69 protein-coding genes, 2 tRNA genes, 1 pseudogene and 1 other annotated feature (1 of these 73 cut by a window edge) are annotated in these 56,392 nt (G+C 29.1%); of the genes and pseudogenes, 22 read left to right on the plus strand and 50 right to left on the minus strand.

The genetic code is table 11. The features are described from left to right. A partial coding sequence (locus tag EF514_RS10870) for a hypothetical protein (RefSeq protein ID WP_205666370.1) occupies positions 1-286 on the plus strand: 286 nt, incomplete at its 5' end. 382 nt (positions 287-668) lie between these two features. Here the strand turns inward: EF514_RS10870 and EF514_RS04470 are convergent. The 7 genes from EF514_RS04470 to EF514_RS04500 all read right to left on the minus strand — a co-directional run bounded on the left by EF514_RS04470 (position 669) and on the right by EF514_RS04500 (position 5,880). Beyond that, complete coding sequence (locus EF514_RS04470) at positions 669-923, minus strand: hypothetical protein (protein ID WP_127724237.1); 255 nt, start codon at positions 921-923, stop codon at positions 669-671. A 115-nt stretch (positions 924-1,038) separates the two neighbouring features. After that, positions 1,039-2,196, minus strand: coding sequence for an ImmA/IrrE family metallo-endopeptidase (locus EF514_RS04475; RefSeq protein WP_127724238.1), 1,158 nt, complete (start codon positions 2,194-2,196; stop codon positions 1,039-1,041). Then, a complete protein-coding gene (locus tag EF514_RS04480) occupies positions 2,189-2,866 on the minus strand; it encodes a hypothetical protein (RefSeq protein WP_127724239.1) in 678 nt (225 codons plus the stop codon). Before EF514_RS04480 ends, EF514_RS04475 begins: the two co-directional genes overlap by 8 nt. 129 nt (positions 2,867-2,995) lie before the next feature. Continuing rightward, positions 2,996-3,391 carry a RusA family crossover junction endodeoxyribonuclease gene (locus EF514_RS04485; RefSeq protein WP_127724240.1) on the minus strand — a complete coding sequence of 132 codons (396 nt, stop codon included), beginning with the start codon at positions 3,389-3,391 and terminating at the stop codon, positions 2,996-2,998. A 5-nt stretch (positions 3,392-3,396) separates the two neighbouring features. Beyond that, positions 3,397-4,266 (minus strand): Lin1244/Lin1753 domain-containing protein, encoded by an 870-nt coding sequence (locus EF514_RS04490; RefSeq protein WP_127724241.1) that lies wholly within the window; start codon positions 4,264-4,266, stop codon positions 3,397-3,399. A 12-nt stretch (positions 4,267-4,278) separates the two neighbouring features. After that, a complete protein-coding gene (locus EF514_RS04495; RefSeq protein ID WP_127724242.1) occupies positions 4,279-5,010 on the minus strand; it encodes an MBL fold metallo-hydrolase in 732 nt (243 codons plus the stop codon). Between the two features lie 12 nt (positions 5,011-5,022). Continuing rightward, a complete protein-coding gene (locus EF514_RS04500) occupies positions 5,023-5,880 on the minus strand; it encodes a recombinase RecT (RefSeq protein ID WP_240649004.1) in 858 nt (285 codons plus the stop codon). Positions 5,881-5,953: 73 nt separating this feature from the next. Here EF514_RS04500 and EF514_RS04505 point away from each other — a divergent pair, with 73 nt between their 5' ends. Together EF514_RS04505 and EF514_RS11030 are read left to right on the plus strand one after the other, a co-directional pair. Further along, on the plus strand, positions 5,954-6,145 hold the full coding sequence (locus EF514_RS04505; protein WP_127724243.1) for a hypothetical protein: 192 nt from the start codon (positions 5,954-5,956) through the stop codon (positions 6,143-6,145). 286 nt (positions 6,146-6,431) lie between these two features. Beyond that, positions 6,432-6,782 carry a TIGR02391 family protein gene (locus EF514_RS11030; RefSeq protein ID WP_420836571.1) on the plus strand — a complete coding sequence of 117 codons (351 nt, stop codon included), beginning with the start codon at positions 6,432-6,434 and terminating at the stop codon, positions 6,780-6,782. Here EF514_RS11030 and EF514_RS04515 read toward each other — a convergent pair. The 9 genes and pseudogenes from EF514_RS04515 to EF514_RS10910 form a co-directional block, all read right to left on the minus strand. Then, positions 6,727-6,957, minus strand: a complete 231-nt coding sequence (locus tag EF514_RS04515) for a hypothetical protein (protein ID WP_127724244.1) — start codon at positions 6,955-6,957, stop codon at positions 6,727-6,729. The genes EF514_RS11030 and EF514_RS04515 overlap by 56 nt on opposite strands. A 65-nt stretch (positions 6,958-7,022) precedes the next feature. Next, entirely contained in the window at positions 7,023-7,148 is a 126-nt protein-coding gene (locus tag EF514_RS10980) for a hypothetical protein (protein WP_276317174.1), read from the minus strand. 5 nt (positions 7,149-7,153) lie between these two features. Further along, the gene (locus EF514_RS04520; RefSeq protein WP_127724245.1) at positions 7,154-8,824 is read right to left on the minus strand and encodes an AAA family ATPase; all 1,671 of its coding nucleotides are present in this window, start codon (positions 8,822-8,824) and stop codon (positions 7,154-7,156) included. A 10-nt stretch (positions 8,825-8,834) separates the two neighbouring features. Further along, positions 8,835-9,089, minus strand: a complete 255-nt coding sequence (locus tag EF514_RS04525) for a hypothetical protein (protein ID WP_127724246.1) — start codon at positions 9,087-9,089, stop codon at positions 8,835-8,837. Between the two features lie 100 nt (positions 9,090-9,189). After that, complete coding sequence (locus EF514_RS04530) at positions 9,190-9,384, minus strand: hypothetical protein (RefSeq protein ID WP_127724247.1); 195 nt, start codon at positions 9,382-9,384, stop codon at positions 9,190-9,192. Further along, positions 9,384-9,545 carry a hypothetical protein gene (locus tag EF514_RS10785; protein WP_164845543.1) on the minus strand — a complete coding sequence of 54 codons (162 nt, stop codon included), beginning with the start codon at positions 9,543-9,545 and terminating at the stop codon, positions 9,384-9,386. Before EF514_RS10785 ends, EF514_RS04530 begins: the two co-directional genes overlap by 1 nt. A 45-nt stretch (positions 9,546-9,590) precedes the next feature. Continuing rightward, positions 9,591-10,001, minus strand: a complete 411-nt coding sequence (locus EF514_RS04535) for a helix-turn-helix domain-containing protein (RefSeq protein ID WP_127724248.1) — start codon at positions 9,999-10,001, stop codon at positions 9,591-9,593. Positions 10,002-10,037: 36 nt separating this feature from the next. After that, positions 10,038-10,193: a hypothetical protein gene (locus EF514_RS10790; protein ID WP_164845544.1), complete on the minus strand. Its 156-nt coding sequence runs from the start codon at positions 10,191-10,193 to the stop codon at positions 10,038-10,040. Between the two features lie 100 nt (positions 10,194-10,293). Further along, positions 10,294-10,479 (minus strand): annotated as a pseudogene (locus tag EF514_RS10910) (helix-turn-helix transcriptional regulator); the annotation flags it as partial. A 173-nt stretch (positions 10,480-10,652) separates the two neighbouring features. Between EF514_RS10910 and EF514_RS04545 the strand changes: the two are divergent. From EF514_RS04545 to EF514_RS04585, 10 genes are all read left to right on the plus strand, one after another. Continuing rightward, a complete protein-coding gene (locus EF514_RS04545; RefSeq protein ID WP_127724249.1) occupies positions 10,653-11,063 on the plus strand; it encodes a helix-turn-helix domain-containing protein in 411 nt (136 codons plus the stop codon). Positions 11,064-11,067: 4 nt separating this feature from the next. Beyond that, positions 11,068-11,778, plus strand: a complete 711-nt coding sequence (locus EF514_RS04550) for a type II toxin-antitoxin system PemK/MazF family toxin (RefSeq protein ID WP_127724250.1) — start codon at positions 11,068-11,070, stop codon at positions 11,776-11,778. A gap of 367 nt (positions 11,779-12,145) precedes the next feature. Further along, positions 12,146-12,322: a hypothetical protein gene (locus EF514_RS10795; protein WP_164845545.1), complete on the plus strand. Its 177-nt coding sequence runs from the start codon at positions 12,146-12,148 to the stop codon at positions 12,320-12,322. Continuing rightward, complete coding sequence (locus EF514_RS11035; protein WP_127724251.1) at positions 12,303-12,575, plus strand: ImmA/IrrE family metallo-endopeptidase; 273 nt, start codon at positions 12,303-12,305, stop codon at positions 12,573-12,575. Before EF514_RS10795 ends, EF514_RS11035 begins: the two co-directional genes overlap by 20 nt. A gap of 77 nt (positions 12,576-12,652) precedes the next feature. After that, positions 12,653-14,272 carry an AAA family ATPase gene (locus EF514_RS04560; protein WP_127724252.1) on the plus strand — a complete coding sequence of 540 codons (1,620 nt, stop codon included), beginning with the start codon at positions 12,653-12,655 and terminating at the stop codon, positions 14,270-14,272. A 3-nt stretch (positions 14,273-14,275) separates the two neighbouring features. Beyond that, positions 14,276-14,476 carry a hypothetical protein gene (locus EF514_RS04565; RefSeq protein ID WP_127724253.1) on the plus strand — a complete coding sequence of 67 codons (201 nt, stop codon included), beginning with the start codon at positions 14,276-14,278 and terminating at the stop codon, positions 14,474-14,476. Between the two features lie 57 nt (positions 14,477-14,533). Continuing rightward, entirely contained in the window at positions 14,534-15,376 is an 843-nt protein-coding gene (locus tag EF514_RS04570; protein WP_127724254.1) for a DNA adenine methylase, read from the plus strand. A gap of 113 nt (positions 15,377-15,489) precedes the next feature. Continuing rightward, positions 15,490-15,849 carry a tyrosine-type recombinase/integrase gene (locus EF514_RS04575; protein ID WP_127724255.1) on the plus strand — a complete coding sequence of 120 codons (360 nt, stop codon included), beginning with the start codon at positions 15,490-15,492 and terminating at the stop codon, positions 15,847-15,849. 92 nt (positions 15,850-15,941) lie between these two features. Continuing rightward, positions 15,942-16,562 carry a tyrosine-type recombinase/integrase gene (locus EF514_RS04580; RefSeq protein ID WP_127724256.1) on the plus strand — a complete coding sequence of 207 codons (621 nt, stop codon included), beginning with the start codon at positions 15,942-15,944 and terminating at the stop codon, positions 16,560-16,562. A gap of 597 nt (positions 16,563-17,159) precedes the next feature. Continuing rightward, positions 17,160-17,816, plus strand: a complete 657-nt coding sequence (locus EF514_RS04585; protein WP_127724257.1) for a hypothetical protein — start codon at positions 17,160-17,162, stop codon at positions 17,814-17,816. Positions 17,817-18,464: 648 nt separating this feature from the next. Here EF514_RS04585 and hutG read toward each other — a convergent pair. Then, positions 18,465-19,466 (minus strand): formimidoylglutamase, encoded by a 1,002-nt coding sequence (gene hutG, locus EF514_RS04590; protein ID WP_127724258.1) that lies wholly within the window; start codon positions 19,464-19,466, stop codon positions 18,465-18,467. A gap of 420 nt (positions 19,467-19,886) precedes the next feature. Here hutG and EF514_RS04595 point away from each other — a divergent pair, with 420 nt between their 5' ends. Next, a complete protein-coding gene (locus EF514_RS04595) occupies positions 19,887-20,417 on the plus strand; it encodes a hypothetical protein (protein ID WP_127724259.1) in 531 nt (176 codons plus the stop codon). 17 nt (positions 20,418-20,434) lie between these two features. On the opposite strand, the gene EF514_RS04600 is transcribed toward EF514_RS04595, so the two are convergent. The 4 genes from EF514_RS04600 to EF514_RS04615 are packed head-to-tail and all read right to left on the minus strand — an operon-like array spanning position 20,435 to position 24,205. Further along, the gene (locus tag EF514_RS04600; RefSeq protein ID WP_127724260.1) at positions 20,435-21,307 is read right to left on the minus strand and encodes a TPM domain-containing protein; all 873 of its coding nucleotides are present in this window, start codon (positions 21,305-21,307) and stop codon (positions 20,435-20,437) included. 17 nt (positions 21,308-21,324) lie between these two features. Then, on the minus strand, positions 21,325-21,879 hold the full coding sequence (locus EF514_RS04605; RefSeq protein ID WP_127724261.1) for a LemA family protein: 555 nt from the start codon (positions 21,877-21,879) through the stop codon (positions 21,325-21,327). A gap of 3 nt (positions 21,880-21,882) precedes the next feature. After that, a complete protein-coding gene (thiI, locus tag EF514_RS04610; RefSeq protein ID WP_127724262.1) occupies positions 21,883-23,058 on the minus strand; it encodes a tRNA uracil 4-sulfurtransferase ThiI in 1,176 nt (391 codons plus the stop codon). A gap of 4 nt (positions 23,059-23,062) precedes the next feature. Then, positions 23,063-24,205, minus strand: coding sequence for a cysteine desulfurase family protein (locus EF514_RS04615; RefSeq protein ID WP_127724263.1), 1,143 nt, complete (start codon positions 24,203-24,205; stop codon positions 23,063-23,065). Between the two features lie 73 nt (positions 24,206-24,278). On the opposite strand from EF514_RS04615, the gene EF514_RS04620 reads away from it, so the two are divergent. Beyond that, entirely contained in the window at positions 24,279-25,199 is a 921-nt protein-coding gene (locus EF514_RS04620; RefSeq protein ID WP_127724264.1) for a ribonuclease H-like domain-containing protein, read from the plus strand. On the opposite strand, the gene panF is transcribed toward EF514_RS04620, so the two are convergent. Together panF and EF514_RS04630 are read right to left on the minus strand one after the other, a co-directional pair. Next, on the minus strand, positions 25,182-26,648 hold the full coding sequence (gene panF / locus EF514_RS04625) for a sodium/pantothenate symporter (protein WP_205666371.1): 1,467 nt from the start codon (positions 26,646-26,648) through the stop codon (positions 25,182-25,184). The two genes, EF514_RS04620 and panF, sit on opposite strands and share 18 nt — an antisense overlap. Position 26,649: 1 nt before the next feature. Next, positions 26,650-26,922 (minus strand): YhdT family protein, encoded by a 273-nt coding sequence (locus tag EF514_RS04630; protein ID WP_127724265.1) that lies wholly within the window; start codon positions 26,920-26,922, stop codon positions 26,650-26,652. A gap of 189 nt (positions 26,923-27,111) precedes the next feature. On the opposite strand from EF514_RS04630, the gene EF514_RS04635 reads away from it, so the two are divergent. Further along, entirely contained in the window at positions 27,112-27,954 is an 843-nt protein-coding gene (locus tag EF514_RS04635) for a pirin family protein (protein WP_127724266.1), read from the plus strand. 226 nt (positions 27,955-28,180) lie between these two features. On the opposite strand, the gene EF514_RS04640 is transcribed toward EF514_RS04635, so the two are convergent. Continuing rightward, positions 28,181-28,256 (minus strand) — tRNA-Trp (locus tag EF514_RS04640). Positions 28,257-28,307: 51 nt separating this feature from the next. Further along, complete coding sequence (locus tag EF514_RS04645) at positions 28,308-28,919, minus strand: helix-hairpin-helix domain-containing protein (protein ID WP_127724267.1); 612 nt, start codon at positions 28,917-28,919, stop codon at positions 28,308-28,310. Between the two features lie 94 nt (positions 28,920-29,013). Here EF514_RS04645 and EF514_RS04650 point away from each other — a divergent pair, with 94 nt between their 5' ends. Beyond that, entirely contained in the window at positions 29,014-30,246 is a 1,233-nt protein-coding gene (locus EF514_RS04650; protein ID WP_127724268.1) for an aminopeptidase, read from the plus strand. 14 nt (positions 30,247-30,260) lie between these two features. On the opposite strand, the gene EF514_RS04655 is transcribed toward EF514_RS04650, so the two are convergent. From EF514_RS04655 to EF514_RS04690, 8 genes are all read right to left on the minus strand, one after another. Further along, a complete protein-coding gene (locus EF514_RS04655; protein WP_127724269.1) occupies positions 30,261-31,010 on the minus strand; it encodes a metallophosphoesterase in 750 nt (249 codons plus the stop codon). Next, positions 31,007-31,756: a prolipoprotein diacylglyceryl transferase gene (gene lgt / locus EF514_RS04660; protein WP_127724270.1), complete on the minus strand. Its 750-nt coding sequence runs from the start codon at positions 31,754-31,756 to the stop codon at positions 31,007-31,009. Before lgt ends, EF514_RS04655 begins: the two co-directional genes overlap by 4 nt. After that, positions 31,746-32,402, minus strand: coding sequence for a deoxyribose-phosphate aldolase (gene deoC / locus EF514_RS04665; protein WP_127724271.1), 657 nt, complete (start codon positions 32,400-32,402; stop codon positions 31,746-31,748). Before deoC ends, lgt begins: the two co-directional genes overlap by 11 nt. After that, the gene (locus EF514_RS04670) at positions 32,389-33,000 is read right to left on the minus strand and encodes a flavodoxin family protein (protein ID WP_127724272.1); all 612 of its coding nucleotides are present in this window, start codon (positions 32,998-33,000) and stop codon (positions 32,389-32,391) included. Before EF514_RS04670 ends, deoC begins: the two co-directional genes overlap by 14 nt. 2 nt (positions 33,001-33,002) lie before the next feature. After that, positions 33,003-33,743, minus strand: coding sequence for a YebC/PmpR family DNA-binding transcriptional regulator (locus EF514_RS04675; protein WP_127724273.1), 741 nt, complete (start codon positions 33,741-33,743; stop codon positions 33,003-33,005). Positions 33,744-33,896: 153 nt separating this feature from the next. After that, positions 33,897-34,076, minus strand: a complete 180-nt coding sequence (gene rpmF / locus EF514_RS04680) for a 50S ribosomal protein L32 (RefSeq protein WP_127724274.1) — start codon at positions 34,074-34,076, stop codon at positions 33,897-33,899. A 2-nt stretch (positions 34,077-34,078) separates the two neighbouring features. After that, entirely contained in the window at positions 34,079-34,603 is a 525-nt protein-coding gene (locus EF514_RS04685) for a YceD family protein (RefSeq protein WP_127724275.1), read from the minus strand. A gap of 109 nt (positions 34,604-34,712) precedes the next feature. Further along, entirely contained in the window at positions 34,713-35,969 is a 1,257-nt protein-coding gene (locus EF514_RS04690) for an acetate kinase (protein WP_127724276.1), read from the minus strand. Between the two features lie 170 nt (positions 35,970-36,139). Between EF514_RS04690 and EF514_RS04695 the strand changes: the two genes are divergently transcribed. Next, positions 36,140-37,330 carry a nucleotidyltransferase gene (locus EF514_RS04695; RefSeq protein ID WP_127724277.1) on the plus strand — a complete coding sequence of 397 codons (1,191 nt, stop codon included), beginning with the start codon at positions 36,140-36,142 and terminating at the stop codon, positions 37,328-37,330. On the opposite strand, the gene EF514_RS04700 is transcribed toward EF514_RS04695, so the two are convergent. Genes EF514_RS04700 through EF514_RS04725 form a run of 6 tightly spaced genes read right to left on the minus strand, consistent with a single transcriptional unit; the run spans position 37,327 to position 42,963 of the window. Further along, entirely contained in the window at positions 37,327-37,767 is a 441-nt protein-coding gene (locus tag EF514_RS04700; protein WP_127724278.1) for an ATPase, read from the minus strand. The two genes, EF514_RS04695 and EF514_RS04700, sit on opposite strands and share 4 nt — an antisense overlap. A 1-nt stretch (position 37,768) precedes the next feature. Next, the gene (gene coaD / locus EF514_RS04705) at positions 37,769-38,251 is read right to left on the minus strand and encodes a pantetheine-phosphate adenylyltransferase (protein WP_127724279.1); all 483 of its coding nucleotides are present in this window, start codon (positions 38,249-38,251) and stop codon (positions 37,769-37,771) included. Beyond that, positions 38,248-38,793 (minus strand): 16S rRNA (guanine(966)-N(2))-methyltransferase RsmD, encoded by a 546-nt coding sequence (gene rsmD, locus EF514_RS04710; protein WP_127724280.1) that lies wholly within the window; start codon positions 38,791-38,793, stop codon positions 38,248-38,250. The genes coaD and rsmD overlap by 4 nt, the downstream gene beginning before the upstream one ends. A 54-nt stretch (positions 38,794-38,847) precedes the next feature. Then, a complete protein-coding gene (gene recG / locus EF514_RS04715) occupies positions 38,848-40,890 on the minus strand; it encodes an ATP-dependent DNA helicase RecG (protein ID WP_127724281.1) in 2,043 nt (680 codons plus the stop codon). A 50-nt stretch (positions 40,891-40,940) separates the two neighbouring features. Next, on the minus strand, positions 40,941-42,596 hold the full coding sequence (locus tag EF514_RS04720) for a DAK2 domain-containing protein (RefSeq protein ID WP_127724282.1): 1,656 nt from the start codon (positions 42,594-42,596) through the stop codon (positions 40,941-40,943). A gap of 13 nt (positions 42,597-42,609) precedes the next feature. Beyond that, positions 42,610-42,963, minus strand: a complete 354-nt coding sequence (locus EF514_RS04725) for an Asp23/Gls24 family envelope stress response protein (RefSeq protein WP_127724283.1) — start codon at positions 42,961-42,963, stop codon at positions 42,610-42,612. 150 nt (positions 42,964-43,113) lie between these two features. Between EF514_RS04725 and rpmB the strand changes: the two genes are divergently transcribed. After that, positions 43,114-43,305, plus strand: a complete 192-nt coding sequence (rpmB, locus tag EF514_RS04730; RefSeq protein ID WP_127724284.1) for a 50S ribosomal protein L28 — start codon at positions 43,114-43,116, stop codon at positions 43,303-43,305. A gap of 84 nt (positions 43,306-43,389) precedes the next feature. On the opposite strand, the gene EF514_RS04735 is transcribed toward rpmB, so the two are convergent. From EF514_RS04735 to EF514_RS04755, 5 genes are all read right to left on the minus strand, one after another. Next, positions 43,390-43,464, minus strand: a tRNA-Gly gene (locus EF514_RS04735). Positions 43,465-43,633: 169 nt separating this feature from the next. Beyond that, entirely contained in the window at positions 43,634-44,512 is an 879-nt protein-coding gene (hslO, locus tag EF514_RS04740; RefSeq protein ID WP_127724285.1) for an Hsp33 family molecular chaperone HslO, read from the minus strand. Position 44,513: 1 nt separating this feature from the next. Continuing rightward, entirely contained in the window at positions 44,514-45,239 is a 726-nt protein-coding gene (locus EF514_RS04745; RefSeq protein ID WP_127724286.1) for a class I SAM-dependent DNA methyltransferase, read from the minus strand. Next, positions 45,229-45,987: an SIR2 family NAD-dependent protein deacylase gene (locus EF514_RS04750; protein ID WP_127724287.1), complete on the minus strand. Its 759-nt coding sequence runs from the start codon at positions 45,985-45,987 to the stop codon at positions 45,229-45,231. The genes EF514_RS04745 and EF514_RS04750 overlap by 11 nt, the downstream gene beginning before the upstream one ends. A gap of 11 nt (positions 45,988-45,998) precedes the next feature. Further along, positions 45,999-46,937 carry a type II CAAX endopeptidase family protein gene (locus tag EF514_RS04755; protein ID WP_127724288.1) on the minus strand — a complete coding sequence of 313 codons (939 nt, stop codon included), beginning with the start codon at positions 46,935-46,937 and terminating at the stop codon, positions 45,999-46,001. 252 nt (positions 46,938-47,189) lie between these two features. Here EF514_RS04755 and EF514_RS04760 point away from each other — a divergent pair, with 252 nt between their 5' ends. Next, a complete protein-coding gene (locus EF514_RS04760) occupies positions 47,190-47,705 on the plus strand; it encodes a DUF4364 family protein (protein WP_164845546.1) in 516 nt (171 codons plus the stop codon). A gap of 12 nt (positions 47,706-47,717) precedes the next feature. On the opposite strand, the gene EF514_RS04765 is transcribed toward EF514_RS04760, so the two are convergent. The 4 genes from EF514_RS04765 to EF514_RS04780 all read right to left on the minus strand — a co-directional run bounded on the left by EF514_RS04765 (position 47,718) and on the right by EF514_RS04780 (position 54,223). After that, entirely contained in the window at positions 47,718-49,025 is a 1,308-nt protein-coding gene (locus tag EF514_RS04765) for a bifunctional folylpolyglutamate synthase/dihydrofolate synthase (protein ID WP_127724290.1), read from the minus strand. Then, the gene (locus EF514_RS04770; RefSeq protein ID WP_127724291.1) at positions 49,022-51,673 is read right to left on the minus strand and encodes a valine--tRNA ligase; all 2,652 of its coding nucleotides are present in this window, start codon (positions 51,671-51,673) and stop codon (positions 49,022-49,024) included. Before EF514_RS04770 ends, EF514_RS04765 begins: the two co-directional genes overlap by 4 nt. A gap of 34 nt (positions 51,674-51,707) precedes the next feature. Beyond that, positions 51,708-51,898: a binding site (T-box leader), on the minus strand. A 50-nt stretch (positions 51,899-51,948) separates the two neighbouring features. Continuing rightward, entirely contained in the window at positions 51,949-52,938 is a 990-nt protein-coding gene (trpS, locus tag EF514_RS04775) for a tryptophan--tRNA ligase (RefSeq protein WP_127724292.1), read from the minus strand. A 10-nt stretch (positions 52,939-52,948) separates the two neighbouring features. Further along, positions 52,949-54,223, minus strand: a complete 1,275-nt coding sequence (locus tag EF514_RS04780) for an amidohydrolase (protein WP_338067651.1) — start codon at positions 54,221-54,223, stop codon at positions 52,949-52,951. Positions 54,224-54,406: 183 nt separating this feature from the next. Here EF514_RS04780 and rpsD point away from each other — a divergent pair, with 183 nt between their 5' ends. Next, positions 54,407-55,000, plus strand: a complete 594-nt coding sequence (rpsD, locus tag EF514_RS04785) for a 30S ribosomal protein S4 (RefSeq protein ID WP_127724294.1) — start codon at positions 54,407-54,409, stop codon at positions 54,998-55,000. 75 nt (positions 55,001-55,075) lie between these two features. Further along, complete coding sequence (locus tag EF514_RS04790; protein WP_164845547.1) at positions 55,076-55,330, plus strand: putative signal transducing protein; 255 nt, start codon at positions 55,076-55,078, stop codon at positions 55,328-55,330. A gap of 24 nt (positions 55,331-55,354) precedes the next feature. On the opposite strand, the gene rsfS is transcribed toward EF514_RS04790, so the two are convergent. Further along, a complete protein-coding gene (rsfS, locus tag EF514_RS04795; protein WP_127724296.1) occupies positions 55,355-55,696 on the minus strand; it encodes a ribosome silencing factor in 342 nt (113 codons plus the stop codon). Positions 55,697-55,705: 9 nt separating this feature from the next. Continuing rightward, on the minus strand, positions 55,706-56,392 hold the 3' portion of the coding sequence (locus EF514_RS04800; RefSeq protein WP_127724297.1) for an LCP family protein. Its footprint extends 201 nt past the window's final position; 687 of the gene's 888 nt are visible here — the last part of the coding sequence; its start codon lies off the right edge, out of view; it ends in the stop codon at positions 55,706-55,708.

The following is a 56,392-nucleotide window of genomic DNA, read 5'->3' on the forward strand; positions in this document are numbered from 1 at the left end:
AGAGAGGTATTATCCCTCTCTTAATTTTATCTATTTTCCCCTACTATCTTCATTTTCTAAAAGATATATCTTTTCTGTTAAACATTTAATAATTAAAAACCATATACCAGCTGTTATTAGTATTATTACTGCTGAAGCAATAATCTCTTCTTGCACTGTCCATTTAACATCCAAATTGTCCCAGTTACTTACAACCAATACTGTTATTGTAGCAAATAGAGGAGTGATGTATACGGTTTTTTCAAATGCATTTAGCCAACCTTTTAATCTGCCTATTTCTTTGTGATTTTTGATTCTATCACCTCCTTGTAAGTTTATACATGGAATATAACATATTATATTTAAAAATCAAGGGTAACTCATTCAGTAGTATTTCAATAATAACAAAGAAAAAGAACCCATACATTACACACAAGCTTTATTTCTAAATGTACATATATAATAAAGGAAGGTCTTAAAAACCTATACTTTGACTTAATATAAATTATACACTCTTTATTAGCCCGTGCCGCCCAAAATTAATAAATGCCTAAGTACCTGTCGTGTATCTTTCTTGCATAGCTTTCATGTTGAGAACCTAAACTTGATGATATTCTTTCCCACTTCGCCCCATCAATATACCTCATTTCAAAAACTTGTCTTGTTCGACTATCAGGAATACTAGCTATCTATATTTCTATTTCAAGCTTTAACTTTGATGAATCGTCATATCTTTTACTTAAAACCTCGTATAGTTGTCTGGTATTTTCATCATCAAAAACTACACCTTCAATATTTAGGTGTAGTAAATTGTAGGGATATTCAGTATTAGAACCCATTACTTTATCATGTTTAATTTCTGATTTTTCTACTTCTAATCTCTTCTCTAATTTTAAAATCTCACGTTTTAAGTCCCGATATTGGACAAGTTTTTCTCTATTCATAATTAATCTCCTTTTATACATCTATTATTTGAATCAGTTCATAAAAATAAAAACACCGTACATTTAAAATCAAATAGCACGGTGTTTTTATAAAATTTTCATATTAAATTTAACTTTATTTAACTAATTTAAGTATTGGAGTTGTCGGCTTTTTATTATATTTCTGAAAAAATTCATCACTTAATCCCAATAAATCTATAACTCTTCTTTCACCAATTTCAAATTCTGAAATCAATTCATCAATTTCTAACACATCATTATTAACTAATAATTCTATTGCATCTTCAAAAAAAGTTGAACTTTCTTTTTCTAGTTCGTCATCAAAGGGCTCTTTTTTCCGCCACCCTTTTCTACTTAAAGTAATGAACATATTTCTTTTTTGATTCTCATCTATTATATTTAAATATTCTAATCTCATTATGATAGCTGCTAATGACACTTTCCATTTCTTTTTAATCTCTAATAAAGCACTAATATCAATGCTATATATATCCTTAACAAATCCTTCATCCGGCAATAAAAAAGTACTAGCAAAATAGTTTGCATCTTCTTCAATTTGTTTATAATCATATTTCTCTTCTTGCTCTAGAGAAGAATGTAATATAATGTGCCCTAGCTCATGTGCCAAACTAAATCTATCTCGTACACAATTTCCTCTATTAGTATTTATAAAAACCATTGATGTTTCGCCACTTATTAATGAAAATCCATCTGTACCTTTGTGCTCCGTTTCTATTTTACTTATTAAAATTCCATTTCTCAACATTTCATCATACAAGTTATTAATTGGCTTTTTACCTAATCCCCATAATTCTCTAGTCTCTTCCGCAATTTTATCTATATAGCCTTTATCATATCCTCTTTCCAGTCCAACGGCTTCTTCTTTTGCATCTAATCGAGGTAATTTTAATTTCGGAAAATCTATATATTTTTCCAATTCTTTATATATTTTATAAAATTGATTGAACTTTTGGAAATAGATACTTTCAACCCTAACATCTACTCTAGAGCTTCTAAAAAAAATAGGTGAAGTATTCAACTGATTTAATTCATACCTACTATTCTTTAAAAAATATTCATAAGGAAATTCTAAAACTTCAGCTATTTTTTTTAAATTTTTTATAGAAATATTAGTTTTATTTAATTCATAATTGGAGATTGCTTGCCTTGTTAAACCTCCAGCTTTTGATGCCAACTCACTCATTGTATATCCTTTAGAAAGTCTTGCATTCCTTAGTCTCAATGAATTAATTTTTACATTATAATTATCCACTTATATCACTCTTTATTTTTAATAATTTCGAAGCACTTATTTTCTTTTTAACCTCGTCTTTTAAATTCACAGCATTATCATTGTTTATGTTATCATTATTTACTGAATCAATTTCTAGATATTTATTCAAATTTTCAGAATCCAGACTACGACTATATGTATAATCAGGAATAGTTAGATTTATGTTGCTAATTATTACAGCATTTTCTACTATTTCTAATTCATATATTATATTCCCATAGTATTTTCCTTCGGTTTGAATATCTGGATATATTTCTGGCATAAATAGTTGCCCTTCTAACTGCAAATTTTTCTGAGAATGCATTTTTTTATAACTAGATATATTTAATAGTCCATTCTCAGTTTTATGACCTATATTAATTGTTAGATTATCTAAATAGACAAAAATTATATCATAATTTCCACAGTTTTTCATTACACGTGTTTTATAATTCAATATTTTTGGTGTATTTGAACTTTTAAATTCTTCTTCTAAAAGAGCGTGAAAATAGAATTTTGCAGCTTCCAACTTTTTGCTAGGTAAATTTTCATTTATTTTATCTATAAATTCATTATTAATTTTCCTTTTTACTGTATCAAATCTCTTAATTATAGATCTTTTTATTGAGTTTTCTATACCTAAACTATTTATTATATTTACACTTGACATATAACACCTCTTTCTACATTTAATTGATTTATTCTTGTAAATCATTATACAATAATAATGTAGTAGTGTCAATTGCGTATACCATACTATTTATTTTTCAAAGTCCAATGTTGCGATAGTTTAAGTTCTCTACAAATTTCTTATGTTAATCTTTTCATCCTCTACACTAATTAATTCTATCTCTACTCTTGGATTTTCTTTATCATATAAAACTCTGCAATTATCGTGACTAACCAAAATATTGCAGTTGTCGTCCTCAATTACCTCTGCTTTAACTAATATGTCACATGTGGCCGACAATAAATTCACCAAATCAACCTTATGTTTAGCTGGCATATAATAAATACAGGCAAGGTTATATTTGCCATTTAAGTTCTTTTTATACTTGCCTGTAATCTGTGCTAGGCAGTCTTTCTCATATTGCATATATTGTTTTGACGGCGCAATAAATGCTCTATTCCCACGCTTAAATATTTGACTACTGTTTTTCTTTGTAATTGGTTTTCCATAAAGTATTAGTTTCAAATTTACTACCTCACAAAATCACTAATATCAATATCTTCATCCTCTAAATCCTTAAATAGTGCCTCTCTTTTCTTTTTGGCCAAGTCCTCTAAATAACCATCCGGATAATCGTCAGATAGCTGTTTAAAATTATTAAATTTGTTTTTAGGTTCGCTAAATTTAGAGTTAGTTTTACCCTTACTCTTCCAGTTTTCAAGTATGCCTTTAACATAGGACAAGTTGTTTTTATTATTCTCAACAGCTATTTTAAAAGCCTCTTCAATCCACTGAACGCTGTAGCTTTTAGATATATCAACTAGACTTTCTGCAATCAAAGAGTTTATAGTGCCAAATCCTGACTTTTCGTAAATGCTTGCAACCTCCACAAGTTTTTCATCTCTGGGAACACTATTGTTATTATTTATCTTATCTTTTCTTATCTTATCTTTCCTTATCTTGCTATCGTTTGGTGATGGGGTGGCTATAGCCTTGCCATTTTTATCTTTGGCATTTGTTATGTCCTTGCTATTATCCTTGTTTTTCCATCTAGCTTCCGCACCTTTTTTCCCTGCTTCTGAAAGTTTTTTTGATTTACTATCTTTTATTTCCATTCTTCGTAGAAAGCTTTCGGAGTAGAAGTACTTACCATCTTCGGTAAAGACAAATAACCCAAAATCTTCAACTACTTGTTTGACTATAGAAGCATCAACACGAAGGTCAAAGGCTATAGAATTATAATCTTTGACACTCATGTAACCCGGTTCTTCTCTCAGTCTTTCTAAAATCATGAAGTAAACCCCATAACCTTCAGCACCAAATTTCATTCTTACAGGTATTAATTTATCTGAATTCCTTGCATTGCTGTCGTGGGAAAAGTAATTTGGTATGTTAGCCATTTTCCCACCTCCCTAACATATATACACAGGCTTCCCTGTTGCTTTTTGTATTTCTTCTTTTATAAATTTCTCGTCTGAATTGTTGTCAGACAAGTGCATAATATAAATCTCTTTAGTTCTTGATAAATCACAGCTCTTTAAAAATGTTAAGGCTGTTTCTAAACTCATGTGATTTTCTTTTATTCTCTTTCTTAGTCCAGGATGTAATCTATTATCATTTATTACTTCTTTTACATAATTAACCTCAAGCATAATGTAATCTATTACTTTAAATTGGTATTTAGAATACATGGTGTCTGTTATAAATAATAAAGTTTCACCACTTTTTACACTATCTATTAGAAATCCACATGGCTCATAAGCATCATGTACTACTTGAAAAGGTTTAATGAAATAATTTCCAACCCTCTTTGTAGTATAGTTAACTTGTTGAGTACAATTCATTCTTGGATCTTCCCAGTGTCCTCTAAAAATTTTTACATTATGTCCACTTATATTTAATGCTTCAGCTGTCCCTGCTGTCATATAACAATCTATGCCAAGCTTCATTAAATCCTTTACAGCCTTAGCATGGTCTATATGCTCATGAGTAACTAAACACCCTTCAATATCTGAAAAATCAAAGCTTAGTTTTTTCTTTATCTCATTTATGGTGATACCACACTCAATTAAGAGTGCAGTTTCACCATCACTTACTTTGTAGCAGTTACCTTTACTTCCACTGCTTAGAACTTCTATTTTCATGTTATCAACTCCTTAAAATGGAGCTTTTATATTTTCATAATCTTTAACATCCATCTGCCCATCAAGTACTTCTCCTGTTTCTGTATCTACATTTACAACTTCATCTTCGCCTATAGGTAATTCAATAACTTCTTTATCTTCTATAGGAAGTACTGTTTTATTGGCATTATTATTAATAGTGGCTCTTATTTGGATGTCCTCTTCATCCTTAATAGCATCTTGCATTTCTATTGAAAGAACTCCGTATTTACCTAATAAGCGTCTTACTACAGTTTTTAAACCCATACCATCAAACTCTGTCTGCCAAGGTGAATATTTACTATTAAATGATGGGCTATATTTTCTTCCATATTCTTCAATTTCTTCTTTACTCATATATAAAGCTTTTTCAAATCCGTTTATTAGTTTAAAGTAACAGAAATAACCTAATACCTGATTAGATTCTTTTTTACCTTTTATAGCAAAAGTTCCCGTTAGGTAATCTTCTTCAAGTTCCATACCCTCATATATAATGCCTGCATTAAGATTTTTATATTGACCGGTTCTCATTGCTAATTGAATGTAACCTTTATATCCTATTGTAAAAGTAGGTTTATTTTTATAAGGAACTATATAAGCAAATCCTAATGTTTTATTAATTGGTAATTTTAATGTTGCTGCTTTTAACGCTTCCATAGCTACATCATTTGGATCACACTTATATAAACTTCCTTGTGGATCAGAATATAAATCTATTAAACTTGACATAAAAGGTCCTGCATTTTCTTTTAAGGCATTTCTAAACATCCCTTTAAGTTCTCCGTTTAGAAGTCCTTTCATATTATTTTGAGCTACTACTATTTGATTGTTCATATTTGCTATATTTGTCATTTTTATTCCTCCTAATTTTTATTCAAATCTATCTATATATTTATGCTATAATCACACTAAGGAGCGTGATTTAATGTCCAACAAAATAATTATCAAAGAATCTACCTTAGAAGCCATTTCAAGCTTTCTTGCCCAACATGTTTCAACCCATAATAAAATCACACGTATTTTTGAAAAAGCACGTTTTTCATATATATGTCCTAAAGATCAAGGTTATAATATGAAAGAAAGGATATATAATACTTTCGCTTTTGAAATAATTTGAAATAAATAGAACTCATGATGTAAAGCGCTTTTTTAATGTTTTATTTGATATTATTGATCCTGTAAATACAAATGACCAAGTTGAATATGACAACCTTCTCTATCAAATTAATACGATTTTCGCTCATAATGGAATTAGATTAAGTTATGAGAATAACACACCCAAAATTCATTTAATAAAGGCAGCTAAAAACATTTCAGATGCTAAGAAAAAATCAAACGACCTAAAATCTATCATTGAATCTAGATCTTTGCATCCTGTTTTACTTAATTTTATTGGTGAAGAATTGCTTCAAAAAAATTATTTTCATGCTGTCTTAGAAGCCACCAAAAGCATATATAAAAGAATACAAAAACTTACTTTATTAAAATTAGATGGAACTCGTTTAATTGAAGTTGCACTATCTACAAATAATCCTTACCTAATTATTAATAATCTGTCCTCAGAGTCAGAAATTAACGAACAAAAAGGATTTGTAAAATTATTATCCGGCATTACTTCTATGTTTAGGAATCCAACTGCGCATGAACCAAAGATCGAATGGACCGTTTCTAAAGAAGATGCTATTGATTTATTTACTATTATTTCATTCGCTCATCGTAAGTTGGATCAGGTCCAAGTTGTTCAACAAGCTTAACATCATCGTAATAATTACTCTCTCTAAATAATCTGTCACTATGCTGTGATAGATTATTCCTTATTTCATTTTTATCTTCAATTAAAATTCCTTCATCATTAACTACGATTAACTTACAATTATATGCTTCTAATACTGATTTTATAAGTTCACTTACTATATCTACATCTTTCATTTTATCTTCAACTCCTTATCTTCACTTACTACAAGCCTTACTATTTGACTATCTATGTCTATAAGCTAATTAACTGATTCTGCGTTATCTACAAATACCGGTGCATAGATGTCATAGTGTTCTGAAAGAGTATTTATAATATCAAGTCCTGCATTTATTTTTCCTGCATTGTTTACGTCGTTATAAGGCACTCCTTTTACTGTCGCATCACATATACTTCATTGATTCCGCCGTTTACTTGCTTTTCAAAAAGCTTGAATTCTACAAAGTTAAACTTCTTATTTATCTCTGTGCTTATAAGCTCACTTTTTATCTTTATATATTCATCACACAAATTTAGTATTTTTTCTGCTTCAAGTATTATCTTTGCAAGTTCTTTCTGCCTTGTTTCATACTCTTTTATCTTCTTTTCAGCATTTTCATTTACTTCCTTGTATGCAAGCTTTGAGTTAATTTCATCAAGTTCAGTTTGTAGTTTTGATTTCTTTTCAAGTAATTCATCATTATTTTTACTACTTTCTGCATTTTTACGTCGTTCTTTTAAATCAGCTATTTCTTCATCAATTTCCCCTACTCGTTCAGGATAAGGTACTGATCTATACTCTATTTTGTCTATTCGTTCTAAATCTGTTAAATCTAATTCATATCGTTCAAGATTGCTTTGAAGAAGTTTCTTTCCCTCTTCAAAGTTTTCAATCTCATCCTTAAGCTTATTGGCTTTTATAACAATCTTCTCAAGTTTATTTGACTTCTCAGTATTGTATTTTTCTAAAGCCTCTTTTTTCATCTCTGCCGGTAATTTTTGATTACATATTGGGCAAATATCAGAACCTTCATAATATTGATTAGCTATGTCCTCATATTCTGTGGCCAATCTTTTAACAGATTCTTTATATTCTGTTATTTGACTTTCTCGGAATTCTATATCTTTTTTAAGAGTTCCTATGCCTCTTTGGAGTTCATTCCTTTTCTCTTCTATTTCTCTATTTTTAGCTTCAACACTTGCTCTATTATTTCTGTTCTTTTCGTCAATTTCATTTTTAAGTTCTATCTGCTCTGTTATTAACTCACTCATCTTTTCGTTAATAGCTTTTAATGCTCCAGTATTATCGCCTAAAGATATTTCCTTATCTATTTGTTCAATTGATGGAATATTATTAAACTCTAATGTTTCAAAGTCTATATCTTTAATACTTTTGTACAATTCATCTATTCGAACCGGAAGTTCTTTTATTTCCTTATCAGCTTTTTTATAAGTAGCTTTGTTCATTGCCTGCAACTCTTCAATGGTGTAATTTTCTAAATCCAAGTTTTTAATATCTTTGTTTACTTTAATAATTTCTTCATCTAAAACTTCATCAGATATAGCTAAAAGTATTTCTCTTCGCTTTTTCTTATCTAAATCAACACTGAAGTGTCTCGGATTTGATATTAGCTTAAAGGTTTCTTCGTCTACTACAGATGAAATTATTTTTTTATATTCTGTTGCACCCTTAGGAGCGCCATTAACAAAGTGGTCTGTAGTGTTTCCTCTAAATGTTTCTTCTGAGGATCCTCTCTTAGTTCCCCAATCTTCTTTATATTCCTTCCTAAAAGTCATTTCCTTATTGTTAAATAGAAAAGTTCCTTCAACAATATGCTCAATATTTCTTATTGTTTCCCCATTTTTATCAATGGTCTTTATATTAAAGTTTGTATTATTTAAGCTATCCTTATTAAAGAGTAGCCAACTATACGCATCAAATATTGTGGTCTTCCCTGTTGCATTAGCACCAAATATATTAGTAACATCATCTTTAAAATCTATTTCAAGGTCTTTAATACCTTTAAAGTTCTGTAGTTTAAGTTTTAATAATTTAATTTTCATAGCTACCCCCTTAAAATGGTCTATCTATAATGTTTATAGCTGATATTGAGTTTTCTAATATTCCAACTAATACATCTTCAAGAAGGCTTTCAGGATTACTGTAATAACTTTTTAAGTAAGGCTTTACTAAATCCTTTAAATCAGATATTTTACACTGATTAATTTCGTATCTTTGAAACTCGTCAAATACTTCAAATAACTTACCGTCTATGCTTTTATAAACCTCTACTATTTCCTGTCTTCCGATTATTTTTATTCCGTTCATATTCAAACCTCCGTATTTATGGTATAATTACCATAGAAATATTTTTCTAAGTCCTTTAAATCGCGGTCTAGGCATTTGAGGACTTTTTTATTTATAACTTTCATATTCCCACCATATTTTCTAAACCTATCAAAGCACCATTTATAGCTATAAAACTAAGAATGACATGTGCAAATATTATAAACACTGCTTTTAAAAAATTTTTGATATTCCATACCGGCTTATCATCAATAAATAACCATCCTCTTTTTATAAAGTATTTTGTGTCTTTTACTTTTCTCCTTCTAACTTCCATCATGCACCTCTTACGCTTGTAACATCTTTTCTTCTTAAAAAGTTTTCGAAAGCTTCTTTTTCTACTAAAAACTTCCTTCCGTCTCCGCCTGTGATTATCGGGCAATCTTCATGATGTAAAATTCTATAAGTGTCTGATTTATTCAATCCATAATTTTCCATAATATCTTTAGAATTATCATTTTTTCTTCACTCATTTATCCCACCTCACTTTTCACAACAAAATAATGATAATATTGCTCCTACAAGTTCTTTGCCTTCCTTTTTACACTTTTCCCAAGTTGGAAGTTCATGTTCCTCTATTACTCCATCGCTTACTATGTCCAAGGCTTCATCTACAATTAATGCAAAATCTTTCTTTTCCTTACATACGCTTAAAAATGCTCCTTCAAGACTTCTTATTTTTATCTTTGGTAAAGTTCCTATCCTGTCTATATGTGCTAAGTGTTTATATCCCAATGATGTATCGTTGTAGATTTTTGCCATTTCTTTTACCATATTTTCATTTGGAACTGTTATATCCAATTCATAGGCCCGCAAAGTTTTTGATGTTATGTTTAATAGTTCTGCAGCTTTTTCCTGCGTAATTCCTCTTTTCTCTCTTGCCAGTTGATATATTTCTTTCCACTCTCCTAACCTCTTTTAATTAAATATTTAGTCATTCTTAATTGGAATCCCTACCTTAATCTCATACAGCTTTATATCATCCATAGAAATTAAAATATGTGTATGAGGATGATAATTATCTTCTAGATATTTGATTAATGGTTTACATAATTTTTCTAACTCTTCCATTTTTTCCTTATCCATACTTCTCCCCTCCTTTATTCATAAATATAGGTACTTTCCAGTTCTGTTAATACGTGGTGCAAATAGTTATAATGTGTTTAGTTAAGTTTTGTTAAAGATATCAAACTGAACATTTTGTACTTTTATTGAGTGAAAAAATTTCTTCTATCGGCGCCTGAAACACATCAGCTATATCTTGTGCTACCTTTAAAGACGGCGTTCTCTCGTTATTTTCTAAGAAACCAATGTATTTTGGAGTAACTTTAACTAGATTAGCTAGTTGGAGTTGCGATAATCCACTCTTTTTTCTTAACTCTTTTTTCTTAACTCTTTTAACTTACTCATTTCATCACCTCTTTTTATTTAATCTCTTATATGTACATATTGTACAGCACAAAACGTACAATGTCAATTGTTATTTTTTAACTTTTTTAATATAATATGTATGTACACAGAGTACACTTAAAGGGAGGAATTGTTTTGTTTGGAAATAGATTATCCGAATTGAGAAAAAATGCTAATTTAACTCAAAAAGAATTGGCGGAAAAATTTGATTTAACACCTAAAGCAATTTCTTTCTATGAATTAGGACAGAGAGAGCCTGATTTTGATACTGTAGTAAAACTTGCGGATTTTTTCGGAGTAACAACCGACTACTTATTAGGTAAATCCTCTCACCCTCAATTAACTAGACGTAATGAGTTAGATATTGAAAAAGATTTAGAGGATATGAAAAAACAGCTTGAGGAAGGGACTTTAAGAATGGATTTAGGTGGTGAACCTATTGATGAGGAGATAATGCAGTTTATTATCGAAAACATGGAAAACACTTTAATTCTTGCAAAACTCAAAGCTAAAGAAAAGTTTACGCCTAAGAAGTATAAGAAGTAAAGTGGTGATTAAAATCAATTACAAAGACAAAAACAACATAGAAAAATTTTTAATTTATAGAGATAAACAAATTTCAAAATTAGAAATGCTTATTAAAGAGTGGACAGAATTAGAAAATAAATATAAACAAAGTGTTTTACTCTCTTATTGGCTTGACGATTATGAAAGTTTTTTACGCAATGAAGATAAATTTAAGAAAAAGAAAAAATACTTTACATATAAAAGAGGACAAGTATTATTTATTAATTTTGGCTATAGAATAGGACATGAATTAAGTGGAAACCACTATGCTGTGGTTATAACTTCTACAGATTCTCCTTTTAATGGAAATATTACCGTAGTACCTTTAATTTCTAAAAAAAATTCTACCATAAGATACAACCAAGTAGATTTAGGAAATTGTATTGTTGAAAGCTTATCAAATAAAGCTAATACTGAAAAAAATAGTATCGCACATAAAATAGAAAACTTAACTATATTTATAGACAATACAAAACCATTATTTGATAAAATAGATGAAATTTTACATTCTAATCAAGATGATAAAATAGAATATTTTAATATTATATTGAACGAAATATCTCCCCAAATTGAAACTTATAAAGAGTTTTTCCCTTCTTTAAAAAAAATAGATTTCAATACTGTATCCCCAATTAGTTCATTAGGGCTTATACTAAAAGATGAGCTTAAATACTTGATACTATTAATTCTTTAAAAAATGAACTTGATACTTTTGATAAACGCGTTATTCTTAGTAAAAAATTATAAAAGGGAAGCATTGCTTCTGTTGACCAAATATCAACAATCAGTAAAATGAGAATATTAGATCCAACTAGAAATACAGACCGTTTATCTAAAATTAAAATTTCTAATAATTATCTTGATAAAATTTCCGACAAAATTAAAGAACTTTATCTACCATAAATTACAATTGACAATTATCTCTTTATTTTATATAATTGTGTTACAAAAGTCCTATAGGGACTGCTCTTAGGAGCCGATTAGATTTTGCCTTAAGTGGCTAAAAGAGAGATACTTGTAATAGGTATCTCTCTTTTCTTTTATTATAAGTAGGTGGTTTTATGCAGGTATCTAAGATAAGGTCAATAGTTAAAAAGTTGGTACATAAACATAGAACTATTGATCCTTTTAAAATTTGTGAATTAGAAGACTATGTATTAGTCAAAATTCCAATGCCTGAAAAATTGAGAGGATATACCTCTTTAAAAAAAAGAATTAATGTTATATATATTATATAGTAACCTTTCAGAAGAAATACAAAGACAAACTTGCGCCCATGAACTTGGACACATTAAGTGTATGCATAGAGATAATATAGCTTATACCTCTACTAACACTTTGTTTGTCACGGATAAACAAGAAAATGATGCTAATATTTTTTTATGCTATCTATTTCTATCTGAATATACTAAGACAGAACTTATGGAACTCACAAAAAAACAGATAGCTAATATGATTGGTGTAGAAGAAAGAGTTGTAAATTTATTATAGTTTTTTTATTTTTTAGTTTGCGAAGAACGTAAGTTCTTATAAAACACATTACTTTATTTAATCAAAGGAGGAATTATATGAATGTTATAGATATCAAACTATCTCATTTACATATTAATAAGTGGAGAAATTTAAATGATTTAGATATAAAAATAGGAGAACGAATAACTCTTATTTCAGGACATAATGGAATCGGAAAATCAAATATATTAGCTTTGTTAGCATCAACTTCTGGCAGTTCTAAAAAAGGATTAAATCTAAAGTCTAATTTACAACCAGAAATTTATGATTTTTTCTACATTGATCCTGATGAAATGGACAAAGATTATAAGGCTTATACACGCTATACAGCAATCCTTGAAAACGGAGATAAATATGTCTTTACCAAAAGAATGAGGTTGAAAAATGATATCAAAGATCGTAATATTATTAGAATAATACCTGAAACTCACAAATATCCATTAGATTCAGAGAAATCTATTAAACATTTCCAAGATGAAGTAAAAGAAAAACTTAATGGTTTTGTTGGAGCAGAAGGAAGAGTCCCAATCCCCACTATTTTGTTAAGTTTGTCAAGACTTCTTCCTTTAGGTGAAAGTGGAGCAAGCTATGACTCTATAAGAAAAGATGCTAGTATCTATGAAAATGATCTAAATAGCAAATATAAAACTTGGTATAATTCAGTTTTGCCAGGTTCAATTATCGATGATGACTTTGTTAGAGTTAGAAAAGAAAAAACTAATAAAGAAATTCACACTATGAAAATTTATAATACTGTACCTTTAACAATTTCTGTTGGACAAGATAATTTAACTAATATAATCCATACATTAACTGAGTTTTATACTCTCAAGAAAATTGATATAAATTATATTGGAGGAATTTTATTCATTGATGAGATTGATGTTTCATTGCATCCTGACGCTCAAATAAGGCTTGTTAATTTATTGATTACAATTGCCGACGAACTAAATTTGCAAATTATAATAAGTTCTCATTCTCTTACTATAATTAGTGAAATATCTAAAAAGATGAAGAAAAACCCGAATCTTTACAATATTGTTTATATTAAAGATTTAAATGCTCCTAAAGTCACGAAATTCAATGATTATAGATCTATAAAAACGGATTTATTTGAAAATATTACCGGAACTTTAAAACCAAAAATTAAAATTTATTTTGAAGATGAAATGGGAGCAAAAGTTTTTGATTTTCTTATTAATGCGTATAGACAATTAGAACAAAGTCCAAGTATTTCCATTAAAGAAAAGATTAAAAAACTGAATTCCGATTTTGAAAACATTGATATCATTGAAGCTCATATTGGCTGTGACACAGCTAAAAGCTTAGTTGAGGCAGATGAATATTTTAAAAATGTTTTGTTTGTTTTAGATGGAGATGCTCAAATAAAAAAAGATTTAAAAGAAAAAAAGAACTTTTCTAGAGGTAAAAAAACATATAATGAATTTCTTCAGAAAGAACCTACCGAATCACGGTATTCATCTTTCAAAGATATAAATAATATTATTTATCTTCCATCATATTATCCTCCTGAATTTTTCCTTTATAAGATAGCTTACACATATGCAATGGATCCACTAGAGCCGAATCATCAAGCTTTTTGGAGAGGAATTGAACTCGTTACTTCAAAAAATTATACTACTCAAACCGTTAGGAAAGAACTTAAAGTTTCATAGTTTATGAACGAAAAAAATGATTTGAAAATAGATAACTTAAAAGGTCAAATTGCTGAATTTCTAATTGAATTTTTCACTGATACTGAACTTTTAACAGATTATTTCAGTAAAGATAGTAATTTCGAACTTTTAATTTCTTTCTTCAAAGAGTACAATAAAAAAATCAAGTTCCTTAAAGATCGAAATTACTCTAAATTCTTTTAGAGTAATATTCTATTCATTGCCATATACATCATATATAATTATATTGAGGTGAAAATTATGCCTAGAACTTTATCTCCTCTAAGGTATCCTGGAGGAAAAACAAAGCTTTATAAATATACAAAAAATTTAATAGAAAAAAATAATCTTTCAAATTGCATTTATATAGAAGGATTTGCAGGTGGATCAGGGCTGGTCTTAGAGTTGTTAGCCAATAATGTTGTAGATAAACTACTTTTAAATGATATTGATAAATCTATATATGTACTTTGGAAAACAATATTAAATAATCCTAAACCACTTATCGAACTTATTAACACTATAAATATTACAGTTGATGAATGGTACAAGCAAAGAAAGATTCAAGATAATAAAGACTTAAGTCAAAATGAAGTTGAGTTAGCTTTTTCAACCTTGTTTTTAAATAGAACTAATAGATCTGGCATTATATATGCTGGTCCTATAGGAGGATATGAACAAAAAGGTAAATACAAAATTGATTGCCGATTTAATAAAGATAGTATTATAGAAAAGATTAATTATATTCATTCTATGAAAGATAATATTGAGTTTTATAATTATGACGCTGAACTATTTATTGATAAAATAATTAAAGAAATAAAAGAACCTTTTTTCTGTTTCTTTGATCCGCCTTATTTTAAAAAAGGTCAAAGCCTATATGTTAATTTTTATAATTATGATGATCATAGTTCTTTGGCCAATAAAATATCTAGTTTAAATAACAATTGGATCGTAACATATGATAATGAAGATGAAATAAAGCAACTCTATTCAAAGTTTAAACAAAAAAACTTTAATCTAAACTATAGTGCTGGAACAAATAGAGTTGGTACCGAATTAATGATTTATTCAGATTCTATAAAAACAATTAATTTTCAATAATAAAATTTAAAATCAATAAAAAGTCTACTCCAATAAAATAAAGTAGACTTTTTTAACAAATATTAAAGAACGTATGTATAGAACTTACATTCTACTAAAAGGAAGTGATTAATATGGATACCTCAAAAAATAAAACTAAAAAGAGACGTGGATATGGCGAGGGTAGCTATACAAATAAAAATGGTAGATGGATATTAACAGTAAGTCTTGGTAGAGATAAAAAAGGAAATCGAATAAGAATGTCAGCTTCCGGAAAAAACAAAGGTGAAGCTAAAGAAAAGTTACAAAAGAAACTTGAAGAAACAGATTTCGAAAAATTATCACAAGAAAAATATACTGTAAAAGAATGGGCGGAAAAATGGCTGGAGTTATATAAAAAAGATAAAATTAATAGTACCAGTTATATAACTTATGAACATCAAATTAGAAATCATTTTATAAAACCACTCACTTGGAAGTATATTGCTCACTGAACTAACCACAGAAGACTTACAGCTACTTTTTAATGAAATGGATAGAGAGTATTCAAGAGACACAGTAAAAGCGTTAAAACGAAAATAAGCTCTTGTTTAAAAAAGCTGTTGAACTTGGATATATAGATCGTAATCCTTGCGTTGGTACAGAACTAAGTAAGATTAAAGGACGAACTGTTAGAGCTTTAACAAAAGAACAGCAAAAGAAGTTTATAAAACGTTGTGAAAAAGAGGAATATGCTAATATATTTATATTTCTTATTGCTACTGGTATGCGTATAGGTGAAGCTTTAGGACTTACTTGGGACTGTGTTAATTTAAAAGAAAAGACTGTTGAGATAAAACAGATAATGATTGAAGAAAGAGGAAATCCAAAACTCCAATCTTATCCTAAGACAGAATCAAGTTTTAGGGAATTACCACTAAGTGATGTTGCTTATGATATAATAAAAACAAGAAAAAAATTAAATGACAAGAGAAACAATATCTTTAATTTGGTATTTTACTCAAGTACTTTTAACTTTAGAACTACTGCAAACTTAAGAAGATATTTTGATAGACTTGTATTGGAAAGCGGTATAGAAGAAAATATAACACCACATATGTTGAGACACACATTTGCTACTCGCCTACTTGAGCAAGGTTGTGATGTTAAAACCATCTCTTCCCTACTTGGTCATGCAAAAGTATCAACTACACTAGATATATACTGATGTACTAATGTCGCATAAAAAAGATGTCTTTGAAAAATTTGATGTTTTTAAAAATGACATATTTTTGGCAACCTGCTATCGCAGGGCTGTATATATCAACAGATGCATCAAAATATTTAAATTCAATGTATAGAAATCTTATAGATAGCTTGGTTACTCAAACACAGTAAATCAAGCCTTTTTTCTTTTCCCTTTATTCCCATTAATTTTGGATAATCATACTGATTCAATTTAATGCCACTTAAATACTATCTCAAATGATACTTTTATTTTATCCTGTAAAAATATAATTATAATCAATTAAATACTTTTATTTACATATTAACATTGTATTTATTTAGTACGATTCAATTTTATTTTTCGTGATATATTATATTTAACATAAATTTTCTTAACATCTCATTCAATTACCTTCTATTTTTACATATTAGGATTTTTTTCTTTTTTGAGAATAACATAAAAAATGGAAAATACTTAAATCAGCATATATAAGGCGGTCTTATTTATGGACAATAAATGTAGAAGTTTTCATTATTCACTAGATTTTTGCATAATAAACATTTATTTATTATATATAATAACAAGGAGATGATTTACATGAATAAAAAGAGTTTAGTAGTATTTATAGCCATACTCATTTTAACTACTCCTTTATTTACATATGCAAGTGATACTAAAAATAGTTTAAATGAGTCAAATGACTATATTAGAGTTACATCTAGTAAAGATTTAGCAATCCCTTTAAAAGACAGTCCATATTATTATGATGATGAGATTTTAGGTGTTTCTATTATTAAAAAAAATGGATCAAACTATATTAAAATATCCGACCTCCCCAAAATATCTAGTTTAAGTGTTGATTACAAACCTATGTGGATGAAATGTTCGCCAAGTGAACCAGGCCCATCTTGGCCCAAAAACATAAAAGCTTGTGCTGCTCCAGGAGCTATAATTACCAATAATTCCAATATCGTAATTCAAACTGATGAATATAGGAATACAAAATATGTAAATGTGGGATATATGTTGGAAAAATATACTGATACATCTTATGATTATTATTTTGTAAACGAAGGTGGCGATTTATATTCTGGAGAAGATTATTATCAATATTATTTCTATTACAAAAGCAATGACGAAATCACTAAGAAAAAACTTGATATTTATAGTAAAGACTATGCATTATATATGGAAATAAGTGATTTTAAAGAAATAATATATCCTTATTTGTTGGAAATATTTAGTCAAGAATAAAATAGCTATATCATTCAATAATACATCTAAATTGTGTTCAAATTATAAAAGCCCTGTTCATTTCATACTGACAGGGCTTAATTTTCATAATATAAACATATAATCCAAATTCAATCAATTTTTAAACGTTAAAAAGGAATTTTCTTCCTTTACTAAACTATGAATTTTAACTTTTAATAAACGTTTTTATAATCCTTGTTATTATGACTTAAACTAATAGTTGTATTTATAGTCTTTTGTATTTTTTTTGAATTTAATATATATTTAAGGATTATTTGAAAGCCTTCTTCACTACTAACAGAAAGATTATTAATTTTATGTCCAACAATATTATATATTTGCTCATTAATGGTTTCATTGTTTTAACTATGATTGAAATCTGAAAATATATTATATTTTAATAAATACTTATTAAGAAATGACTTATAGATATAAAAAATATATAAAGAAATTGTACACAAAATCTTTTAATACTTTTTAACGTTAGTACATTCTATACTTTTATACTTTTCCCTAAATGATATTTTTTGACATATTAAGCCTAAGGAATAATTTCCTAAGGCTCTTTTAATTCTTCTAAATTCTCATTAAACAATCATTCTTATATTTATTATTTAAAATTTAAACTAAATTCAACTCTATTATAAATTAACTAAATATTATTTCCGATAGGTTCGTAACTAATGTAAAAATTAGAACAGCTGCTAAGTTTGCCGTTGTACTATCATGATCAAATCGAGGTGAAACTTCCGCTATGTCAAAACTAATTAATTTTTTCGACTTTAAAATATGTTTTAAAAATAAAATTACCATTTCAGGATCAAGTCCAAGAGGTTGTGGAGCACTTACTCCGGGAGCAAATGATGTTGAGAATACATCAGTACATATTGTGGTATAAATATAATCTTGTGTTTCAATAAAACTATTTAGCTTTGGTGTTATACTTTCATAATCTCCATTGACAATGTCCTTAGCAAGTATATAATCTACTCCTAAACTTTCTGCTACTTCAAATAAATTTTTAGTATTTGAATGTTTTTGTATTCCTAAACAAAAATAAGAATACTTCAAGTTATTTTCTTTCGTATAGTCAGCAATTTGTCTGAACATAGTACCTGATGTTCCATGCTCTTTATAAGGTCTTAAATCAAAATGAGCATCAAAGTTAATAATTCCTAAATTATTCTTTGATTTATTTTTTAGAAACTGTGATATACCCTTGTAATGACCAAAAGCAATCTCATGCCCTCCTCCAAGTAATATAGGTGTTAAATTCAGAGATAACATCTTTTCTACAGCAATTGCAAGAGCATTTTGAGATTCTTCCAAATCATCTAAAGTAGTAATATTTCCACAGTCAAATAATTTTATTTCTTTGCTAAACTGACAAGGTAAATTTGAAAGTTCTTTTCTAATTGCTTTCGGTCCATTTGCAGCTCCAACACGACCTTTGTTTAACTCAATTCCTAAATCACTTTGAAATCCTAGAATTCCAAAAGCAAGTTTTCCATCAAAAGGATTTAAACTTTCATCATTTAAATCAAGAAATTCTATCCATTGATGCCAACGAAAGCTATCAAAATCATACTCATCGTCAACTCTTCCAGTCCAATTATCTTTGCTTGTTAGAGAATAGTTTTTTATTTTCATATTAATCTCCTTTAACTTATATTATTAGAACTTTACAGATTCAAGTTCTATTTATAACATTTATATCTCAAGCATAGGCACAATATCCATAAAAAATAATATTATTAAATTGCAATATTACAATTATATAAGATACTATTTAAATTTTATGTTGAATTTCAAAGTGTTTTTCAGCCTATTAAAACCAAAAGTAATTTTATTCATTATACCTTAAAGTAACATTCTTCGCATTATATTATTATATTTAAAACTATATTTATTTATAGTGTTTTTAACCTTAATCTTAAACTTTTTACTTTCCTAAATATATGCTCTATATTTAATTAATATATAAAATATGAAACTTAATTATATCTTTTAAGATAGCTTTTTTATTTGAAGGGTATATAAAATGTATAGTATTTATAAGGGAGGAATTTTATGAAAGACTATATTATTGATGAAATTGAAGGTCTATACAGAATTATTAAGTTAAAAGAATTTAGAAAAACTGAAGGCGTAACTTTTGATGTAATGGTAAAAGATATGGTTCCAAAAGTTGATGCCGTAGATAGAGTACTTCATAAGGGAGGAGCTGTATCACCAGGTGCTGTAGGAGATATAGAAAGACCTTGGTATATGCATACAAGTCAAGAAGATAACTTAGTTGTGCTTCAAGGAACGAGATATGTTGAAATTTATACACCTTCTCACGGAAAAGTTGAAAAATTTACTGTTGAACCTAATAGAATTATTCATAATGGTAAAGTTGTTTTTGAAGGTGGAGCAGTTCTTGTGTGGCCGGTTGGTGTATTTCATAGAATAGTTAGTGGAGATAATGGTTCTGCTTCTATAAATTTAGCTACTCATCTTGAAGGATTTGATATTAATACTAATTTCAATATCTATGATTTAGATACTGAAACTGGCGAATACAAAGTTATAAGAGAAGGATTTAAAGATCAAAAATAGAGGCCTAGCCTCTATTTTTACCATTTTCCTCTTGCTCCACCACCGCCGGATCTTCCTCCTCCACCTGAAAATCCGCCGCCTGAATGTCTACCACCGGAAAAACCTCCACCTGAGCCTCTTCCCGAGTATCCACCGCCTCTAAAAGAGCCTCCCCAGAAACCTCCAAAAAATGGCGGATAAGTATTATTTTTATTATTCTTCTTGTTTTTGCTTCCACCGTTAGGTCTATTAAAAAAATTAAAAGCTGCTATTATTAATAGTATGATTACCATAATTTTAATGATTTCATACAAACTTATATAACTATTATCCTCTTCCTGCCGTTCATTTTGAGGTTCTTTTAAATTTTCAATAGTAACTCCATACTCATCTACATAATAGGAAAGAATTTCATTATAACCTTCCATTATTCCATTTCTGTAAGCCTCTTTATTTTCGCCGGTGGTATCTCCTTCCGGGAAATACAAAACTATATTTCTAATTACTCTATTGCCTATAATATCAGGTATAAATCCCTCAGTACCATAGCCGGTTTCAATTTTTATTTCACCTTCATTTAATGAAAGTATTAGTAGCAATCCGTTATCTTCTTTAGCATCTCCTATTTGCCATTTTTCAAACTGAGCAACAGCAAATTCACTAATATCAATCCCCTTTAAGGACTTTAAAATCATTACTACAACTTGGCCACCTGTCTTGTTTTGTAAATCTCTATTAGTATTGTTAATATAATCTTTATCAGATTCTGTTAAAAAGTTCATTTCATCATAGACATTATAATCGGAATCTTTTTGATCTATTAAATAATCATCTATATTAAAAGCAAAACCATTAAATGATATTAATAATAAAAAAGATAAGGTCAGAGCAAAAATTCTTTTAATTTTCATATAGTTCCTCTATTAATTTAAAAACTAACATTAGGGACTTGCTGGTCTTGTTCTGATATTTCAAAGTAACTTTTCTTTTCAAATCCGAATAATCCTGCTAGAAGGTTCATAGGAAAAGATCTAACTGCTTCATTATATTGCTTAACAGTATCATTAAATCTTTGTCTTTCTGTGGAAATTCTATTCTCGCTACTTTCAAGTTGCACTTGTAAATCTTGGAAGTTTTGATTTGCCTTTAATTCAGGATAACTTTCCACTACAAAGTTCAATCTATTTACTGCGGTATTTAATTCTTCATTAGCTTGAGATAGTTCATCAATATTTTTTGCTGAATCAATCCCCGCTCTAGCTTCAGTAACCTGTAAAAAAGTTTCTTCCTCATGAGTGGCATAACCTTTAACTGTCTCAACTAAATTTGGAATTAAATCTGCTCTTCTCTTCACTACTACTTGAACTTGAGAATAGGCTAAATCTACCTCATTATCCAGTTTAACAAGCTTATTATACTTCGGTACAATTAAAGCTCCTAAAATCACTATTATTGCTAAAATTACTGCCATTATTTTTTTCATAAATTAATTCTCCTGTTTTATTTTAATTATCTTCATATTTTCTACTGCTTCATTTACTAAAGTTTCAATATCCAAAACTTCCTCGGACTTTTCAATATCTTCTACTTGAGGCCTTAGAGAAGGATGCTTGGGTAAAAATACAGTGCAACAATCTTCAAAGGGAAGAATTGAAGTTTCATAAGTTCCAATCCGTTTTGACCAGTTTATTATATCAACTTTATCCATACCTATTAAAGGTCTAAAAATTAACCTGTCTGTCACTTTGTTAGTTACATTTAAACCATCTATAGTTTGCGAAGCAACCTGCCCCAAACTTTCACCAGTTATCAATGAAATATAATCCTTATCTTCTGCAATTTTATCCGCAATTCGAACCATAAACTTTCTTGATATAATAGTCATTTCTTCTTCAGGGCAATTTTTATTTATTTCCTTTTGAATTGGAAGAATGTTAACGGAATAAACTGTCATATTTCCAATATAGGCCGAAATAATTTTAGCCAGATTTAAAACTTTTTCTTCCGACCTTTCCGATGTAAAAGGATAGGAATGAAAATGTACTGCATCTACTTCCACTCCTCTTTTAGCCATTAAAAATCCTGCAACTGGAGAATCTATTCCTCCGGAAAGCAGTAATAATCCTCTTCCATTAGTTCCCACAGGCATTCCGCCATAGGCCTTTATCTTTTTTGTATAGATATAACAATCTGTTTTTACGTCACAATAAACATATAAATCCGGATTATGAACATCTACTTTTAAAGGAAAGTTTTTTAAAACATAACCACCTATCTTATTGTTTATTTCCATGGATTTTAAGGGGAAATTTTTATCTGACCTCTTTGTTTCAGCTTTAAAAGTTTTAATGGAATTATTTTTAGACAGTTCCTCTTTAACAGCTTCTTTAACACCTTCCAATATATTATCCAAATCTTTTTCTACTTTTATACACGGACTAATATATACTATTCCAAATACATGACTAACTCTTTCTATAATAGAATCAAATTTTTCATAATCAGCTACAATGTATATTTTACCCATTTCTTTATAAATTCTACTATATCCAATATTTGCAATAGATCGTTTTATCTGCCCAATTATTTTATCTACAAAATGTTTTCTATTCTTTCCCTTTAAAACAACTTCTCCTAAACTTACGCTTATTACTCTTTCCACTTAATCACCTTTTCATTATCTTCCTAATTTCTTCTACATAAATGGATAACTTTGAAATAAATATGTCAATATCTTCTTTACTTATATCTTTTGAAGTGCATATTCTTATAGTACCTTCCATTAATGAGTTTTCAATACCCATTTGATCTAAAACATGACTTTTTTTAGTTCCATGAGAAGAGCACGCAGAAGCAGTGGAAATATATATTTCATCCTGTTCCAAATAATGCAATAATACTTCTGCTCTTATATTTCTTATTGAAAGAGAAAGTATATATGGAGAAGAATTTTTCGGGCTGTTAATTTCAAAGTCTTCAAGTTCTTCATTAATCTTTTTCTTTAAATAATCTTTAATTTCCACTGCATGATTATATTCATTTATAAATTCTTTTTCTACATACTCTGCGGCTTTTCCTAAACCTAAAATTCCGGGAACATTTTCAGTTCCGGATCTTAATCCCTTTTCCTGTCCCCCACCTATTACTAATGGATTAATTCTTGTGTTACTTTTTATATACAAAGCACCAATACCCTTAGGTCCATAAATTTTATGTCCGCTTAATGAATAGGAATCACAATTTATTTTTTTTACATCTATAGTTATTTTTCCAAAAGCTTGAACTCCATCTATATGAATTAAAATATTTTTATTTATTGACTTAGCTTTTTTTATTATCTTTTCAACATCATTAATTGTACCAATTTCATTATTAACATGGGCTAAAGTCAATAGGATTGTTTTATCATCAATTTCTCTGTATAAATTATCTAAATTTAAATTAGCATATCTATCCACCCCTACTTCAACTACATTAAAATCTTGGTAGGATCTTATCTTATCAAGTATTGAGGAGTGCTCTATACTCGTTGTAATTATTTTATTGCCAAGTTTTTTATTTTTATTAACAAAACCGTTAATGGCAATATTATTTCCCTCTGTTCCGCCTGAAGTAAAGTATATTTCCGAATCGTCAGCATTTATTATATTAGCTACATTGCTTCTTGCCATATTAATTTCTTTTTCTACACTAAAACCTAGACTGTGAAGCGATGAAGGATTTGCAAAGTTTTCAGTTAAAGCTTTAACCATAACTTCCACAACTTCTTTTCGCGGCTGAGTAGTCGCACAATTATCTAAATAAATCATATTATCACCTTCTCATTGTCAATATTAATATTATAGATTACAATTAAAATAAATTAAAGGTGGTTAGTAAAAAATGAGAGAATATATATTTGATTTTAATATAAAAGATAAATTTATTTTAAATAACTTTAAAAATCACATTGCTTTAGATATAGAAACTACAGGCTTATCAAGAAAAAAAGATTCTATATTTTTAATTTGCACCTGCGAAATTAAAGAGTCTACGGAATTAAAATTATTATTTGCCGATGATTTGAAAGAAGAAATAGAAATCTTACAATCAATTAAACTCAACAACAAAAATATTATAACCTATAACGGTCAATCTTTTGACGTCCCCTTTATTAAGGAAAGAAAACAAATTTATAAAATTCCCAACGACAATATATTAAACTTTGATTTATATAGATACCTTACAAATTATAAATTCCTTCTCAATTTAAAAAACTACAAACAGAAAACTGTTGAAGAATTTTTAAATATAAATAGAGATGAATTTACAAGTGGTGGTAATATTGTAGAACTTTATAAAAATTATCTAGTAGATAAAGATGAAATAATATTAAATGAAATAATAACTCATAATAAAGATGATGTTTCCGGATTGGTTCAAAGCTTAAAAATCTTAGAAATTTTAGATAATAAACTTTCATTAAATGTAAAAGATGAAAGTTTTAAAATTGAAAATATTATCTTTGATAAAAATTTTTTAATAATTAAAGGCAATACATCTGTCAATACTTCACTATACTATAATTTATTTAATTACAGTTTTATAGTTGAGGATAAAAACTTTATTATTGAAATTGAAACAGAAAAAAATTTATATAAAGAAAACGTATATTGTAACTACGTTCAAAAATCTAACTTTCAAAATTTAGAAAATATATCTGGTATTCCATCTCCCAAGGACATTTTAATTTTATCCACAGATAAAATCATTTATGATAATATTCAAAACTTAGTTCGTTCAATTTTAGAAAAACACCTTTAGTTTTTCTTCGTTGGTTTTCTTTCCTAAGAAGCTACCCACTACAAACAATATAATTGAAATAATTATTGAAGGAACTATGGCATCTAATCCATAAAATGATATATTGTATTGTTTCATTAATATATATATTATAGGACTTAAAGTACTTGACAAGATAACTCCAGTCGAGTTTGCCCTCTTCCAATATAATCCAAATATTATAGATGATAAAAAAGCACATTCCATGCCTCCCATTGCAAATAAATTTATCCATACTATTAAATCTGGAGGCGTAATTGTAAGTAGAAACACTATTAGACCTATTGAAAAAGTTGTCAATACACTAAATTTACTTAAAAATTTTTCGGTAATATTCTCTTTTGAAGTTTTTGAAAAATTTAAGTATAGATCATTTACTATAGCAGCGGAAGTCATTATTAGTAGTGAAGAAACTGTAGACATTACTGCAGCTATTGGAGCCGCAATAAATAAACCTCCAACAATTGGGTTGAGATATTTTAATACAATTGTTGGAACAACATAATCAGTGGTTTGAAATTCATTCGGTTCTAAAACTGCCGGAGCAAAAACTCCACTTATATGCATAATTAACATAATTGCACCTAATACTACAGTTCCATATATCATAGCATTATGTAAAGATTTAGTATCTTTAAAGCCCATTGCTCTAACTGCAGTTTGAGGAAGTCCAATTGTAGCAATACCCACTAAAATCCAAAAGCTCATAATGAATGCTTTAGGAGCTTCTCCCCCTGCATCAGGAGTATTCCAGCCAGGATTAACCTCATTTAATTTTACAACTATATTTTCTATTCCCCCACCCTTTGAAATTATAGTAGTTAAAAATATAATTGAACCTATTACCATTACAATTCCCTGTATAGTATCTGTTACTACTACTGCCTTAAATCCACCTATACTTGTGTAAAGAATTACAACAAATCCGAATATAATTAATCCTACAATATAAGGTAATCCTGTAACCGATTGAAAAAGTACTGCTCCACCTACAAATTGTGCCATCATTTGAGCTATTGAAAATATAATTATCCATAGAGATAAAATTATTATTGCCAATGGAGAATCATATCTATGTTTTATAAAATCTGTAATAGTTACCGAATTTGTCCTTCTTGCAATTATTGCAAACTTTTTCCCTAGCACTGCTAAGATAATAAAGGCCGTAGGAACCTGTATCATAGATAAAAATACCCAACTTAAACCTTTAGAATAAGCTATTCCAGGTCCTCCTATAAAACTTGATGCACTTATAAATGTTGCAACAAGAGTCATTGCTAAGACTAATCCTCCCATAGAGCGTTCACCTATAAAATAACTATTAATAAAGTTAGTATTATTTAAGGATTTTTTACTGATTTTTAATCCTATTACTAAATTTAAAGCAATGTATAATATTAATACACTTAAAATAATAAAATTGTAACCCATTTTATAACTCCTCATCTTCTAAATTAAAGTTCTTAAAAAACAATCTGGTGACAACAATTATTGCTATAACAAATAATACATAACCTACAATTGAGCTTAAAAAAAACCAAAGAGGCAGTCCTAATATGTAGGTATAATTTTCGGGATTCCCTTTAGATAGACCATATCCGGTAAAATACCACCATAAAAAATATAGCAAATATAATAATAGCGATACTTTGGTTTCTTTTATAATTTGTTTGTTTTTTTCCTCATTACTCCTTATTTCTTTCATAAGACACCTCTTTATCTTTTTATTTTCAGTCCTATTTCATAAGTTAGTTTTTAGTAGTATAACAAATAATTTTAAATATGTATAGAAATTTCTACATTTGTTACTTGACGAGTATTATATAATTGTTATGAAAGATATTTTCTAGTATTAAAGGGCATATATTATATAGCTACAAGAAAGGATGATAATATGCAAGAAAAGAATATTTTAAGAAAAATAAAAGGCAGTCATGCAATCGACGGAGCTGGCGTTCATCTAGTACGTGTACTAGGACCAAATACAATGTATGATTTTGATCCTTTTCTAATGTTAGATTCTTTTGATTCAAAAAATCCGGAAGATTATATCAAAGGTTTTCCTTGGCACCCTCACCGTGGAATTGAAACTATTACCTATTTAGCTGAAGGTGAAATTGACCATGGTGATAGTCTTGGAAATAGTGGAAAAATTTTAGCAGGTCAAAGTCAATGGATGACAGCCGGAAGTGGAATTTTACACCAAGAAATGCCCCAACCTGCAGAAAGAATGTTAGGATTACAATTTTGGTTAAATTTACCTAAAGAAGAGAAAATGACCACTCCTAAATATTTTGATATAACTAAAGATATGGTTGGAGTTAAAGAAGAAAATGGTGTTGTTTTCAGAGTAATAGCTGGTGAATATGAGGGAATTAAAGGAGTTGATTCACCACATATTAAAACAAATCTTTATGATGTTTCTTTAAGTGAAAACTCAGAAGTTAAAATCAAGACCAAGCCGGGAGAAACCTCTTTTATATTTTTACTAGATGGAGATGGCTATATAGCTGGAGAAAAAGTTGATGCAAAAACTGCAGTGTTACTAGGTGAAGGTGATTATATCACTGTAAAAGCTACTGAAGAGAATCCTTTACGATTTATTTTTGCCATGGCTAAGCCTTTAGGAGAACCTATTGCTTGGGGCGGTCCAATAGTAATGAATACCAGAGATGAATTAACACAAGCTTTCACAGAACTTGACAATGACACTTTTATAAAGGAAAATGCAAAATAAAACTATAAAAAGCTTGGAATTTTCCAGGCTTTTTATAGTTTTAAATTTATTATAGTGCAATCATAATTTAATAATTGTTTTCTTTGGAAACATAAGTTCAGAATATATGTTTTCCAAAATAATATTATGTGAAAAACACACTTTAAAAATCTGCCCCTTAGTTAACTAAGTAAATTAAATTTAAAAAACAAAAAAGCTTGTAACCTTTATAGCTACAAGCTTTATATGGCAGGGGTAGCAGGACTCGAACCCACGGCACCTGGTTTTGGAGACCAGTGTTCTACCAACTGAACTATACCCCTATGCAACAATATTTAGTTTAACAAATTTCTATCAAAATAGCAAGTTGTTTTTTATCTTACGGAAATATAGTCCTTTAAAGCATCAAATTTTTTCTCACCAATACCAGATACATTCATAATATCTTCTATTTCTTCAAATTTATAATTTTCTCTATATTTCAATATTTTTTCCGCTGTTTTAGGACCAATTCCCGGTAAAGTGCATAGTTCTCCCTCATCTGCGGTATTTAAATTAATCTTATCACTTTCCCCCTCTTCTTTTGAGTAATTAATATCTTCAACTTCCCCGATTAATGGTATGTAAATTTTTTCTTCATCAGTAACCTTTTTAGCTAAATTTATTTTATCTGCATCAGCATCATCGCATAATCCGCCGGCCTTATCTATAGCATCAACAACTCTTGAATTAGAATCTAGAATTATTAAACCAGGATTTTTAACTCTACCTGATATATGTACATATATTTTCTCTTCTATTTTTTCTTTACTCGCTTCACCCTCTTCATCATACTTCACTATATTTAAATCTACTTCGTTAGAAACTGAATTATCAATTTTATTTTCACTAATAAAGTTTTCTTTAAGAACAGTAGAAATAAATACTATAAAAACTATTCCAATTAATATAATTATCTGCTTTTCTTTAGAGTTTAGATTTTTCATAGTAACCTCCTAAGAAAATTTGTTTTATTACGGTCATATTATAATAAAATTTTCAATCTTTCAAGATATGTTATAATTATTTTGAGGTGATAAAATGTCTTTTTTTGAAAATTTGAAAAAATATGGCGAACTAATTATGGATGTCGGTCTACAAATAAAAGAAGATGATTTACTTGTAGTAAGAGGCGAAGTGGAAAATCATGAATTTATAAATCTAATTGCAGAAATTGCCTATAAGAAAGGCGCTAAGGATGTAAAAATTAATTATAGAAATCAAAAATTTTCTAAAATTCGTTACACATACGCAAATATTGAAACACTAAGTGATATTCCGAAACATTTTATTGATGAGCAAAATTATTATATGGGAAAAAGGGCTAAAATACTTTCAATTGTCGGCGATGATCCCAATATATTCTCAGACATAGACTCTAATAAAATAAATTCCTCTATTATAGCTTCTTCAAAAGCATTAAAAGAATTTAATTCAAAATTGATGAATAATGAGATTTCTTGGTGTGTAGTCGGTGCTGCAACTTCTGCATGGGCTAAAGTTGTTTTCCCAACTTTAGATGAAAATGAAGCTATTGATAAACTTTGGAATATGATTTTTCAAAGTGTTAGATTGTTTGAAAAAGATCCTTTGCAAGCTTGGAAAGAACATATTGATAATTTAACTAAGTGGTCTAAATTTCTAAATGAAAAGCAATTTGACAGTATAACTATATTATCTGATAACGGTACTAATTTGGAAATAAAAATGCCTAATAACTATATTTTTTCAGGGGCTAGCGAATTAAACAAATATGGAGAAGTCTTTGTTGCAAATATGCCAACTGAGGAAGTATTTTCAATGCCACATAAAGATGGAGCTAATGGTATAGTTTATAATACCAAACCATTAAATTATAATGGAAACTTAATTGATGATTTTTATTTGAAATTTGAAAATGGAGTTGTTGTCGATTTTGATGCTAAAGTCGGTTATAGTACTTTAAAAAATTTATTGGAATCTGATGAAGGATCTAAAAGATTGGGCGAAATTGCCTTTGTTTCTTATGATTCTCCTATTTCAAATACAAATACTTTATTTTACAATACCCTTTATGATGAAAATGCCTCCTGCCACCTTGCTCTTGGAAAGGCCTATCCAACTTGTATTGAAGGTGGAGAATATATGAATGACGAAGAATTGGCAGCGCATGGCGTTAACGATTCTTTAATTCACGTTGATTTTATGATTGGAGATAAAACAACTAATATTTTTGGTGTTGAAAAAAATGGTAAAAAAACTCAAATATTTAAAGAGGGTAATTTTTCTATTTAACATATTAAAAACTCCTATTTAGGAGTTTTTAATACTATATTGGTAAAAGATATTCTATCGTTAATTCTTATATATAAGCTTTGACCTAATCCCGAATCTATATATAAAAGAGATGAAAATACTTTATAAAAACCCTTACTATACTTAGGGAATAAAGTAGGGCCATGGTCTAAAATTTGGCCCAATATCGGTAGTCTAACTTGACCGCCATGGGTATGTCCGCTTAATACTAAATCAAATTTTTCGTAGTTATTCACAAAATCATGGGGATTATGAGTTAAAAGCAAATTAAATTCATTTTCTTTTAAGTTCCTTTTAATATAATTTTCCTTGCCGAATCCATTTCCATATATATTGATTTTTTGCGACTTCATAGTAAAAGATATATTAGATTTTGAAATATTTTCTATATTTTTTTCTTCTAATAATTTATAAATAGATTTATTTAAATTGTCTACTTCATGATTTCCTTCCACAAATAAAACCCTATAGTCTTCTATTATTTCCAAAAGACTATATACATTTGATAAATTTGTAGTATATCTGTTTATAATGTCTCCTGTAAGAACTATTAAGTCCGGTTTAAATTTATCTATTGAATCTTTTAAATTTTTATAATTAATCAATTTATTGTCATGGAAGTCAGATATTTGAGTAATCTTAATTTCACTGGTTATTTTTTCAGATTCAAAATTTAAACTATAAACTTTAAATACTGATAACTGAAAAATTAAATAAAATATAAAAATTAATAAAAATATCATTTATTAATTTTTCCTTCTTTTTTATAAAAATAAATATAAGCTGCCAAGCCTATTGCCAGAATAATTAAACTTACAAGTTGTGATACTCTTATTGGACCTAAATATAGAGAATCCGTCCTCAATCCCTCTATTAAGAATCTTCCCAAGCCATATAAAATAAAATAGGTCATAAATAGTTGTCCATTAAATTTTTTATGTTTTGATAAATAAAAATACAACAGTAAAAATATTCCTATATCTAAAATTGACTCATATAAGAATGTCGGATGTACCTTTTGACCATTTACAGTAATAGCCCAAGGTAAATCTGTAGGTCTTCCATAGGCCTCTACATTAATAAAATTTCCCCATCTACCTATTCCCTGAGCTAAACTAACTCCCGGAATTACACAATCTGCCAAGGTGAAAAAATCAATCTTTTTAACTTTGCTAAAAATATATCCTACTATAATTCCCGCTATAATACCGCCGTATATAGCTAAACCGCCATTTCTAGTATTAAAAATTTGAGCAGGATATTTGGAATAATAATCCCAGTTAAAAATCACATAATATAGTCTTGCTCCTATGACTCCAAATATTACTGCGAAAAATGCAAAGTCAATCATTACATCATTATATAAACCTTCTCTTTTAGCTAATTTCCCTGCAAAATAGATGGCCAAAAATGCTCCTATGGCTATTAAAATACCGTACCAATGTACATCAATATTAAATATCGTAAATGCAATGGGATTAATGTTCATTTTTAAACTCCATCATTATATCAACACCGGCACTTACGCCCAGCCTTAAAGCCCCTGCATCTATCATTTTCTCTGCCGTATTTAAATCTCTGATTCCACCTGAAGCTTTAATAAACAACCTATCTCCAACTACACTTTTTATAAGCTCTATATCTTCAACGGTTGCTCCACCACTATTAAACCCCGTAGAAGTTTTAACGAAATCAGCCCCTGCTCTTTCTATGATTTTACAAGCATCTATTATTTCATCTTTTTCTAAAAGACAAGTTTCAATAATAACTTTTACACATTTACCCTTAGCTGAATTAACAACTTCTTTAATGTCTTTTTCAACTAAATCAAACTCTTTGTTTTTCAAGAGCCCTACGTTTATGACCATATCAATTTCATCGGCACCATTTTCTATAGCTTGTCTAGTTTCAAAAGCTTTTAAGCCTGTAGTATTAGCTCCTAAAGGAAAACCAATTACAGTACATACTATTACATCACTGGATTTTAAGAGTTCCTTTGCATAACTTACCCAATAGGGATTTATACATACAGATTTAAAATTAAACTTTATAGCTTCATCACATAGTTTTTTAATTTGTTTTCTACTAGATTCTGGCTTTAAAAGGGTATGGTCAATATATTTATTCAATTCCATTTTGTATCTTTCCTCCGGATAATCTATAAAAACTACTTTTATTTAAATCTAACTCCATACCATCAAACATTTCTTTCAACATTAAATTATTTTCATCTATTGGACAATCATCAGTATTAGATACTTCAATAATAGTGTGCTTTTTACAACTTAAAGATTTAAAAAAATGATCAAAAACCAATTCAGAACCTAAAAATTGATCTTTCTGTTCAAAAGCACCACCATCAATTAGTGCAACTCCATATTTTTCCTTAGGAGGATCTAAGGATAATCTAAATTTTCTTGTCCAGTAAACTTGCATTCTATCTATAAAAGCCTTTGATAATGCAGATACGCTATTATAATAGATAGGCGTGGCAAAAACGATTATATCAGCCTCTTCTAGAAGGGGATATATGTCAGTTAGATCATCTCTTAAAATACATTTTGAAGTCCTTTCGCAACCATAACAAGACAAACAATATTTATAATCTAAATCTTTTAAGTTGAAAATATTTATTTCCTCTTCTTTTAAGTTATATTTATTTAAAAACATCTCTAGTAAATTATGGGTATTTAAATTTTTTCTAGAACTGCCCATTATGGCTACGACTTTCATAATTATTCATCCTCTCCAGATTCTTCCCAATTAGTATATACCTCTTGGACATCATCATTATCTTCCAATACATCAATCATTTTTTCCATCTTTATAATATCTTCTTCAGATTCTAATTTTGTATAATTTTGAGGAATATAACTAATGTCTGATTTTATAAATTCATAACCCAATTCCTCAAGACCATTTCTTAAAACATGGTAATTTTCTTGATTTGTCAATATTTCTAAGAAATCATCAGTTTCAATTACATCTTCTGCGCCTAAATCAAGTGCACTCATCATCAATTCTTCATCGTCAATCCCTTCAACTTTTTCAATAACTATTTGACCTTTTCTATCAAACATAAATGATACCGATCCAGATTGACCAAGATTTCCACCGTATTTATCAAAAGCATGTCTTATTTCTGAAGCTGTTCTGTTTCTATTATCTGTCAGGCAATGAACCATTACAGCTATTCCATTTGGGCCATAACCTTCGTAGATAATCTCTTCAAAATTATCCTCCGCTCCTTCTCCACTACCCTTTTTAATAGCTCTTTCAATATTATCATTTGGCATATTTTCTGCTTTTGCTTTATCAATTGCAACTTTTAAAGCAGGATTATATTCAGGGTCCGGTCCACCTTCTTTTGCAGCTACCATAATGTAGCGTCCCAGTTTAGTAAATATTCTACCCCTTTTAGCATCTTCTTTGCCTTTTTTATTTTTAATGTTATTCCACTTGGAATGTCCTGCCATATTTTTACACACCTTTCAATTCTTTTCTAGTTAAGCTTTAAACATTATTTTATCATAGTTAAATTAAATTTTCACCATTGCGATTCCAGCATTATTCTAACAAATTATAGTTTACAATAAAAAAACTTCCTTATATTTAGGAAGTTTAATTTATTAGTCAACTGCAACGACTTCTTTTCCATCATAGTAACCACAGCTTGGGCATACTCTATGCGGCATTTTAGTTTCATGACAATTTGAACACTCAACTAAAGTCACTTTATTTAATCTATAAGAAGATGCTCTTCTCTTATTTCTTCTTTGTTTTGAAGTTTTTCTCTTTGGTACTGCCATTGCTACACCTCCTCATCATTAAATAAATCCATTAGTTTCCCAAATCTCGGATCTATTTCAATTTCTTCATCACATTTACAAGAACCCTCATTTAAGTCCTTTCCACATTTCGGACAAATACCCTTACATTCCTCTTTACATAAACTTTTAAAGGGAATAGAAGTAATTATTTGTGAAATTATTAAATCATCTAGAAATATTTGATTATCTATTAAATCAAAATATTCTTTACTGGCTTCATCTTCAAAAACATTCTCAATATCTTTGAGAAAAAAAGCTTTTAAATTTGTTTCAACATCTTCAATCATTGGTTTAAGACATCTATCACACTGTGTATTATACTTGTATTTAACAGACAAATCAAGCATAATTTCATCGCCTAAATTAAAAATAATACCATCATAATCCACAGGAAAAATTAAATCTAAATCACTGATGTCATAGTTACTTTTTTGTTCTTTTAATTGACCATTAAACTCCATTTTATAATCAGAGCTTTGTAAAAAATCTCTTATATCAAGTTTCATTTTATCCACCTCAAAACCAATGCAAATAATTATATAATATTTCAGATAGATTGTCAATTTAAATGTCCATTACTACTTACTATCTAAGCAAAAGTAATGGACATAATAATTAAACTAAACTAAGAGTATCTCTTGCTATCATCATTTCCTCGTCAGTTGGTACAACGAAAACCTTTATTGAAGAATCATCAGAAGATATTAACTGTTCCTTACCTCTAACATTATTTTTTGCCTTATCTATTTTTAATCCGAATACAGACATTTTATTAATAATATGCTCTCTAGTTTCAGGCGAATTTTCTCCTAAACCTGCCGTAAATACAATGGCATCTATCTTATTAATATCTTCAAACTCAGTAATATATGAGCTAATGAACTTTCTAACTTTATCTTCAAATACATCAAGAGCTAATTGTGCCCTTTCATTTCCGGCTTCCGCAGCTTCTTCTATATCTCTAAAATCAGAACTTACTCCGCTTATCCCAAGTACCCCTGATTCTTTATTTAATATATTGGAAATTTCTTCTGTATTTAAGTTTTCCTTATCCATAATAAAAGTTACAATTGCAGGATCTATATCTCCACTACGTGTTCCCATTGGTAATCCCTCTAAAGGAGTTAGTCCCATAGAAGTATTTACTGATTTTCCCTTTTTAATAGCGGAAATACTTGATCCGTTACCTAAGTGACAAGTTATTAAGTTTACCTCTTCAACATTTTTATTTAACAACTCAGCCATTCTATGAGTTAGATATTTATGAGACGTTCCATGGAAACCATATCTTCTAATCTTATCTTCTTCATAATATTTATATGGTATTGCATATACATAATTTACTGGAGGCATACTTTGATGAAAAGCTGTGTCAAATACTGCAACTTGTTTAATACTTGGAAGTAATTTTTGACAAGCTTCTATTCCCATAATATTTGGTGGGTTATGAAGAGGTGCTAATTCAATATTTCTTTCTATAGCTTCCATAATATTTGGTGGGTTATGAAGAGGTGCTAATTCAATATTTCTTTCTATAGCTTCCATCACCTTTTCATCAATTACAACACTTTCAGAAAAATCTTCTCCTCCATGGACTACTCTATGGCCCACTGCTCCAATTTCATCAAGTGAGCTTACTGCTCCAAATTCAGAATTAGTTAATGCATCAATTACAGATTTTATAGCATTACTATGATCAGCTAATGGTTTTTCAATAACCTGTTTTTCTTTTCCAATAGTTTCATGCTTTATGCGTGAGCCTTCAATTCCAATTCTCTCTACAAGTCCTTTAGCAATTACATTTTCATTATCCATATCTATAAGCTGATATTTTAATGAAGATGAACCGCAATTAATAACTAAAATTTTCATACGTTCCCCCTAAAATTTTTTACATTATAATTATAACATATTTCCTTACTTTTCCCTGACACTTTACAATGAAAATTACATAAGTATCATTCAAAATATTTATATGGTAAGGTAGTGTGATATTATTATATAATAAAATATAAATTAATAAAATACAGTAAGGAGTTCTTATGAAGATAGCTGCAATAATTGCCGAATATAATCCTTTTCACAATGGACATAAATATCAAATAGATAAAATTAAAGAACAAGGTTACTCTATAATAGTTCTTATGAGCTCATCTTTCACTCAAAGAGGAGAACCAGCAATTGTAAATAAGTTTCTCAGAAGTGAAATGGCTTTAAGAAATGGTGCAGATTTAGTTTTGGAACTTCCCAGTATATATTGCACTTCAAATGCGGAAATTTTCGCTAAGGGATCCGTTTTTATTTTAGATTCTTTAAATGTAGTTGATAATCTATTTTTTGGAAGTGAAAATAATTTAATTGAATTAAGTGAAATAACGGATTTAATAATAGAAAATAAAGATTACATTGATAAGAAAATAAAATTTGAATTAAATACCGGTAAATCTTTTCTAAAGGCCAGAGAGGCTTCTTATGATTTTTTAAATTATAATCAAATTGAAATGTTAAAAAAACCTAATAACATATTGGCATTGGAATATTTAAAAGCCTTAGGAGAATTTAATTCTCAAATTCAACCAAAGTCTATAAAAAGAAAATCCGTTAGACACAATTCTAAAATTACCAAAGCCGAATTTTCTTCAGCATCAAATATAAGAAATTTAATTTTAAGTGGTGATTTAACTTCTGTTGAAAAATTTATGCCACAGAGCGCTTTTAATATTCTTAAAAACTCTACTTATAATAATTTCAACAATTATTTTGATATTTTAAAATACATAATATTAAAAAACGACTTGAAATATTCTAATTATTTTGATTATGAAAATGGATTGGAAAATAGATTTTTAAATAATTTAAATTCCAAAGATATTTATTCTTTTATTAATTCCATAACTAGTAAAAGATATACTAAATCAAGAATTTCAAGATTACTTGTGCAAATTCTACTTGACCTAGATAAATTTTTTATTTTAAAAAGTTTTGCTAAACCCTATATTAGAATTTTAGGTTCAAATGAAATAGGATTTAATATTATTAAAGAAATAAAAAAAGAAAACTATATAATTGAAAAGTTCTCCAATATTAATAAACTTCCCGCAGAAAGTATTATTAAACAGATTGCCTTAAAAGAAAAGTTTTCCACAAATATTTATAATATTATTACAAATAATAATATTAATGAAGATTATTTTAAAAATTATATAATCCTAAAAAAAGAACTTGGAGATTAACCTCTAAGTTCTTGTCTATTTTCATTTAACATTTTAATTATTTCAGAAAGTTTTACTTGAGTATTCTCTAGGAGTTGATCGGCATAATCTCTTGCTCCTTCTCTAATTTGCAAAGACTCGTCATTGGCCTTTCTAAGTATTTCATTGGCTCTTTCATTTGCTTGTTTAACTAATTGATTCTCCGAAATTATTTCTTCAGCATGAGCTTTTGCTCCGTTAATAATTCGTTCCGCTTCAGACTGAGCACTTTGCATTATAGTACCTCTATCGGCACATATTTTTTTCGCCTCTCTTAATTCTTCAGGAAAATCTTCTTTCATTTCAGTGACTATTTCAAGAAATTCGTCTCTATCTATCATGGCTTTTCCCGTTAATGGAATTTGACCTGATGCTTCTATTAAATCTTCAAGTTCTTCAACTAATTCCAACAAACTCATATTATTTACCTCCTTTTATTTTATCCATCATTGCTTTACCCACTATGTCTGGTACAAAAATGGATAAATCACCGTTGAATTGTGCTACTTCTTTTGCAAGGGTCGAGCTAACAAATGAATTTTCATCTGAAGCCAGTAAAAAAATAGTTTCAACACCATCTTTATAGTGCATATTTGCTCTAGCAAGAGTGTATTCACTTTCATAATCCATAGATGTTCGAATACCTCTTACAACAGTTCGGCAATTTTTTTTCTTGGCATAATCAACTAATAAGCCTTCAAAAGAATCTATTTCTATATTTTCCTCTTTATCTAAAACCCTACTTAAAAGATCCAATCGTTCTTCAACAGAAAACATTACTTTTTTGTTTCTGTTATTTAGCACAGCTACAATAACTTCACCAAATATATCTCTTGATCTAAGTATTATGTCAATATGACCATTTGTTACCGGATCAAAACTCCCAGCATAAATAACTTTCATTTAATTTTCCAAACTCCTATTGAAGTATTACCATATTTTTTGTACTTAACCATTTCCAAAGAATCATTAAAATCTAAATCAAAGTTACTGTTTTGTTCAATTATCAAAAAGCCTTCTCTCTTTAATGACTCATTTTTTAAAATGCTTTTAACAACTTCCATATATAAAGTTTTATTTTCATAAGGAGGATCGACATAAATGTAATCAAACTTAATATTATTATATTTTTTTAAAAAAACTAAGGCATCTATTTTTAAAACAGTAGATTTTTGACTTAAATTTGTTTTTTCAAGATTTCTCCTAATAATATCAATTGCTTTTACGTTATTGTCAATAAAGTAACAATGAGCAGCTCCTCTGGATAAAAATTCTATACCTATTGAACCGCTTCCGGAAAATAAGTCTAAAACATATGTATCAAAAAAGTTTTGACCAAGTATATTAAATACATTTTCTTTTATTCTATCTTCCGTTGGTCTTGTAGAATTCCCTTTAAGGGTTTCTAATTTTATACCCCTATTAATACCAGATATTACCCTCATTTTTCCTCCAAATTTACTTTATTCTAACATATATTGCGCTCAATAACAATAAAGTTAATTAAGTATTGAAACGTCAATTTTTAAATTACCCAAAATATGTTTTTTCAATTTAAGTTTTTCCTCTTCTTCTAAGGAATCTTTATTCTTAAAAATATTTTGAGCTTCACTTTGTGCATATTTTAATATGTTTAAATCTCTAGGAAACTGAGAAATTTTTAAAGTATTAATTCCAGACTGTTTAACACCTAAAATATCCCCACTTCCTCTAAGCTCCAAATCTTTATTAGCAATATAAAATCCATCAGTAGAGTCTGTCATTACCTTCATCCTTTCCCAGGAAATTTTACTTTGTGAAGTATTATATAAAATACAATAACTCTTATGTGAAGATCTGCCAACTCTACCTCTTAGTTGATGAAGTTGAGCCAAACCAAAGCGTTCTGCATTATAAATTAGTATAACAGTTGCATTTGGTACGTTAACACCAACCTCAACTACTGTTGTGGAAACTATTACGTCAATTTCACCTTCGCTATATTTTTCCATTACTTCATTTTTTTCATCATTTGACATTTTTCCATGAAGTAAAGCTATGTTTAAATCGCTAAACTGATTTTCCTTTAAATATTCATAAACTTCTGTAGCCGAATCCAATTCAAAATGTTCGCTTTCCTCTATTAAGGGACATATTACATAGGCTTGTCTTCCCTTTTTTACTTCATTTTTTATAAAAACAAGCGCCCTATCCAACATAGTTTCATTAATCGCTATTGTATCTATTTTCTGTCTGTTTGGAGGCATAGTATCTATTGTAGATATATCAAGATCTCCATATAGTACAAGAGCTAAAGTTCGTGGAATCGGCGTTGCAGTCATAACTAAAGTATGAGCGGATTTTTCTTTAACATTTAAAGACTGTCTTTGCCTAACTCCAAATCTATGTTGCTCATCTGTAACATTTAAACCCAGATTATGAAATTCCACATTCTCTTCAATTAAGGCGTGTGTTCCTATTAAAATATCAATTTCACCATTGTAAATTCCCGTTAAAATTCTATTTTTATTTTTAACAGATGTACTTCCAACCAATAATTCAACTTTTACTCCTAAGGGTTCTAATATATTTCTGAAGTTTTCTAAATGTTGCCTTGCTAAAATTTCTGTAGGCACCATTATCGTAGACTGGAAACCATTTAAAAAAGTTAAATACATTGCCACAATAGCTATAATTGTCTTTCCGGAACCCACATCACCTTGTAAAAGACGATTCATCCTCTTACCCGAGGTCATATCTTTAAAAATTTCTTCAACTACCTTGCTTTGACCGGAAGTTAATTTAAAACTTAAATTATTAATAAAATTATATATTTCACTTTCTAACTTATAGGGTTTCACTTCCATCTCTATATCTTTATTTCTTAAAGTGAATAAAGTCAATTGGAAAAAGAATAACTCTTCAAAAACCAATCTCTGTCTGGCTTTAATCAAACTTCTTTTATTTTTAGGTATGTGAATGTTTTTAATAGATTCATTTTTATCCATCAAATCGTATTTTCTTATTAATTGGGCAGGAAGATTCTCTTCAAATAATTTTAAATCTACAACCTGTTCAACTGCTTTTATAATTTCATTATTACTTATATCTTTTTTAAGAGGATAAATCGGATAAATTTTCCCGAATTTGTTTTTTTCACTTAAAATTTTAAAAGATGGATTTGTCAATTGCACTTGACCTTTAAATTTTGTAACTTTTCCGGAAATTAAATATGCTTCACCTATTTTAATTTGATTTTTAATATATCTCATATTAAAAAAGCTCATCTTTCCCGTTCCGGAGTTATCTTCTATTAAAAAAGAAGTAATTGACAGATTTCTTTTTATTCTTCTATCTTCTAAAACAGATAATACTTTAACTATAAAAGTTGCTTTCTCTTCAATGTCAGCTTCATATAAAAGTTTGAAATTACTTTGATCTTCATAATCCCTCGGATAATAATTTAATAAATCTCCTATGTTTTCTATTTCCAACTCGGCAAATTTTTTTCCTCTTTTTTCTCCAATTCCTTTGAGTGCGGTAATTTTACTTTCTAATTTCAATTTATCACCTTCTTATTTGAAAACCTCACATTTTAAATGTGAGGCTTAAATTATTCTAATGAAATTATATAGTAATAAAGCGGCTGTAAGCCATCTATTAAATCAATATCCAAATCTGTATATTTTTCTTGAAGTTCCTCTAATAGTTCTTGAGCATCTTCTTTTCCTACATCTTCACCTCTATAGAGAGTTATCATAGAAATATCATCATTTATTAAATTCTCTATTAATTCAACAGTAGTGGTTTTTATATCTTCATTACAAGATAAAATTTCCTTTCCGCTAAGTCCAATAATATCTCCTTCACTTATGTCTTTTCCATTTATTTGAGTATCTCTTACAGCGTAGGTAACTTGAGCAGAAATTACATCTTTAATTGCACTGTTAATATTTTCAATATTTTTATCTAAGTCTGCTTCATAGTCAAAGGAAAGTAACCCAGCCACACCTTGAGGAATTGATTTTGTACCTATTACATAAATATTTCTCTCGCTTAAATCTCTAGCTTGTTCAGCTGCAAGTATAATATTTCCATTGTTGGGAAGTATAAACACATTTTCACCACTTACATTATCAATAGCATTTAAAAAGTCTTCAGTACTTGGATTCATAGTCTGTCCACCCTCTACTATATAGTCCACACCAAGAGATTTGAAAACTTCGTTTATACCTTTTCCTATTGAAACTGAAATGAAAGAATATTTTTTGTCAATTTTATTTTCTTCTTCGCTTTGAGCCTTAGCCACATCTGCTTCATCAAAAAGTATTTCTCGATGTTGATATCTCATATTATCTATTTTAATATCCTGAAGACCGCCTAACTCAACTCCATATTCCAGTGCTTTCCCCGGATTATTAGTATGAACATGTACTTTTATTAAACCCGTACCTTCTCCGCCTACTACTAACAAACTATCGCCTAATTTCGCAAGCTTATTTTTAAAGCTATTGAGGTCATTATAATCAGTATTAATTATAAACTCTGTACAATATCCATACTTTATATCTTCATTTACAGGTTTAAAACTAACTTCTTTCTGTGCTTTCTTCTTCAATATATCATCATCTTCTACATTTTCAATGTTTTCACCATTTAATGCTTTATATGCACCTTCAAGTAAAACAACTAAGCCCTTACCTCCTGCATCTACAACACCTGCATCTTTAAGCACTTGTAGTTTTTCAGGCGTTTTATCAAGAGATTTATTGGCTTCAACTATTACATCTTTAAGAAATATCAGAATATCATCGTATTGCTTAAAGCTTTTTACAGCAAAATCAGCTGTTTCTCTACCCACTGTTAAAATAGTTCCCTCTGTTGGTTTCATCACCGCTTTATAGGTAGTCTCTGACGCTCTTTTAAAGGCATATGCCAGTTCTTCAATAGAAGCTTCGCTTAACCCTTCTAAACCCTCAGAAAACCCTCTTAACAGCTGTGAAAGTATTACTCCAGAATTACCTCTGGCACCCATTAGAGAACCCCTTGCTGCAGCTTTTGCTATCTCTTCAATATATTCATCTTTTTCAACAAGTTCAACTTGTTTTAAAGATGATTTTGCCGTAAGAGACATATTAGTTCCCGTATCTCCATCTGGAACAGGGAATACATTTAGCGCATTAACCTCTTCTTTATTTAATATGAGGTAGTTCACTGCACCAATAATGGCCTTTTTAAGCAATACACCATTTAATTTGTTTGTTTTCAAAGAACTGCCTCCATTATTTTAATCTTATTCCCTCTACAAAAACTTCAATATTATCAACCTTTAATCCTGTAAGATTTTCTATATTAAATCTTACTCTATCAATAATATTTTCGCCTACAACCGATATTTTTACTCCATATTCAAGCACAACATGAAGTTCTATATTTATTTGATTATCCTCAGTACTAACTTTTATTCCCTTAGATAAATTGTCAAATTTTAAAATTTCCAAAAGACCATCTGTGGCACTTTTTGAAGCCATACCTACGATTCCATAGCTTTCCATAGCAGAAATCCCAGCTATATGGGCCAAGACAGTGTTTTCAATAATTATATTTCCGCCATCAGTTTTAACATTTGCAGACATAATGCACCTCCTAAATACTAGCTTTTACACTATTATACCATCAAAATCAAATTTCAGAAAATATATTTTAATAATGTAAAAACAATTTGCCAAAATCCATATATCTGTGGTAAAATGAGTAAGCTATGAAAGAATCAAGGAGGTGTCACTATGTCAAGAAAATGCGACGTATGTGGAAAGCAAAAGCTTTTCGGAAATACTATTTCTTTTTCACATAAAAGAGGCAATAGAAGCTGGTCTCCTAACATTAGAAGAGTAAGAGCTGTTGTAAATGGCCAATCTAAAAGAATTAATGTTTGTACTAGATGTTTAAGATCTGGAAAAGTGGAAAGAGCAATTTAATTTATTTAATTTTTAATATCTTGCAAAATATTAAAAATAGGACTGTTTATCAGTCCTTTTTTATTTTAAAACCTTTACGGTTTTTGGAGCGGAAAACGAGATTCGAACTCGCGACCCTCGCCTTGGCAAGGCGATGCTCTACCACTGAGCCATTTCCGCATATATTATTTAATTATTTTGTATTATAACATATAGCTAAAATCTGTCAATAGATTTAAAACTACTATAATACCATCCCTTTATATTGTAACTTAAGCTTTAAAAGTTTTAATATAAAGAATACTTTCTGTGAGAAATGAAGTGTGAGAGCCACACTTCATTTCTAATGTTACACTAACTTTGTAATCATATTATTTAATTCCTCTTTATCAAAGGTATACTTTTTATTACAAAAATGGCAACTAAGTTCCACCTTACCATCTTCTTCCAAGATGTTTTCCAATTCATCTTTACCCAATGCTATTAGTGCACTTTCCACTTTCTCCTCTGAACAATCACATTCATAATAAACTTCTTTTACATCAAGGAATTTTACCTTTAACCCTTTTAAAATTAAGTTTATAATATCTTCTGCACTATGTCCCAAACTTATTAATTGAGATACATTTCCTAAATCCTTTAAATTATCTTCTATTAGAGAAATCACTTCTTCTTCAGCATTTGGCAAAAGTTGTAATATAAAACCTCCTGCTGCCTTAATAGTGTAGTCCACATCAACTAAAACTCCCAAACCTACAGCAGAGGGAATCTGTTCTGACGTATATAAATAATTTGCTATATCCTCGGCAATTTCACCTGACACTAGGTTTACCTGACCTACATAAGGCTCTTTAAGACCCATATCTGTTACTACTGTCAAAATTCCCTTTCCAACTAAAGCTCCTACATCAATTTTATTGTCCGACTCTCGTATAGGTTTATCAGCTAACGGATTATTTACATATCCTTTGATTTTTCCGTCATTTTTCCCTGTCACTACAATTCGTCCAATAGGACCGTCACCATTTATATTTATAGTTATAGAATCTTTTTCATTTTTTAAAGAATTGGTCATTAATAAACCTGCTGTTAAAGTTCTTCCAAGTGCAGATGAAGCTGTTCTTGAAAGATTATGTGTAACTCTGGCTTTTTCAACAACCCCTGTAGTAATTCCCGCTGATATTTTTATGGAACCACTTTCGTCAATTGCTCTTACAATGTAATCCATACTACCTCCTAGCCACATAAACTAATCTATTTGAATCTTTTAATTCAGTATTGGAGTTATTATACTCATTATATACTGAAACTTCTTTAAAACCGCTTTTTTTAAGAGCATTGACAATAAAACTATTGTCATATGCCCTCTCAATATGTTCTTCATAAAATCTCTCATAGAGATTGTTTTTTTCAACAAAAAAATTTACGCTAAAAATATTTTCCTTACTTGTATCATTAAAGAAATTTTCCCAAACATAGAAAATGCCGTCGACTTCTTCCACATAAGTCTTTTCCATATTTAAAAATTTATATTCTGTATTTAAGTCGAAAATGAAAATACCGCCATCTTTTAATAAACTAAAGGTGTTTTTAAAGGTTTCCTCTATTTCCTTAGGGACAATAATATAGTTTAAACTATCGCAACAGGAAACTACCATATCATAAATTCTATCTGATTTGAAATCCTTCATGTTATGGTTAAATATCCTTAATTTATCACTTCTAATTTTATTTGATAAAATAGATAACATATCTACTGATAAATCAACTGCATCAACTTCAAACTCTAATAATAACTTTTCTGTTAAATTACCGGTTCCACATCCTAGTTCTAATAATTTTTTACTTTTTATCCCACTATTTCTATATACATCATCAATGAAATTATAAACTTTATCATAATCAAAATCATACATCAGTTTATCATATATTTGAGCAAATTGATTATATACCATTTATATTCTTTACCTCTGTAACTATGTCTTTTAAAGTGTCTCCCGCTTGTTCGTGAAATACTAAATCAGCGTTTCTATCTTCAGGAGTAGGCGTACTATTAATAATAATCAATCTATCTACATACCTAGGTAAGAAATTTACCGGAGATACAGTTAAACTTGAACCTACAACTATTAAAAGCTCTGTTGTCTCCAACTCCATTACAGCTCTTTGAAAATCATCAGGCATCATATCACCAAACATAACTACATTTGGTCTTAGAGTTCCACCACAATTATCACACTTAGGTGGAATTTCATTTTTTTCAACTTTAGCTTTCATAACGCTGAAATCATAGGATTTACCGCAGTTTATACAGTGAATCCCCCTTGTCTCCCCATGAACTTCATACATTCTTTCACTTCCCGCCTTGGCATGAAGATTATCTATATTTTGAGTAATTACTCCACTTAATAATTTTAGCCTCTCCAATTCTGCCAAAGCTATATGACCCATATTTGGTCTCTTGTCATTTAAGTCCTCTAAAATTTTATAACCTTCAGAGTAAAATCTTTTTGGATTTTTTAGTAATACATCTCTTGACAGCGCACTTATAGGATCCATTTTTTGATAATAACCCGTCTCCGATCTAAAATCCGGAATACCAGACTCAGTGCTTATTCCAGCTCCCGTTAAAGCAAAGGATTTTTTTGAACTTATTATAAGTTTTGCAGCCACTTCAATTTTTTCATTATAATTTTTAATCATACTACCACCTCTTAAAATACAATTGCATAATAGATAAAATACAATATTACTAAAGCCACTATTGGCACAAAATTAAAAAGATCAATACTTTGAATATCTCTCACTCTTACTCTGGACTTTAACTTACTTTCTCTTATTTTCTTTTCCCTATTCATCTGCTTAAATAACATTCGCAACAATACAGCCGATGCTATTGATATTAAAAACAACATTATAATTAGAAACAATTGGAGTGAACCTATGTCTTGAGCTATATCAGTTTGTTTTAAATAATTAAATATCGTATCATTTAAGTACTTTGATGTAAAAATAGCTATTAAATTATTTGTAAAGTGCCCTAAAATAGCAGCAAATAAAGATCCGGTTAGCTCTAATAAGTTTCCAAATAAAATCCCCAACAAGAAAGGAGCTACAAAATTTTGAATATCAAAATGGAATAAGGCAAAAACCAATGATGACATAACTATTGCAAATTTTCCACCATAGATGTCATAGGAATTTATAAGTGCTCCTCTAAAAAACACCTCTTCGCATATAGCAGGAACTATACACATTACCAACAAATATCTAAAAAAAGACTCTTCTTTTAATAAAATATCCATGGAAAAGTTTTTAAATTCCACAAAAGAAGATAAAAAAGATAAAAATATTCCATTTAATAAAAGAATTATCGGATAACATAGTATAACAACTATTACCACCCTTATTATATTAATAAAACTTAATTTTTTTACTCTTAATACTTCAGTTCTTTTCCCGCTTCCACAAAGTAACAAAGCAGGTATTAAAATTATAAATATCTCATTAATTAATGTACCTTTAAAAAAATCTTTACTCTGTATATGATAACCTATAGTCAAGAAGAAAATTGACAAAACTAAAGTAAAAGTATTAACACTTAATACATTTAAATTTTTCTTCTTATATTTTGTTTTTTTAAATTTCTTCATAAAACTGTCTGTATGAAATTTTTGAACTAAAGTTCCATACTTCCTCCTGAATTTTATTAAGCTAATACTATTATAGCATTTAAACAAATTAGTATTAATTTCTATTTACAATATAATATACTATAATAATGTAATTAATCAATTCTACAAAATAAATCTTTAAGATTTTAAAGTATATTAAAATTTGTTATATATTTTAATATAATGTTATAATAGTAATAATAAATTTAACAAATAGTTAGGAATGATTATGTGAATTCAAATAATTTAGAACTTGCTCAAAACAAATTGATATTACTTTATATAATTAAAAATTCTAATGGTGAATTTAATGATGAACAACTCACAAAGTTTATATTGGAAATTAATTTGTTTAATTTTTTCTATTTCAAACAATATATTGCTGAATTAAGTGAAAGCGAATTTATTTTTTTAGATAATGAAGAGAATTACAATGTTACTAATGAGGGACTTAATACATTAAATATGTTTGTAAATGAACTCCCTACTACTATTTTAGAGGAAATTGACACATATCTCAACACCTTTAAGAAAGATTTAATTTCAAAAAAGTCCATAATAGCCAAATATTATAAAGATGACTTTGATAGAATATATGTAAATCTAGCTATAAAGGAATCAAATGTGGAAATTTTTAATTTAACACTAGAAGTTCCCACAAAAGAATATGCAAAAAAAATTACTGAAAAGTTTAAAATTCAACCTGAGGTACTTTATCTAAAAATAATTGAACAATTAGATATTTAAAGATGCATAAAACTATGCATCTTTAAAACTTTTATTTATCAATTCTTTTGTTTCACTTACAAGATATAAGGAACCAGAAATAACTATCATATCTTTTGACGTAGAATTATTTACTGCAATATCGATTGCTTCTTTTAAACTGCTTATTATTGATACATTTGACATGTACTTGTTTGCCTCTTCCAGTAGAACTGTTAACTCCGTCTTTCTTGATGTGGAAAGGTCCACAATTATTAGTTTATCAGCATACTTGGAAAATTCATGAATCATTTTTTCATGTTCCTTATCATCTAAAATGGAAGTTATAATTGTCAATTTTTCATACTTAAATAATTTAAAGCTTTCTGTAAGTCTTAAAATCCCATCAAAATTATGAGCACCATCTAATAGAACTAAGGGATTTTCTCTTATTTTTTCCATTCTTCCCGGCCAAAAAGCTCTTTTTACTCCTGCTCTAATTTCTTCATCAGATAAGCTTAGCAAATTTCTATTTCGAAGTTCCATAATTGACATAATACTTAGAGCTGCATTATCTAATTGATAGTAGCCCACCATCTTAATTTCTAAATCCTTTAAAATTTCATCTTTAAACTTTAAATCAAATTTGGACCCAGACTTATCAATTTCTAAATTTAATATTTCTAAATCACTTAAATCATAAAAAGGCGCATTTTTCTCCAGTGCTTTCTCTTTTACAATCCTTCTAATTTCCGGATCTGTATTTGAAGAAGTACATAATACTCCTTCTCTGATAATTCCGGTTTTTTGATGTGCTATTTCTTCAATTGTATTACCTAAAAATTGCATATGGTCCATTGAAATAGGTGTTATAACACTTAAGATTTTATCCTGTGTTTCAACTACATTTGTACTATCAGATAATCCACCCATTCCAACTTCTAAAACACAATAGTCACACTTATTCTCTTTAAAGTATAAAAATCCAACAGCTGTAATAAATTCAAAGTAAGTGAGCATTTCAAAATCATCAATTATTTTTTCTTCGGCTTTTAAAACTTTAATTGATAGGCTTGTAAAGTCTTCTTCACTTATTTCTCTGTCATTTACTACGATTCTCTCAGTATACCTTTCCAGATGTGGAGAAGTATATAGTCCAACTTTATAATCACCGCTATTAATTATGCTATATAGAAACTTTGAAGTTGAACCCTTTCCATTTGTACCTGCAACATGCAAGTACTTAACTCCCAAATGGGGATTGTCCAAATATCTTAAAAGTGACTTCATTCTTTTAAAATCATAGGACTTCCGTTTTCCCTCTCTACTTTCAATGTTTTTAATTACCTCTTTAAAGTTCATCTCAAATTCTCTTTCACTTTCTCAAGTCTCTTTTCAATAGAAGCCAACATCTCTTCATACTTCTTTTGCTTTTCTCTCTCTACATTAACTAATTTTTCAGGTGCTTTCTCCACAAAACTTTTATTTGACAGTTTACTTGCAGCTCTTTTTATTTCAGATACAATAGAATCTTTTTCCTTATTTAATCTTTCAAGTTCCTTTTTATAATCTACTAAGTCTTTAAGAGGAAGTAAGATTTCAGCCCTATCTAAAATAATAGATATATTGTCATCGTCAATATTCTCCTTACTATTTGTTAAAGTTAAACTTGTAGAATACCCTAGATTTAAAAATTGTTCTTTATTTTCAGTTATTATTTCCTCAATTTCCTTTGACTCTGTAAAGATTATAGTATTAGACTTTTTGCTGTTTTCTATATTCATTTCAGCTCTTGCATTTCTAATTCCTCTTATAGCTTCTTTAATATAGTTAATAGCAACCTCTTCTCTTTCAAATATATATTCTTCTTTTAAAATAGGCCACTTTGAAATTATTAAAGCTTCTTCAGTGCCGGGCAAATGTTGCCAAATTTCCTCAGTTATAAAAGGCATAAATGGGTGAAGTAATTTTAAAACATTCTTTAAAACATATAACAAAACTTTTTTTGCACTTTCTTTATATGGTGATTCTTCCCCATAAAGTCTAGGTTTTACCATTTCAATATACCAGTCACAGTAATCGCTCCAAATAAAATCATATATTTCCTGAGCAGCCATTCCTATTTCATACTTATCAATTTTTGAAGTTACACTAGTAATTAAGTTTTGTAAATGAGATAGTATCCACTTATCTTCATTTTTCAAATATTCTTCATTGATTTTTTCATCAATATTATCTTCTAAATTCATAAGAACAAATCTTGTTGCGTTCCAAAGCTTATTTGCAAAATTTCTATTTGCCTCTACACGTTCAGTATAAAATCTCATATCATTTCCGGGAGTGTTACCAGATATTAAAGTAAATCTTAAGGCATCAGCTCCATACTCGCCTATTATATCGAGAGGGTCAATTCCATTTCCTAAAGATTTACTCATCTTTCTTCCCTGTGAATCTCTAACTAAACCAGTTAAAAAAACGTCTTTAAAAGGCACCTCTCCCATACACTCTATTCCGGAAAATACCATTCTAACTACCCAGAAGAAAATAATATCATATCCTGTAACAAGTACATTTGTAGGATAGAAATATTCTAAATCCTCAGTCTTTTCAGGCCACCCTAAAGTTGAAAAAGGCCAAAGCGCAGATGAAAACCAAGTATCTAAAGTATCTTCATCTTGTTTAAAGTGTAGTCCTTCATAGCCCTTTGTTCCTTCTGGATTACTTTTTGCTGCTACAACTTCACCTGTTTCAATACAGTAGTAAACAGGAATTCTATGTCCCCACCAAAGCTGTCTTGATATAGTCCAATCTTTAATGTTTTCTAACCAATGAACGTAAATTTTTGAAAATCTCTCTGGAATAAAATCCAATTTACCATCATAAAAAGCTTTAAGTGCAGGCTCAGCTAAGGGTTTCATCTTTACAAACCATTGTTTTGAAAGCATTGGTTCTATTACAGTTTTACATCTTTCGCAATGACCAATTGAGTTATGATGAGCTTCCTCCTTAGAAAACAATCCCAAATTTTTAAAATCTTCTATAATTTGCTTCCTTGCTTCATATCTATCAAGTCCAAAATATTTTCCGGCATTTTCATTTAAATGAGCATCATCTGTAAAAATTTTTAATTGGCCTAAATTATGTCTCTCTCCTACTTCAAAGTCATTTGGATCATGAGATGGTGTTATTTTAACAGCACCTGTACCAAATTCCATATCTACATATTCATCGGCAACTATTGGAATCTTTTTATTGTCCATAATTGGAAGTAATACATTTTTACCAATTAAATCTGTATATCTTTCGTCCTTAGGATTTACTGCTACAGCTAAATCTCCGGGAATAGTTTCCGGTCTGGTTGTAGCAACTTCAATATAGCCACTTCCATCTTCAAGAGGGTATTTGAAACTCCAAATAGAACCGTCACTTTCCTCATGTTCAACTTCAGCATCGGAAATAGCAGTACCGCAATTTGGACACCAGTTTATTATTCTATCTCCTCTATAAATTAGACCCTTGTTGTAATAATTTATAAATACCTCTTCAACTGCATTGGAAAGCATTTCATCAAGAGTAAATCTATCTCTTGACCAGTCACAAGATACTCCCAATTTTTTAAGTTGGTTTTTAATAGTTCCGCCATATTTTTCAGTCCATTCCCAAGCTTCCTTTAAAAAGTTTTCTCTACCTAAATCATCTTTAGATTTCCCTTCGGATTTTAATTTTTCCACTACCTTTGCTTCTGTGGAAATTGAAGCATGATCTGTTCCGGGCAACCACAATGCACTATAACCTTGCATCCTCTTAGTCCTAGTTAGTATATCCTGAATTGTATTGTTTAAGGCATGCCCCATATGCAAGTTTCCTGTAACGTTTGGAGGGGGCATCATTATAGTATAGGGTTTTTTTGTTTTATCTACTTCCGCCTTAAAATAGCCGTTGTCCATCCAATAACTATATAATCTTTCTTCAAAATCCTTTGGATTGTAAGTTTTTGCTAATTGTTCCATCTTTCCTCCTAAATAAAATAAAAATCCTTCGTCGTATAAGGACGAAGGACGTGGTACCACCTTAATTTCCGATAAATCGGCTCTATAATTTAACGCTTACACGTTGTAGACTTGTCCTCTACAAAGCAGAAAAGTAACTTTCACTTTAATGAAATCAATATTTTTCACCAACCAATATCTCTCTTAAGAATCATTAAAGCTACTTAGCTTCTCTATTGCCTTATTTAATTGTTTTTATTATATGAACAAACAAATTCTTTGTCAACAGTCTTATTTTACTTAGCTATAAATCCCATTTTTCTATATACTTTTCTCAATGTCTTATTAGCTAAATAGCTTGCTTTTTCTGCCCCTTCTCTATAGACTTTTTCAAGATATTCTCCATCTGAGCGAATTTCCTTAAATCTTTCTCTTATTGGACGAAGACCTTCCACCACTACTTCTCCCAAATCTTCTTTAAAAACTCCATAACCTAAATCTTTGTAGTAATCTACTACTTCCTCTGAAGTTTTTCCACTAAAAGCAGTGTAAATATCTATTAAATTTTTAATAGCTAATTGGTCATCTGAGTAGTTTATTTCCCCTATGGAATCTGTCACTGCTCTTTTAATTTTTTTTCTGGTCTCATCCTCTGAATCCAATATTAAAATATAACTATTTTTATCAGGATCGGACTTGCTCATTTTTATAGTCGGATCCTGCAATGACATGATTTTAGCTCCAACTTTAGAAACTAAAATCTCAGGAATCACAAATGTCTCTGAGTACCGTGAATTAAATCTCTGGGCTATGTCTCTTGTCAGTTCAATATGTTGTCTTTGATCTTCACCTACAGGTACAAAAGAAGATTGATATAATAAAATATCTGCAGCCATTAAGACCGGATAATTTAATATTCCTGCTAAAACTTCCTTTGACCTTTTCGATTTATCTTTGAATTGAGTCATTCTTTGAAGTTGTCCCACAGAGGTAATTGTATTTAATATCCATGCTAATTCCGCATGAGCAGGTACGTGAGACTGAATATAGATTATACTCTTTTCAGGATCTAAACCAGCCGCTAAGTATAAAGAAAGAATGTCCAATGTATTCTTTCTTAAATCCTTAGGCTCTTGAGCTACAGTTATAGCATGCATATCCACAATACAGTAGAGGCAGTTATACTCTTCTTGAAGTTCTCTAAAGTTTGAAAGTGCTCCTATATAATTACCAAGGGTAAGTAATCCCGAAGGTTGTATCCCGCTATAAACTACTTTCTTTTCCATTTAAATTCTCCTATCTCTTTAAAAGTTTTTCTGTTAATCTATTTACTTCATATTTTATTTTTTCTTCATCAACTGTTAATATTTCTCTATTTTCCATAATAACTTTGCCATCTACAATTAAATCTGTTACATAATTTGAATTTGTACTATAGCAAAGAGCGGAAATCATATTATTTTTAGGTGTGAAGCCCAGAGCATTTAAGTCATACAATGCAATATCCGCCAAAGCATTTTCAACTATAATTCCATTGTTAAAGCCTGTCAACTTTCCCCCATTTAACGTTGCCATTTTTAAAATTTCAATAGCAGGTACAGATGTAGCATCTAAGGTTACCGCTTTATTCACAATTGATCCTATATGCATTTCCTCTATTAAATCTTGATTATTATTAGAAGAAGATCCGTCTGTACCAATACCCAACTTAATTCCTTTTTTCAACATCTCATCTATTGGCGCAAAACCGCTTGCCAATTTTAAATTAGAACTTGGATTATAAATTGGATATACGTCTTTTTCACTTATTAAATCAATTTCTTCATCTGTTAAATGAACGCAATGGGCTGCTACTACTTTTAAATCAAACATACCCAAATCATTTAAGTACTTAGCCGGAGTTGTTGAATGTTCCTTTAAGCAATCCTCCACTTCTTTTTTAGTTTCCGATAAATGAGTGTTAATTACACCATCGAAACTTGCAGCTATATCCATTAATTTAATTAAGTACTCCTTAGAGCAAGTATAAATTGAATGCGGAGCAGGGACTATTTTAACTCTGCCATTACCTGAATTATGATAATTTTTATAAAGTTCAAGTAATTCATCAATTCTCTCGTCACCACCACCCGAAATATCCATCATTCCCCGTGTAAGAACCCCTCTAATTCCAGACTCTATAATTCCATCTGAAACTCTATCCATTGAATAATACATATCATATACTGTACCAACTCCACTTTTAATATTTTCAACTATTGAAAGCATACTTGCCCAGTAAATATCTTCTGAAGTTAATTTATCTTCCACAGGCCATATCTTTTCATTTAGCCATGTATTTAAATCTAAATCATCTGCTAAATTTCTCATCATTGTCATACCGAGATGTGTATGCCCATTGGTATAGGCAGGTACTGCCAATTTTCCTGAACAATCAATAATTTTATCAGCCTTAATATCAATTTTAGAACTAATCTTTGATATTTTATTGTTTTCAATTAAAATATCATAATTATCTTCTATTTTTTCCTTTTCAATATTTAAGTATGAAACATTTTTTAATAATATCATATTCATCCTCTTTAAAAATTTTAAATATATTTTTTAATAATTATAACAGATAATATTATATCATTATTTACAAATTTTACTTATTTTTTTACAAAACTCATTTACAAAAACGCGTATTTTTAGTATAATACTCTCGGCTCTTTAATTATCGCGGCAAGAAAATTTTAGGAGTTGAATTATTAAATGGCAAAAATGATGGGACCTAGATTTAAACAATCTAGAAGATTAGGTCTTAATGTATGTGGTCACCCAAAAGCTATGAAAAGAGCTCATAAGGGAACTGCAAGAAGTGATAAGAAGTTAACTGAATATGGTATGCAATTACTTGAAAAGCAAAGACTAAGAGCTTATTACGGAGTACTTGAAAAACAATTTGTAAATCTTTTTAGTGAAGCTAAAAAATCTAAAGAACAAACAGGTCCAACACTTGTACAGTATTTAGAAAGAAGATTGGACAACTTAGTTTATAGAATGGGATTTGCAAGCTCCATAAGACAAGCAAGACAAATGGTAACTCACGGTCATATTACTGTAAATGGTAAAAAATTAAATATACCTTCATACAGATGTGATGCAGGAGATGTTATCGCTCTTTCTCCAAGAGGAAAAAAGGCTGAACTTTTCAAAGAGAACTATGAAACTGCTTTCGTATCATCTTATCCATATATATCTAAAGATGAAGATTTTAAAGCTACTTTGGTTTCTATACCTAACAGAGAAGATATACCTATAGAAATAGATGACCAATTAATCGTTGAGTTTTACTCAAATATGTAATAATAAAAGTGATGAAATTAAAACCCAAGTTTCATCACTTTTTTACTTATTAAAATTAAGATAGGAGTGTTTGTTTTGACAAATAACCAAGAAAATTACGTTAAGTTAATTACTTCCTTTGATGAATTTAATTTAAATTCGATTATTGATTTACTCAAAGATAGTGATATTCCCTATAAATTAACAAAAGATAACAGTGAGGCTAATCTAGAGGTAATTAATGAAATAAATCTATCATCAACTACTATATTAGTTCCTCAAGACTTTTTGTTAAAGGCTCAAGAAATAATAAATCTAATTTTTAAAATAGATTTCAATAGTAATATTTAAAAAACCAAAGCTAAACTTTGGTTTTTACTTTTCTTCTATAAAATTACTTTCATCTGACCACAATCTCTCTAAGTCGTAGTATTCTCTTTCTTCCTTATGAAAAATATGGACTATGATGTCTGAATAATCTAAAATAATCCATCTCATAGAGTTTTTACCTTCTAAATTATCAATACTGTATCCTGCTTCAAGCATCTTTTCTTCAATTTCATCTGCCAATGCACTTACCTGACTTGAAGAATTTCCGCTTACTATTACGAAGTAATCGGCTATTGAACTAAGTCCATTAATATCTAAAACCTTAATGTCTATTCCCTTTTTATCTTCACAGGATTTTACTATAATATCAAGTTTTTCTTTTACCATATTCTCTCCTTATTTTAAACCAATTTCCTTTAACATACTATTTGCTGACCCTTCATCTAAAAAGAAATAAGAAACCCCATTTCTATAACTTGGACTTCCAGGCAAAGTCTGGGTTGAAATATTTTCCTTGGACAGCTTTCTTAAGTTTAATCCTATCTTAACTACTTGAGAAAAAGGAAGATTTGTCAAAGTGTTTTTATCATAACTTCTCAGAAGCATTGGAGCTTTTAAGATTGATGCCGGCGACTTAAGTTTATCTAAGAAAGATGAAACAAATTGCTGTTGTGCTTGAACTCTTCCCAAATCCGCATTTGCATAGCCCCTATATCTCAAAAACTGCATGGCACTATTACCATTTAAAGTTTGAGGACCTTTAGCAAGCTGAATATCTAAAGGCGGATCTGCCCATTCGTCCTTGTAAACCATATCCTGAGGTACGTCAACATCAACTCCTCCAATAATATCCACTATATCTCCGACAAATTTATAACTTACTGTAACATAGTATTCAATATTGGTGCCAAGTAAATTATTAACACTGTTTAAAGTAAGCTCAGGACCACCATAGTTATAGGAGTGATTGATTTTCTGTTTCTTATAACCTTCAATTGATGCATAAGTGTCTCTTGGTACAGAAATTAAATCAACTTTTCCCGTATCTAAATTCATATTAACAACCATTATAGTATCAGATCT

This window comes from Anaerosphaera multitolerans (assembly GCF_004006535.1).
In the GTDB taxonomy this organism is placed as follows: Bacteria; Bacillota; Clostridia; order Tissierellales; family Peptoniphilaceae; genus Anaerosphaera; species Anaerosphaera multitolerans.

Excerpts from the sequence above, each read along its gene's own strand:
- hslO (WP_127724285.1), bottom strand. The coding sequence starts at position 44,512 with ATGGATTACATTGTAAGAGCAATTGACGAAAGTGGTTCCATAAAAATA.
- EF514_RS04650 (WP_127724268.1), top strand. The coding sequence starts at position 29,014 with ATGTCTTTTTTTGAAAATTTGAAAAAATATGGCGAACTAATTATGGAT.
- EF514_RS04615 (WP_127724263.1), bottom strand. The coding sequence starts at position 24,205 with ATGATTTATTTAGATAATTGTGCGACTACTCAGCCGCGAAAAGAAGTT.
- rpmF (WP_127724274.1), bottom strand. The coding sequence starts at position 34,076 with ATGGCAGTACCAAAGAGAAAAACTTCAAAACAAAGAAGAAATAAGAGA.
- EF514_RS04520 (WP_127724245.1), bottom strand. The coding sequence starts at position 8,824 with ATGAAAATTAAATTATTAAAACTTAAACTACAGAACTTTAAAGGTATT.
- EF514_RS04605 (WP_127724261.1), bottom strand. The coding sequence starts at position 21,879 with ATGAAAAAAATAATGGCAGTAATTTTAGCAATAATAGTGATTTTAGGA.
- EF514_RS11035 (WP_127724251.1), top strand. The coding sequence starts at position 12,303 with ATGTTATATATATTATATAGTAACCTTTCAGAAGAAATACAAAGACAA.
- EF514_RS04700 (WP_127724278.1), bottom strand. The coding sequence starts at position 37,767 with ATGAGTTTGTTGGAATTAGTTGAAGAACTTGAAGATTTAATAGAAGCA.
- EF514_RS04570 (WP_127724254.1), top strand. The coding sequence starts at position 14,534 with ATGCCTAGAACTTTATCTCCTCTAAGGTATCCTGGAGGAAAAACAAAG.
- hutG (WP_127724258.1), bottom strand. The coding sequence starts at position 19,466 with ATGAAAATAAAAAACTATTCTCTAACAAGCAAAGATAATTGGACTGGA.
- rsfS (WP_127724296.1), bottom strand. The coding sequence starts at position 55,696 with ATGGTAAAAGAAAAACTTGATATTATAGTAAAATCCTGTGAAGATAAA.
- EF514_RS04755 (WP_127724288.1), bottom strand. The coding sequence starts at position 46,937 with ATGAAGAAATTTAAAAAAACAAAATATAAGAAGAAAAATTTAAATGTA.
- lgt (WP_127724270.1), bottom strand. The coding sequence starts at position 31,756 with ATGAACATTAATCCCATTGCATTTACGATATTTAATATTGATGTACAT.
- EF514_RS04695 (WP_127724277.1), top strand. The coding sequence starts at position 36,140 with ATGAAGATAGCTGCAATAATTGCCGAATATAATCCTTTTCACAATGGA.
- coaD (WP_127724279.1), bottom strand. The coding sequence starts at position 38,251 with ATGAAAGTTATTTATGCTGGGAGTTTTGATCCGGTAACAAATGGTCAT.
- EF514_RS04780 (WP_338067651.1), bottom strand. The coding sequence starts at position 54,223 with ATGATATTATTAAAAAATGTTTCATACTTAAATATTGAAAAGGAAAAA.
- EF514_RS04575 (WP_127724255.1), top strand. The coding sequence starts at position 15,490 with ATGGATACCTCAAAAAATAAAACTAAAAAGAGACGTGGATATGGCGAG.
- EF514_RS04645 (WP_127724267.1), bottom strand. The coding sequence starts at position 28,919 with ATGAAAAATCTAAACTCTAAAGAAAAGCAGATAATTATATTAATTGGA.
- EF514_RS04585 (WP_127724257.1), top strand. The coding sequence starts at position 17,160 with ATGAATAAAAAGAGTTTAGTAGTATTTATAGCCATACTCATTTTAACT.
- EF514_RS04505 (WP_127724243.1), top strand. The coding sequence starts at position 5,954 with ATGTCCAACAAAATAATTATCAAAGAATCTACCTTAGAAGCCATTTCA.
- deoC (WP_127724271.1), bottom strand. The coding sequence starts at position 32,402 with ATGGAATTGAATAAATATATTGACCATACCCTTTTAAAGCCAGAATCT.
- EF514_RS10785 (WP_164845543.1), bottom strand. The coding sequence starts at position 9,545 with ATGGAAAATTATGGATTGAATAAATCAGACACTTATAGAATTTTACAT.
- EF514_RS04745 (WP_127724286.1), bottom strand. The coding sequence starts at position 45,239 with ATGGTATATAATCAATTTGCTCAAATATATGATAAACTGATGTATGAT.
- EF514_RS04770 (WP_127724291.1), bottom strand. The coding sequence starts at position 51,673 with ATGGAACAATTAGCAAAAACTTACAATCCAAAGGATTTTGAAGAAAGA.
- EF514_RS04670 (WP_127724272.1), bottom strand. The coding sequence starts at position 33,000 with ATGAAAGTCGTAGCCATAATGGGCAGTTCTAGAAAAAATTTAAATACC.
- EF514_RS04495 (WP_127724242.1), bottom strand. The coding sequence starts at position 5,010 with ATGAAAATAGAAGTTCTAAGCAGTGGAAGTAAAGGTAACTGCTACAAA.
- EF514_RS04480 (WP_127724239.1), bottom strand. The coding sequence starts at position 2,866 with ATGTCAAGTGTAAATATAATAAATAGTTTAGGTATAGAAAACTCAATA.
- EF514_RS04620 (WP_127724264.1), top strand. The coding sequence starts at position 24,279 with ATGAGAGAATATATATTTGATTTTAATATAAAAGATAAATTTATTTTA.
- rpsD (WP_127724294.1), top strand. The coding sequence starts at position 54,407 with ATGGCAAAAATGATGGGACCTAGATTTAAACAATCTAGAAGATTAGGT.
- EF514_RS04685 (WP_127724275.1), bottom strand. The coding sequence starts at position 34,603 with ATGAAACTTGATATAAGAGATTTTTTACAAAGCTCTGATTATAAAATG.
- EF514_RS10795 (WP_164845545.1), top strand. The coding sequence starts at position 12,146 with ATGCAGGTATCTAAGATAAGGTCAATAGTTAAAAAGTTGGTACATAAA.
- EF514_RS04630 (WP_127724265.1), bottom strand. The coding sequence starts at position 26,922 with ATGAAAGAAATAAGGAGTAATGAGGAAAAAAACAAACAAATTATAAAA.
- EF514_RS04515 (WP_127724244.1), bottom strand. The coding sequence starts at position 6,957 with ATGAAAGATGTAGATATAGTAAGTGAACTTATAAAATCAGTATTAGAA.
- EF514_RS04470 (WP_127724237.1), bottom strand. The coding sequence starts at position 923 with ATGAATAGAGAAAAACTTGTCCAATATCGGGACTTAAAACGTGAGATT.
- EF514_RS04690 (WP_127724276.1), bottom strand. The coding sequence starts at position 35,969 with ATGAAAATTTTAGTTATTAATTGCGGTTCATCTTCATTAAAATATCAG.
- EF514_RS04565 (WP_127724253.1), top strand. The coding sequence starts at position 14,276 with ATGAACGAAAAAAATGATTTGAAAATAGATAACTTAAAAGGTCAAATT.
- EF514_RS04655 (WP_127724269.1), bottom strand. The coding sequence starts at position 31,010 with ATGATATTTTTATTAATTTTTATATTTTATTTAATTTTTCAGTTATCA.
- EF514_RS10790 (WP_164845544.1), bottom strand. The coding sequence starts at position 10,193 with ATGGATAAGGAAAAAATGGAAGAGTTAGAAAAATTATGTAAACCATTA.
- panF (WP_205666371.1), bottom strand. The coding sequence starts at position 26,648 with ATGGGTTACAATTTTATTATTTTAAGTGTATTAATATTATACATTGCT.
- EF514_RS04750 (WP_127724287.1), bottom strand. The coding sequence starts at position 45,987 with ATGATTAAAAATTATAATGAAAAAATTGAAGTGGCTGCAAAACTTATA.
- rsmD (WP_127724280.1), bottom strand. The coding sequence starts at position 38,793 with ATGAGGGTAATATCTGGTATTAATAGGGGTATAAAATTAGAAACCCTT.
- EF514_RS04595 (WP_127724259.1), top strand. The coding sequence starts at position 19,887 with ATGAAAGACTATATTATTGATGAAATTGAAGGTCTATACAGAATTATT.
- trpS (WP_127724292.1), bottom strand. The coding sequence starts at position 52,938 with ATGGAAAAGAAAGTAGTTTATAGCGGGATACAACCTTCGGGATTACTT.
- EF514_RS04635 (WP_127724266.1), top strand. The coding sequence starts at position 27,112 with ATGCAAGAAAAGAATATTTTAAGAAAAATAAAAGGCAGTCATGCAATC.
- EF514_RS04765 (WP_127724290.1), bottom strand. The coding sequence starts at position 49,025 with ATGAACTTTAAAGAGGTAATTAAAAACATTGAAAGTAGAGAGGGAAAA.
- rpmB (WP_127724284.1), top strand. The coding sequence starts at position 43,114 with ATGTCAAGAAAATGCGACGTATGTGGAAAGCAAAAGCTTTTCGGAAAT.
- EF514_RS04525 (WP_127724246.1), bottom strand. The coding sequence starts at position 9,089 with ATGAACGGAATAAAAATAATCGGAAGACAGGAAATAGTAGAGGTTTAT.
- EF514_RS04500 (WP_240649004.1), bottom strand. The coding sequence starts at position 5,880 with ATGACAAATATAGCAAATATGAACAATCAAATAGTAGTAGCTCAAAAT.
- EF514_RS04725 (WP_127724283.1), bottom strand. The coding sequence starts at position 42,963 with ATGTCTGCAAATGTTAAAACTGATGGCGGAAATATAATTATTGAAAAC.
- EF514_RS04490 (WP_127724241.1), bottom strand. The coding sequence starts at position 4,266 with ATGGCTAACATACCAAATTACTTTTCCCACGACAGCAATGCAAGGAAT.
- EF514_RS04675 (WP_127724273.1), bottom strand. The coding sequence starts at position 33,743 with ATGGCAGGACATTCCAAGTGGAATAACATTAAAAATAAAAAAGGCAAA.
- EF514_RS04530 (WP_127724247.1), bottom strand. The coding sequence starts at position 9,384 with ATGGAAGTTAGAAGGAGAAAAGTAAAAGACACAAAATACTTTATAAAA.
- EF514_RS04600 (WP_127724260.1), bottom strand. The coding sequence starts at position 21,307 with ATGAAAATTAAAAGAATTTTTGCTCTGACCTTATCTTTTTTATTATTA.
- EF514_RS04560 (WP_127724252.1), top strand. The coding sequence starts at position 12,653 with ATGAATGTTATAGATATCAAACTATCTCATTTACATATTAATAAGTGG.